Below are 56658 nucleotides of genomic sequence, written 5' to 3' on the forward strand. Positions count from 1 at the left end.
GACTGTGGATCGCCGGGGGACTCTATTTCTGGCTGCACTGGGAGCGGCACTGGCCGTGGAAAGAAGACACCTTGCCGCCACCGTTGGCTGGCGAGCCGTTGATTACGATCCTCATCCCTTGCTTCAACGAAGGTGACAACGTCAAAGAAACCATCCATGCGGCGCTGGCCCAGCAGTATCCGAACATCGAGGTCATCGCAATCAACGATGGCTCGAAGGACGACACGGGCAGCATACTTGACGCATTGGCCGTGCAGGATCCGCGTTTGCGGGTGCTGCACCTGGCGGAGAACCAGGGCAAGGCAGTGGCTCTGCGCATGGGCGCCATTGCAGCGCGTAGCGAGTACCTGGTGTGCATCGACGGTGATGCGCTGCTGGCACCCAATACCGCGGCTTACCTGGTCGCGCCGCTGCTCGAAAATCCGCGCCTCGGCGCGGTGACCGGCAACCCGCGGATCCGTACCCGTTCGACCCTGGTCGGCCGGGTGCAGGTGGGCGAGTTCTCCTCGATCATCGGTCTGATCAAACGTACCCAGCGAGTCTTCGGGCGGATCTTTACCGTCTCCGGCGTGGTCGTTGCTTTCCGTCGCACGGCCCTGCACCGGGTCGGCTACTGGAGCCCGGACATGATCACCGAAGACATCGATATCAGCTGGAAGCTGCAACTGGATCACTGGAGCATTTTCTACGAGCCCCGTGCGTTGTGCTGGATCCTGATGCCGGAAACCCTGGGTGGCCTATGGAAACAGCGTCTGCGCTGGGCCCAGGGCGGTGCGGAAGTGCTGTTCAAGAACATTCGCGGCATCTGGCAGTACCGTCATCGTTACCTCTGGCCGTTGCTGTTCGAATATTGCCTGTCCACCGGTTGGGCGTTCACCTTCCTGCTGTCGTTGATTTTCTGGCTGGTGGGTCTGTACGTCGCGTTGCCGGAAGTCATATCGGTGCCCCGTATGTGGCCACCGGCGTTTACCGGCTTGCTGCTGGCAGTGGTCTGCCTGATGCAGTTCGGGGTCAGCCTTCTGATCGATCGCCGCTACGAAAAAGGTTTGGGCAAGACGATGTTCTGGGTGATCTGGTACCCGCTGGTGTTCTGGTTGGTCAGTCTGCTCACCACGCTGGTCAGCTTCCCCAAAGTGCTGTTCCGTCTACGTCAGAAACGTGCGCGCTGGGTCAGTCCAGATCGCGGTATTCGGCCGCCAGGTGCCGATCAAGAGGAGATCGTCAAATGAAAATTATCACAACCCGGCAGCGGCCAGTGCTTATCGTGGTCGATGCAGCTTTCACCGTCCTCGCCTGGGCCGGATTCCTGTACTTGTTGTTCCTGGGTCTCATGCCATTGATCGGCAGCCACGACGGTTCCCGGATAGGCGCTTCAGCGTACGACGCCCTCGGCACCCTGCAGATTTATTTATGGGTGGCGGTGTTCAACGCGGTGGTTCTGATCGGTTGGGCGCGTTATCAACAACGTAAAAGCAAAAGCTACGCCCAGCGTCGTATGCCGGCCCCGGTCGTCGACGATCAGGGCTTGAGCAAAAGCTTCAAACTGTCCCGCGAACGGCTGCACAAATTGCGCAGCCCGGGTTCGATGACCATTCACAACGATCATGATGGCGATATCTCGCATGTGGTCAGCCACTTCTTCACCATCGATTCCCGGCAACCGCTTTCCCTGCAGCCCCTGGAGAATCCAAAAGTGGTCCGTCGTCCATCCGACGATAACGAAGGCAAAGAGCCGATGAACCGCGCCTGAGCCTGACACGCTCCCCCGGGATGAATGACATCGATCCCGGGTAGGAGCCGGCTTGCTGGCGAAGGCGACGGTACATTGGGTGGATGTGTTGACTGACAGACGGCTTTCGTTGCGGTGCGGCGATCCGACAAGCCAGCTCCTACAGGGGGTTTACATCCCGAATCAAGCGCCACGCCTCGTCCACCGGCAGTGGTTGTTTCATCCGTTCAGCGAGCATTGCCATCGCCCGCTCTTCATCGCAGGCTACAGCCGCCGCCACCACCCCGTTCTTGCAGAACAGGCCGATAAAGGGTGGATGGTAGGGGTCGCCCTTGAATTCAACTTCGTCCCAGGCCTCGGCATGGCCCAGGTAGTCGTAGTTTTTTCCAAAGTGCCAGGTCCAGAAAAACGGCACGTCGAGGTAATGTTCGTCGCCCCCGAGCATGTTCGCTGCCGCGATCCGCGCCTGTTGCTGTGCCAGGCGCCAATGCTCGATGCGTTGCGGCTGGCCATTGAGCGGGAAGGTTGCGATATCACCGGCCGCCCAGAGCCCATCGGTCACGCGCATGCCGCCGTCGACTGTCAGCGACTGATCTTTTTCCTTGGGCAAATCGGCAAAGGGTCCGGTTGCCGGGCTGACGCCAATGCCGACCAGCACCAGGTCCGCTGGCAAACGTTGACCGTTGTCCAGTTTCACCGCTTCGACCTTGGCGGTGCCTACAATCTGCACGGCTTCGCCATCGGTGTGGAATACCACGCCGTGGGCCATATGCCGGGCACGAATGGCCTTGCCGACCGTGTCGCCGAATTGCCTGGCGAAGGGTATGGCGTGGCGAGCCAGAACAGTGACGTCCAGACCGTATTCGCGCAGGGACGATGCAGATTCCAGGGCAATGAAACTGTCACCGATGATCACCGCTCGCTGACCAGGTTTTGCAGCGACCAGAATCCGCTGCGCCTGATCCTTGGAGCGCAGCACGAAGACCTGCGGCAAGTCGGCACCGGGCAGCGTGAGCAAGTTGGGCGTACCGCCGGTGGCGAGCAGGGCGGCGTCATACGTCAGCGACTGACCGTCAGCCAGTCGCAGGGTTCTATTCGCCGCATCCAGGCTGGCCACTTCGCCCTTGATGCGCTCGATTCGCTGCTCGTGGTAGAAGTTTTCATCCCGCAGCGGGGGGACCTCCTCCGGCGGCATCTCACCGGCGATCACGAATTTGCTCAGCACCGTGCGGTCGTAGCCGGCGTCGGCTTCGCGGTCGATCAGCAGCACGCGGCCGCCGAAGCCTTTTTCGCGCAGCGCCGCCGCAGCCGCCGTACCCGCGGCACCGGCACCGACGATCACGAACCTGCGCTCATCGTCAGCCGGCGGTGTGCTGCCAGCAGGCAGTGACCGGTCGTCGACCCAAACCTCGCCGTCGCGCAGTTCAAGCGGGTAACGCTTGAGGCTGTCGAGGGACGGCGGTTCACAGAGCGCACCGTCTTCGATCCGGTACGCGGCCTTGTGCCAGGGGCAGATCAGCCGTCCGTGACACAGTGCGCCCTCGGCCAGCGGTGCCCCGGCGTGGGGGCATTCACCCTGATAGGCGCGCAATTGATCGCCGACTCGCAGCAGGACGATTTTAGTGTCTTCGATCCGGACTTCCAGGCCACGGTTCTCGGGCACATCGGCGAAACGGGCGACGCGGTGCAGGGCCATGATCGCTCTCCTGACGGACGTTTCAGGTAAGAGTCCGGGGTTTCTCCCGAGGTTCAGCCAATTGCCGCTGCCAAGGCACGAACGGTCCGGCTATAGTTTGCACGCCGACCACGGCCCCATCCGCACAAGGTGCTCCGGTATGACCCGATTGACCTCCCTGAACCCTTGGCTGGCGGCCGTTGCAGTCGCCCTTTGCGTGCAGTTTCCGGCGCAGGCCCAGGAGCGCTTCACCCTCAGCATTCCCGGTGTTTCGGACAATCGCCTGTTCACCTCGGCAGCCGCCAGCGATGCGGCCGGGTGTGGCGGCAAGAACCAGTCCCCGGCCTTGAGCTGGAACGCCGGCCCGCCGGGCACCATGAGCTACGCCATCGTCATGCACGACCCGGACGGCCAGAAGGGCCTGGGCGTCGACCACTGGATTCACTATGGCATCAAGGCCACGACCCACCAGATCCCGGCCGGTGTCGGCGCCAAATCCGCCCTCGAAGGCCTGGGCGGCAGCAACAGCAAAGGCACTACCGGCTACGTAGGCCCCTGCCCACCGGTCGGCGACAGCTCCCATCACTACATCATCCAGCTCTATGCCCTGGACCTTGCACCAGACGCCTTGCCCGCCGGCCTGAGCCGCGCGCAGCTGATGGAAAAAATCAAAGGCCATGTGTTGAAAAACAGCAGCGTGGTGCGGCGTTATCACCGCTGAAGTTTTTTCATTTCGGTTTAACCCGAACCGGTCGGGCTGCCCGTCTCAGAGGATGAATGGATCAATTTCCTCCTGAGGTCAGCCCCCATGTCCCGCCCTCTGCATTTCCTCCGCCCGGCCGCCCAGGGTTTCACCGTCGGGTTGCTGCTGGCCATGGCCGGTTGCGGTGTTTCTTCCAAGCCTGAATCCGCCTCGGTCTCGCCACCGGCTCAAGGTGCACTGAAGACTGAAGCGTTGGTACGTAGCGAGGCGGTCCTGGCTGATGCCACGATGGCCAAGCGCAGTGTGAGCCCGGCACCGATGGCGGGTTATGCGCCGATGTCTGAATCGGCTCCGGCAGGTTATCGAGACGAGCAGCGTGAACAGTATCAAGCGCTGGCCGACAACCCGATTCATAGCGTGACCGAATCGCCGGTATCGACGTTCAGCGCCGATGTCGATACCGGCGCCTATGCCAACGTCCGCCGCTTGCTGAATCAAGGACGCTTGCCGCCCGAAGGCGCGGTGCGCCTGGAGGAAATGGTCAATTACTTTCCCTACGATTACGCATTGCCTACCGACGGCTCGCCCTTCGGTGTGACCACTGAACTGGCGCCGTCACCGTGGAACCCGCATACCCGATTGCTGCGCATCGGCATCAAGGCTTCGGACCGCGCGGTGGCCGAACTGGCGCCGGCAAACCTGGTGTTTCTGGTGGACGTATCCGGCTCGATGAACCGTCGCGAAGGTTTGCCGCTGGTCAAAAGCACCCTGAAACTGCTGGTCGATCAGTTGCGTGAGCAGGACCGGGTGTCATTGGTGGTCTACGCCGGTGATTCGCGCGTAGCCCTGGAGCCGACTTCCGGACGTGAAAAAGCGAAAATTCGTTCAACCATCGAGCAATTGACCGCAGGCGGTTCCACCGCCGGGGCCTCGGGGATCGAGCTGGCTTATCAAATGGCACAACAGGCGTTTATCCCCAAGGGCATCAACCGCATCCTGTTGGCCACCGACGGCGACTTCAACGTCGGCATCAGCGACTTTGACAGCCTCAAGCAAATGGCTGTGGATAAACGTAAGACCGGCGTTTCCCTGACCACCCTGGGGTTTGGTGTGGATAACTACAATGAACACCTGATGGAACAACTGGCCGACGCCGGCGACGGTAACTACGCCTACATCGACAACCTGCGGGAGGCGCGCAAGGTACTGGTGGACCAGCTGGGTTCGACCCTCGCCGTCGTCGCGAAAAACGTGAAGCTGCAAGTGGAGTTCAACCCGGCGCAGGTCAGCGAGTACCGGCTGTTGGGCTATGAGAACCGCGCCTTGAAACGTGAGGATTTCAGCAACGACAAAGTCGATGCGGGTGAAATCGGTGCAGGACATACCGTGACGGCGTTGTATGAAATAGTACCCAAGGGGGAGAAGGGCTGGCTGGAGCCATTGCGGTATGGAAAATCTGCGGCCGATGTTTCCGTGAATACCGGGGAATTGGCGATGTTGCGAGTGCGATATCAGTTGCCTGAGGGTGGGAATAGTCGCTTGATCGAGCGACCCATTGTCGGTGGCTCGGAAACCAAAGCCAGTGCTGACCTCCGTTTTGCGGCGGCCGTGGCCGCGTTTTCCCAGCAACTCAAGGATGGACGCTATACCGGTGATTTCAGCCTGAAGGACACCGAGGCGTTGGCTCGCGGTGCCCGGGGTGATGATCGATTCGGCCTGCGTGCAGAGTTCGTGCAACTGGTGGAGTTGGCGCAAAGCCTGCGAATCTCGACTGCCGCTAATCAGCAACCCAATGACCAGCGAATAGAGTGAAAGAGGCCAGCGCTGACATGTCCAACCCTGAAATCAGCTCAGCCGCCAGCAGCGACGAATCGCTGCTGGCCCGCTATCGCTCCGGCGACGGACCGGCGTTCGAGATCTTGTACGCCCGCCATCGCCAGGGGCTTTATCGCTTCCTGCTCGGCTTGAGCGGCAAATCCGAACTGGCCGAAGAGGTCTACCAGGACACCTGGCTGAGCCTGATCCGCAGCAGCAGTCAGCCACAAGGCCGGGCGAATTTTCGTACCTGGCTCTACCAGATCGCCCGCAACCGCCTGATCGATCACTGGCGCAAACACGGCATCCACAACCCCTTGCACGACAGCTACGACGAACAACTCCACGCCCTGAGCGACGAGGCGGCCGACCCCGAGCAACTGCTGAGCCTGAGTCGCGATAACCAGCGTCTCGAAGCCGCCCTGCAAAACCTGCCCGCCGACCAGCGCGAAGTATTCCTGCTACGAGCCCACGGCGACCTCGACCTGCCGCAGATCGCCACCCTCACCGAAACACCGCTGGAAACCGTCAAGAGCCGTTTGCGCTACGCCCAGCAAAAACTGCGTCGGCTGCTGGCCGAGGAGGTACTGACATGACTGACGCCCGCAAGACATCGGAAGACGAAGTGCTCCAGCACTATCGTGAACACGGGGCTGGTGAACCGCCGGCGCATCTCGACGCCTTTATCCTGGCCACTGCACACCGGGAAGTGCCCGCGCCAAAGCCGAGCCTGTGGCGACGCTGGGTTCAGACCTGTCAGAAACCTCGTTGGCAGGTCGCGTTCGCCAGCCTCGTCGGCGTTGCGCTGATGCTGGCGTTGGTGCAGCGCACACCGGAGAAAGTGCCGAGCTACGACTTCGCCCCAGCGCCAAAAATGTCCGCACCGGTCGCAAAAAAAGAAGCCGCACAAGCACCACCGTCGGCTGCACGCTCTCTGGCTGCACCGGCCGGCGCTATGTCCGCACCTGCGCCTGCTGCGCCCATGGCCGATTTCGCTGCACCCGCGCAAAACGAATCGATCAACGCTGAAATGGCCGACGAGGCGAAGGTCAGCAAGCGTGCGGTGGTTCCGGTGAAAACGCTGGATGAGCAGCTGCATGAGGTCCTGCGACTGCAAAACGCTGGTCAGAGCAAAGCCGCCGATGACTTGATGGCAGCACTGGTAAAACGCTTTCCCAAGGAAAATCTCCCGGCCCGACTCAAGACGTTGAAGACAAACTGAGGAGAAGAACCGTCACCCATTTGGCATCGACACCCGAAAGCGCGCACTATCGACCCATAGCCGATGCGTTGGAGGATGCCGTGCACAAAAAAATCGACCGCATCGCCCAAATGCTCAATTGCCCGGTAAAGGGTGAGGAACTACGGCGAGCAGTGACTGAGAGTCGTAAGGAATTTCTTCTGGCGAAGCAGGCAGAAGAAGCTCTTGAGGAAGACGTCCTGGACGAAGAGTTGATCGAGGACGAAGACGACGATGATGAATACGACGAATTCGACTGGACGACCGAATGAAAAGAACGCCTCAGCGTTAAACGCCAACCTTTCAGGTGAGCGCTGCGCCTTGTAGGAGCAAGCTTGCTCGCGATGGACGTGAACGATAACGCGTTCTTTCTGAATAAACGCGTCACCCTCGAGACCATCGTCGGAACGCCGCCCGGAACAAGCTGCCGAAACGGTGTTCGCAGAGCTATACGCACTCGTTAATGGCATTGAAACGGAGCAACACAGCACTTAGCTACTCTTTCAAATTGCAGATCCCGACAAAATCAGGACCCGCAATTTGAATAGTGAACTGCCGCTATTCTGTGGCTTGTTCCTTCCGCGACGCTGGTCCTTGCGTCAGCACTTTCACCACATCATCAACCAGCGCCTTACTCAGCGCCGTCAAATAATGCGCAGCCCAGGCGTGACGATCGCTTTCCCGGTCGTAGGCAGCGTCTTTGGACAGTGCCTTGGCGAGGAACAGAAAATCGGAAGCCATGCCTAACGCATCGCCGAGAGGCACACCGCGAGTTACGTGAAACACTGCTTGATCCGAGCAGTATATGGCAGGCGTTAAGCCGATGGTTTTCAGCTCTGATTGGTCGATCATATGCCACCTCCATTGACGGAGGTGCGGTGGGATTGCGATTCAAGATCGCGTTGAAGGGCAAAACGAATTTCGGACGGATTTTTGTTGCGCATGGTCTAGCTCCTTGACGAGGAACTGCCACTTTTTCGTTACCAAGCGAATGGGTGGCAGCTGTGCGCGGGTTGGTAAACCGGGAGTCAAGGAATCCGGCACGCCCGAAGACGTCCCACGCACAGCCGCCATAACTCAAAACTGCGGGCATAAAAAAAACGCCTGCAAATCTGATGGGGGCGCTGTTGCGCTCAACTCTCGGGTTACCAAGCCCGGTCGCTGAATTGGCAGCGACGGCGGAAGGGTATCGTGCAGGTGGATCGCCTGCAACCTCGGATATTGGTTGAAGGGTAGCGCGGTGCTTACGAGAGACCGGCTGCGGCTGATTTTCCAACAAACCACCAAGAAACCCAGAACAACCAAGGAAAATTTACGACTTCTGATCAGCCGCTTGTCATTAGCTAATACAATCTGTTAATACTTATGTTTAGAAGTGTCGGGCCAACATACCGTACTGATCCAAATCTTTGGTGAAGATGTCAATCTATCCAAATAGGAAGCTTTTAGTCTCAGTAGCGGATAACTAAATACGCTCGTGCGACGTTTTTACACTTTAATTTCCATGAGGCGCTTGCGCTATGTGGGGTATGCGCGCTTTTAAATGCCACTTCGTATTCCCCACAAATATCATCATTGCCAATGTGATTTTGATTGAAAAGCAGCTTCAACTAAGTCGTTTTTTAAAGAAATTTATAATTTTAGGGGTGACTCAGATTCTACGTCGTCGGGTAAAAATATTTGAGCCTCGAAATTGGCGTATGGAATGCCACTTACTTCAAAGTTGGATCTTGGGTTGGCGGTGAATGATAACTTTGCATAAATTAATTTGCAGATTTTATCTGCGATATACAACCCTTTCCCTTGGCCTTGGCTAGTTGATTTTTTTGCTTTTTCACCGCGATAACCGTCGTTGCATAGGAAAGGTATTTCAAATTTTTCAACCATTGGTCCTATTGATGAAATTACCACGGATATGCCATTGCTGTTGGCGCTTCTAGAATAATTTATATCAATGCTGCCTCCCTCAGTTGAGTATTTAGCAGCATTACCAATTAGCAAGTCCAGAACCTGCTCAAAATATGGTATATACGTATTTATGAATGCTTGGTCATCTAGCTCTATATTTATATCTAAGCGCTTAAGCCTAAGTTCTTTCTCTATTTTTTTCTTAGATCTAACTAGTTTCGATCTGATATCGATTACGCCAGGGGCGCAATTTGTTCGTGCCTCATCTAAGTTGTCGAGAGTTATTGCAAGCATCCAAGAGGAAAAGTTGCCCCACGCTTCTTTCATGTTATCGAGGATATCTATCGTGGTTCGTAGGTCAGCAGATGTTTTGCTTGCGAGCTCGTCCCTTATTATAACCGTATTTACAACTCTCGAGCAGTTCTGAATATCGTTCTGGATTGTTCTGGATATTGACCTATAACGTTCCATCAAATCTGAAATTTCAATTTTCGACATGTCAAGGTGTTCCTGTAAAAACTGGTTTTAGAAGAGATCCGATTTTTACCGCTGTAATGCCATAGTTCGTCAAATCTGAAATATTAATTCGATTTTCAGAATCCGAAACAGTTATGTAAGATTCTTCTGGGGAGAACTTAAATTTCTCGTTGAGCATCTTCCCATAAAGAATGTTCTCAGAAAAAACGATCCTTACTTTATCTATCTTTTCTTCGTCTACACCGAGATAGTTGAGTCTTTTCTTTATAAAATTCCAGCGATCTTTAGGCTTGATAAATATGTCAGTCAGGCGCTGAAGGTTTAAAAGAAAGTCATCAACCTCCCAGTCCCTGCTGAATATCTTATCTAGCATATCAGTCTTAAAGCTTTCTCTTTTGTATATTGACCCTGGGCTTCCCGTGTATGCGGCTATTACATGAAGAGGGTGTTTTTCACGGATGTCGCTCATCACACTGAGGCCGTCTGATCCGGAGTATACACCTGCATCAACACCATTAATGTCACACAGAATTATGTCGAACTTTGATAGATCTATTGGGATTAAGTTGTCTTTTCGAGGTTTCTTTGTGAAATAGCTATCATATTGAGTGATCTTGTGCCCTTTACTTAAGATCGCATCCTTGTATACAAACTCCTCGTCATCGATGATTGCGATGTTTAATGCGATGGGTTTTGACAGAAGATCAGATATATTGAGGCTTATTTTGTCTGGATAAGTTTTCGGAGCTTTATATCTTGCATAAAATCTGCAGATATTTTTCTTTGCATAGGTCAGCATCAAAACACCGCGGCCGTCAATGATGGCCCTATGATACTGTCTTTTTTGTATTTTTGATAATTAAATTTGAAGTGGCTGGCGAATTGTTGCGTCGTGGGAGATTTAGAGGTTTAAATATTAATCGCGCTTATTTAGGTCGTAGTGCGTAGTAGTTGTCTGGTTGTGAAGTTATTGATATTTGTGTATGCCATTTTTTTGGATTTATTGTAAGTGACCAGCCATCACACCTTGCTGGTAGGTTCCCAGTGTGTCGGTAGTCGCTCCAGCACATCCGTCAGATACTTATACGGGTCATGTCGTTGAGCTTGGCCGACTGGATTAGGCTCATCAGCGCAGTCGCTACGTCGCAATCCAGCAAGCAGCCAGTTATTGGGGAGGAAGCGGGGCGGAAGGAAGGGGGAGGCAGCTAGATGATCCTCAGGTTTATTTTCTCTGAGTTTCCCGTCCTCAATAGGGTTTACACCTTCTAACCTATTTTCAGGATTAGGCAAAATTTGATAGGACGACTGAATGAAAAAACTGCTTCGGCGGTTTTGGACGACCTCGGTCAGATGCCCATTGACCATAGCTTCGACAATCGAGCACTATAAGGTACTATTTTTCGTACCTTTGGAGCCGTCATGGAGCAATTACTCGCTAACCGGTCGGTCAGTATCACCGAACTCAAGCGAAGTCCCAGCACCGTGATCGAGCAGGCAGGCTCGGAGCCTATTGCTGTTCTCAACCACAATCGTCCCGCCGCTTATCTCCTGCCGCAGGCTGTTTATCAGGAATTGCTGGATCGATTACAGGCAGCAGAAATCCGAGAGGCCATTGCGGCCAGTCGCAATGATCCTCGTCCGGCCATTGCGGCCGACACGGTTTTTGCTGAGCTCGATGCGCTCATAGATGAGGTCGCAGCTGAGCAGGGGCGTCCATGAGGCAACTGCTTTTCTCCGCACATGCACGAGATGATTTGCAGCAAATCGCCAAATACATCGCCCGGGACAATCCTGGCCGCGCCAGGTCGTTCGTTGGTGAATTGCGAACGCAATGTTCACGGCTGATTACACAACCGCTGCTTGGGATGTCTCGGGATGACTACGCCAAAGGCGTGCGAATGATTACTCATGGCCGGTATCTGATCTTTTACAGCGTGGTCGCAAACGATGTTCACATTGAGCGCGTACTGCATAGCGCGAGAGACATCGGTCGACTGTTTGAATCAAGCAGCGTTGATCATTAGGCAAAACCATCCGGTTGAGCAGCTAGATCGCCAGCGCTACCGGTGGTTGACGAGAGGCACTGAGTTTACAATCGGTCTCAACACGGCCCCTGTCGGTTGATGCGCTAAGGCGCTGAGATTGCTCAGGGGTTTTTTATTGTCTGGTTTTTTGCTTTACCAGTCGTGTGTTGTCGATCGTGAGGGCTTTCCTGTTTATCAGCCTCCCTGAAGAGAACACCCACAAAAAAGCCCCAGACCCTACGGCCTGAGGCTTTCTCGTTTCTACATATGGTGCACCAGGCGGGATTCGAACCCACGACCCCTGCCTTCGGAGGGCAGTACTCTATCCAGCTGAGCTACTGGTGCGATGCGGGCGCCATGATACTCATAAGCGGTGCGGGCGTCCATGCTGCTGAATCGCCTGTGTTTTTCGAGCCTTTAATGACTGTTTACTACGCTGATCAGAAAAAACACGCAAATGCGCCGTTTTCGTTCTTTTTTTCGAACAGCCTATTGTCCTTTACCCCCTTTGATCCTAGGATTCGTTTGAGATTTCAAACGCTCTTGTCTGGGTGCTGAACCGCACGAGTCCAATCCGTGCGCTATTTATGTGCTTCAGCCCGGTGAATGATTTCCCTGACGGCAGCCTTCGAGGCGCCTTTCTACAATCATAATTCGCTCCGCGCCGGTCGCGGTGCTGTTAAGGAAAGCCGACATGCAGCTTAAAGACACCCAGTTGTTCCGCCAGCAAGCCTTTATCGATGGCGCTTGGGTCGATGCGGACAATGGTCAGACGATCAAGGTCAATAACCCGGCAACGGGCGAAATTCTGGGCACTGTGCCGAAAATGGGCGCTGCCGAAACCCGTCGTGCGATCGAAGCCGCTGACAAGGCACTGCCGGCCTGGCGTGCACTGACCGCCAAGGACCGCGCCAACAAGCTGCGTCGCTGGTTCGAACTGATCATCGAGAACCAGGACGACCTCGCTCGCCTGATGACCATGGAGCAGGGCAAGCCATTGGCCGAAGCCAAGGGCGAGATCGTTTATGCCGCTTCCTTTATCGAGTGGTTTGCCGAAGAGGCCAAGCGCATCTACGGTGACGTTATTCCTGGTCACCAGCCCGACAAGCGCCTGATCGTGATCAAGCAGCCGATCGGCGTGACCGCGGCCATTACCCCGTGGAACTTCCCGGCTGCGATGATCACCCGTAAGGCCGGCCCTGCGCTGGCCGCCGGTTGCACCATGGTGCTCAAGCCTGCTTCGCAAACTCCATTCTCCGCGTTCGCTCTGGCCGAACTGGCCCAGCGTGCCGGCATTCCAGCCGGTGTGTTCAGCGTGGTGTCCGGCAGCGCCGGCGACATCGGCAGCGAGCTGACCAGCAACCCGATCGTGCGCAAATTGTCCTTCACCGGCTCGACCGAAATCGGTCGTCAGCTGATGGCCGAATGCGCCAAGGACATCAAGAAAGTCTCGCTGGAACTGGGCGGCAACGCGCCGTTCATCGTGTTCGACGACGCGGACCTGGATAAGGCCGTCGAAGGCGCGATCATTTCCAAGTACCGCAACAACGGCCAGACCTGCGTCTGCGCCAACCGTCTGTACATTCAGGATTCGGTCTACGACGCGTTCGCCGAGAAGCTGAAAGTGGCCGTGGCCAAGCTCAAGATCGGTAACGGTCTGGAAGACGGCACCACCACTGGCCCGCTGATCGATGAAAAAGCCGTGGCCAAGGTTCAAGAGCACATCGCTGACGCCGTCAGCAAAGGCGCTACCGTGCTGGCCGGTGGCAAGGTCATGGAAGGCAACTTCTTCGAGCCGACCATCCTGACCAACGTGCCGAAGAACGCTGCCGTGGCCAAGGAAGAAACCTTCGGTCCATTGGCGCCGCTGTTCCGTTTCAAAGACGAAGCCGAAGTGATCGCGATGTCCAACGACACCGAGTTCGGCCTGGCCTCGTACTTCTATGCCCGTGACCTGGGTCGTGTGTTCCGTGTGGCTGAAGCCCTGGAATACGGCATGGTCGGCGTCAACACCGGGTTGATCTCCAACGAAGTCGCGCCGTTCGGCGGCATCAAGGCGTCGGGCCTGGGCCGTGAAGGCTCCAAGTACGGCATCGAAGATTACCTGGAAATCAAATACCTCTGCCTGGGCATCTAAGCTCGGTAATAGGCATTGCTTCAAGCGGAAAGGGCACGAGAGCGCTGTCCCTTTCTGCGCTTCACATGGAATTTTCTCTGTGGCCGGGAACGCTGTGGCAGTCGATCATCGCATGCTGCCGTAGTTGCCTCCCCGCTGCATCTTCCTTGAGCCACGCCGCCCGATGAGCGGTGAATGAGGACTTTATGAGCAAGACTAACGCATCCCTGATGAAACGCCGCGAAGCCGCTGTACCACGCGGTGTTGGCCAGATTCACCCGATCTTCGCCGAGTCCGCGAAGAACGCCACCGTGACCGACGTCGAAGGTCGCGAGTTCATCGACTTCGCCGGCGGTATCGCCGTGCTGAACACCGGTCACGTGCACCCGAAAATCATCGCCGCCGTGACCGAGCAACTGAACAAGCTGACTCACACCTGCTTCCAGGTCCTGGCTTACGAGCCGTATGTGGAAGTGTGCGAGAAAATCAACGCCAAGGTGCCAGGTGATTTCGCCAAGAAAACCCTGCTGGTGACCACCGGCTCCGAAGCCGTGGAAAACTCGATCAAGATCGCCCGTGCCGCTACTGGCCGTGCCGGCGTGATCGCGTTCACCGGCGCTTACCACGGCCGCACCATGATGACCCTGGGCCTGACCGGTAAAGTCGTGCCGTACTCGGCCGGCATGGGCCTGATGCCAGGCGGCATCTTCCGCGCGCTGTACCCGAACGAGCTGCACGGTGTGAGCATCGACGATTCGATCGCCAGCATCGAACGCATCTTCAAGAACGACGCCGAGCCGCGTGACATCGCTGCAATCATCATCGAGCCAGTTCAGGGCGAAGGTGGTTTCTACGTCGCACCTAAAGAATTCATGAAGCGCCTGCGCGCCCTGTGCGATCAGCACGGCATCCTGCTGATCGCTGACGAAGTACAAACTGGCGCTGGCCGTACCGGCACTTTCTTCGCCATGGAACAGATGGGCGTTGCCGCCGACCTGACTACCTTCGCCAAATCCATCGCCGGCGGCTTCCCGTTGGCCGGTGTTTGCGGCAAGGCCGAATACATGGACGCCATTGCTCCAGGCGGCCTGGGCGGCACCTATGCCGGTAGCCCGATCGCGTGCGCCGCGGCCCTGGCCGTGATGGAAGTGTTCGAAGAAGAACACCTGCTGGACCGCTGCAAGGCTGTTGGCGAGCGTCTGGTGACGGGGCTGAAAGCCATCCAGGCCAAGTACCCGGTGATCGGCGAAGTGCGTGCCCTGGGCGCGATGATCGCAGTCGAGCTGTTCGTCGACGGCGACAGCCACAAGCCGAACGCTCCTGCGGTCGCCGCTGTTGTGGCCAAGGCTCGCGACAAGGGTCTGATCCTGCTGTCCTGCGGCACTTACGGCAACGTTCTGCGCGTGCTGGTGCCACTGACTTCGCCGGACGAGCAACTGGACAAAGGCTTGGCGATCATCGAAGAGTGCTTCTCGGAGCTCTGATCGATTTGTGAGCTGATCGACAAAAAACCCGCTTCGGCGGGTTTTTTTACGTCCCCGAAACACCTCGTACTGTTCCGAGCGACCCGCTTTGATTAAGGTGCACGCCTTGTCGATGGGGTTTGCAGATGACTGCTATGGTTTCACCCGCTGTACCGCGTGTGCTGATTGCCGAGGCCGACCCCTGGTCTCGGGACCTGCTCAAGCAGGTGCTGTTGAGTGTGCGCTGCGACGCACGGCTGGATCTGTGTGCCGATGGTCAGGAAGCGCTGCGTTTGCTGGCGCAATATTCGTACGACCTGACGATCGTCGACTGGGAGTTGCCCGGCATCGATGGCTTGAATGTGTTGCGCCGTGTTCGCCAGGGCAAACGCAATCCGCCACTGCCGTTCATACTGATGAGCAGCCGTAACGACAGTGCCAGCGTGCGTGAAGCCTTGCCCCTGGCTCCCGCGGCCTATTTGGCCAAGCCCCTGAACGTGGAAAGCCTGACCCGGCGTCTCCAGGGCTTTCTGCTGAATGCTGGCGAAGAAGTGTTCTGCGCGGTGCCGACGCTGGCGCCGGGCATGACCCTGTCGGTTTACCTGGAGCAACGACGCGAACTGGCCGACGGCGCCTCCCTGATGACCGACGTACAGTTGGCGGTCAAACGCAGTCTCCATTCCGGCAGCTTCGATCTGACACTGCTGCATGACGAGATCCATACCGATCCGCAGATCACCGCCGTGCTGATCGCCGCCGCCAACAGCGCGGCCCAGCGCCGTGGTGCTGCCGTACAAACCCTGTCCCAGGCGCTGCACCGCCTCGGTATCGGACACAGCATGAACCTGATTCTGGGTTTGGCCCTCAAGCGCAGTGCCCGGCTCAGCGATCCATGCCTGGCGGATTACGCCCAGCGTTATTGGGAGCTGTCGCTGCACACCGCCGAATATGCGCGAACCCTGGCGCGCTTGCTGGATCTGGATCAGGAGCGCTGTTATTGCGCTGGCCTGCTGCATCGACTGGGCGACCTGGCGTTGTTGCGGTGTTTGCAGGAATGGAAGCAGGCCGGGGGTGAGCTGGATGAGTGGGAGGAGGTGGGTGATGCGCTGGCGGCATTCGGCGCTGCCTATGGTTCGGCATTGCGCACGCGCTGGCGTTTACCGCTGGAGTTGCGAGGCTTGATTGCGGCGGTCTACGAGCTCGGTGGCGGTGTTTACTCCCGTGAGGCGCTGGTGATGAACATGGCTGCTCAGCTGGCGCGTCTGCCCGGGCATGAGGGTATTGAGGTGCTGGCGAAGAGCCGGACGGCGCGGTTGCTGAAGATCGGGGTGCCGGAATTGACGCGTCTGCGCCAAAGGCAAGCCTGACACAAATCTCCCCATGTAGGAGCTGGCTTGCCAGCGAAGGCGGTGTAACAGCCAACATGGATGTTGAATGTCATGGCCCTTTCGCTGGCAAGCCAGCTCCTACAGGGGGTGTGTTGGGGGCTGCTAGCCGCAGATGATGCGGTTCTTGCCCTGGCGCTTCGCCTGGTACATCGCTGCATCCGCGCGGGCGAACAGGGCGTCGATGTTTTCATCCTCGGCAGTGAGGCAGGTCAGGCCCTGGCTGATAGTGATGCCGAACGTCTGGTCGTCATGGCAAAAGCCCAACCGCTGAATCTCCCGCTGCAGGCGCTCGGCCACTTGCATGGCCATGTCCGGCGCACAACCGGGGAATACTGCCGCGAACTCCTCTCCGCCGATCCGTCCGAATACATCACCACGCCGCAAGGAACCACGACCGCTCTCGGCGATCCGTTGCAGCACGCTATCGCCCACCTGGTGGCCATAGGTGTCATTGATCACTTTGAAATCATCGATGTCCAACAGCAGGAACGACAGTGGCGCGCCTTGATTTCGCGCCTGTTCGAATTCGTGGTTGGCACATTCGAAGAAGTGCCGGCGATTGCTGCTCTGGGTCAGTCCGTCTGTGGTTGCCAGGCGCTGCAGCTCGGTTTCCATGTGCTTCTTGTCGGTGATGTCTTCAGCAAATCCGACGATGATCATCGGCTGTCCCGGCTCGGCCAGACGGTTGATGAAGCACTTGTCACTCAGCCAGCGCACCTGGCCGTCGGCGGCAATGATGCGGTACTCACGGTCTTCAACGGCGCCTTTGACCAATACGTCGGCCATGCTGCGCTCGGCATAGTCCAGGTCGTCGGGGTGAATGCTGTCGCGCCACTGGTTGTAGTTGGACAGCAAAAGGCCGGCGGAACGACCGAAAATCCGCTCATAGGCAGGGCTCACGTAGAGCATCTGGCGGGCTTCCCAGTCGAATGCCCACAGCACCGCGTTAACGCTCACCAGCAGGGAGCTGAACAGCTGTTCCCGTTCGCTCAGGCGCGCCACTTCGCCTTGGGCATGTATCAGTGCCAGTAGCGTTTGCGCGGCATCGGGCCACTGTGGACGGGATGAGTCTTGTAGGTTTCTATTGACCATCGGTACAAAGTCTCAAAGGGCGTGTGCCGCTCGAGGTTCGAAATCGGCCACCACAAAGCCCGCCTGGATGGCGAAGTGTCTTTGAGATAGGGGATTTGACGTGAAGTTCCCGCCTTTGGTGGCGAGGGCGCTTGCTCCCGCCGGGCGGTACTGTCGACGCATTGCAGGAGCTGCCGCTGGCTGCGGCAGCTCCTGCCGGTCAGGCGGCAGGGCGCAGGGAGTAGGTTTTCAACTGGTCGGCGAAGTCACGCAGAGACTGGATTCCGCTGGCTTCGGCTTCATGTACCCAATCCTTGATGGCGGCCAGCATGTCGTGACCATTCGAGCTGGTCTTGAGCCAGATCTGCTGCAGGGCCAGGCGTTTCTCGTAGATGACCTTCAGCGCCTGACTGTGCTCGAGCATGGTCTGGATGCGAAGGTGGTGTTTTTCATCCAGCAGGCTGGTCTCTCGCGAGAGCAGGCGTTTGGCCCGGTGGAACTGGTGACGAACCGAGTGATCGACCTTTTCCAGCTCTTGCTTGACCAGCGGGGCGATCACCAGCTTGCGGTACTGGGCCATGATCTGGAAGCGGTTGTTGAGGATGGCCATGGCGGTGTCCATGTCCAGGTTGCCTTTACCTTCGACCCGGTGGGCAATCGGCGCGACGCGCTGGACCTTGGCCAGGCGGAAGAAGCTGAAGACTTGTATCCAGGCCCAGCCGAGATCGAATTCCCACTTCTTCACCGACAATTTCGCCGAGTTCGGGTAAGTGTGATGATTGTTATGCAGTTCTTCCCCGCCGATCAGGATGCCCCATGGCACCAGATTGGTCGCGGCATCGCGGCATTCGAAGTTGCGGTAGCCGATGGCATGGCCCAGGCCATTGACCACGCCGGCAGCCCAGACCGGGATCCACATCATCTGGATGGCCCAGATGGTGATGCCGATGGTGCCGAACAGCAGCAGGTCGATAACGCCCATGATCGCTACGCCCAGCAGCGGGAAACGGCTGTACAGGTTGCGTTCGATCCAGTCGTCCGGGCAGTTCTTGCCGTAGATGCGCAAGGTCTCGGGGTTTTCCGCTTCGGCGCGGTACAGCTCGGCACCTTTGCGCAGGACAGTGGACAACCCCTTGATGACCGGGCTGTGCGGGTCATCTTCGGTTTCGCATTTGGCGTGATGCTTGCGGTGGATAGCAGTCCACTCGCGGGTGTTCTGGGCTGTGGTCAACCACAACCAGAAGCGGAAGAAATGTTTCAGGCCGGCATTGAGCTCAAGCGAGCGATGGGCTGAATAACGATGCAGATAGACCGTGACGCCAATAATCGTCACGTGGGTCATCAGCAGGGTGACTGCCACCAGTGACCAGGGCGACAAGCCGAGAAAACCTTCGTACCACATAGGCTATTGGGCCCTCGATAAAGAAATAAACAGCCGTAGCATTATCACTGAGCCTACAGATAAAACCAGTCACCCTTTCAGATAAGAGTGGCCGGATGTTTCTTTGACCTCTAATCCCGTTCTTTTTCATGGGACATGGGCGGCCGAATGTCTGCTACCTATCGCGATGCTTTGCGAACCGCGCTGCTCTATTTTCCAGTTTCAATAGGCTGGCTGCAATTGAGTGGTCATGTATTGAGCAGTTTCTTCGATAGCTCCGAGGCGTTGCAGCGATGGCAGCTGATCAACGGTGATGCCTGGGTCGTGTTCAGCCCATAAAGACGCCTTCGCCAGCAATCCGGCTCCTGCGAGGGCGCGCAGGTGTAAACCCTCGTCCAGGCAGTTAATTTATTTTAGTTATATAAACATTCTTAAATAGTCTTTTTAAGAATATCAGCGCTTATCTACTATTGCTCTCACGCCGCAAGCAGTGCCGCCCACTGCCAGGCAATCTCTCAGTTGAAGGAGCAGCACCATGAGCGCATCCCTGCGTAGCGTTGACGGTCAAGACGAAGCCACCATTTTGCGTGAGATCCAGAGTGCCTTGCGCGACCTGCGGTTCGGCGCCGTGGAAATCACCGTGCACAACGCTCAGGTGGTCCAGATCGAACGCAAAGAAAAATTCCGCTTGCAGAACCCGGGCAACAAGCCGAGCTGAATCAAAAGATTCAAAGATCAAAAGATCGCAGCCTGCGGCAGCTTCTACCGGGGGACCGAGGTAGGTGCTGCCGAAGGCGGTGATCTTTTAACCGGCAACTGCGATCCATGAACCCATAAGAAAAGCCAATACCAACAGAATTCCAGGAGCTTTCACCATGTCGTCGATTCGTCAATTCGCTTTGGCCGCCCTGGCCAGTGCTCTATTTGCTGGTTCCGCGGTTGCCAAGGATTACGAACTGCTCAACGTGTCGTACGACCCGACCCGCGAGCTGTATCAGGATTACAACACCGAATTCACCAGCTTCTGGAAGAAAGCACATCCGGGCGACAACGTGAAAATCCAGCAATCCCATGGTGGCTCGGGCAAACAGGGCCGGGCGGTCATCGACGGTCTGCGCGCCGACGTGGTGACGCTGGCCCTGGCGGGTGACATCGATGAAATCGCCAAGCTTGGCAAGACCCTGCCAGCCGACTGGCAGAAGCGTTTGCCGGAAGCGAGCACGCCGTACACGTCGACCATCGTGTTCCTGGTGCGCAAGGGCAATCCCAAGGGCATCAAGGATTGGGGCGACTTGACCAACAATGGTGTGGAAGTCATCACCCCGAACCCGAAAACCTCCGGCGGTGCACGCTGGAACTTCCTGGCAGCCTGGGCCTATGGCCTGAAAGCCAACGGCGGTGACGAAACCAAGGCCAAGGAATACGTGCAGACCCTGTTCAAGCACGTTCCCGTTCTGGATACCGGTGCTCGCGGTTCGACTATCACCTTCGTCAACAACGGTCAGGGCGACGTGTTGCTGGCCTGGGAAAACGAAGCCTTCCTGGCGCTGAAAGAAGATGGCGGCGCCGACAAGTTCGACATCGTGGTGCCTTCGCTGTCGATCCTCGCCGAGCCCCCAGTGGCCGTGGTCGACAAAAACGCAGAGAAAAAGGGCAACACCGAAATTGCTGAAGCCTATCTGAAACACCTGTACAGCCCCGCGGGCCAGGAAATCGCGGCGAAAAACTTCTATCGTCCACGTGACAAGGACGTGGCAGCCAAGTATGCCAAACAGTTCCCGACCCTGGACCTGGTGACCATCGACAAGGACTTCGGCGGCTGGAAAACCGCGCAGCCGAAATTCTTCAATGACGGTGGCGTGTTCGACCAGATTTACCAGGCGCAGTAATCTGCACCAGGTCATAAACGAGCCCCGATTTAACCGTCGGGGCTTTGCGCGTTCTCAACCAAGGACTTTTATGTCGCGTCGTATCTCCCCCGTCATACCCGGCTTCGGGCTGACGCTGGGCTACACCTTGGTGTACCTCAGCCTGATTGTGCTCATTCCACTGGCGGCGATGTTCGTGCATGCCGCTCAACTCACCTGGGAACAGTTCTGGGCAATCATTTCGGCACCGCGGGTGCTGGCGGCGTTGAAGCTGAGCTTCGGCACCGCTCTCTATGCCGCGATCATCAACGGCATCATCGGCACGCTGCTGGCCTGGGTGCTGGTGCGCTACACCTTCCCGGGACGAAAAATCATCGATGCGATGATCGATCTTCCGTTCGCATTGCCCACTGCCGTTGCCGGTATCGCGTTGACCGCGCTCTACGCGCCGAATGGCTGGGTGGGGCAATTCGCGGCCGACCTGGGGTTCAAGATCGCGTATACCCCCCTTGGCATCACCCTGGCACTGACTTTTGTAACGCTTCCATTCGTGGTACGTACAGTACAGCCAGTATTGGCCGATATCCCCCGTGAAGTGGAGGAAGCGGCAGCGTGCCTCGGTGCGAAACCCTTGCAGGTTTTCCGCCATATCCTGGTACCCGCATTGCTGCCAGCCTGGTTGACAGGCTTCGCCTTGGCCTTTGCCCGCGGGGTCGGCGAGTATGGGTCGGTGATTTTCATCGCCGGCAACATGCCGATGAAAACAGAGATTCTCCCGCTGCTGATCATGGTCAAGCTCGACCAGTACGATTACACCGGCGCTACCTCCATTGGTGTACTGATGCTGGTGGTTTCCTTCATCCTGTTGCTGCTGATCAACTTGCTGCAGCGGCGCATCGAAACCCCATAAGGAGGCGCACAAATGTCCCAATCGTCTATTGCTGCTGCTTCCTCGAGCGCCTCCCGCCGTGGCAGCGCCTCATCGCGGCGGCTGCTGATCGGCCTTGGCTGGCTGATTTTTGCGCTATTCCTGTTGTTGCCGCTGGTGATCGTGGTGTCCCAGGGCCTCAAGCTCGGAATCGGTGCGTTCTTCACTGCGATCTTTGAACCGGATGCACTGTCGGCCCTGAAACTCACGGTGATCGCCGTGTTGATTTCGGTGCCGTTGAACCTGGTGTTCGGCGTCAGTGCGGCGTGGTGCGTGAGCAAGTATTCGTTCCGCGGCAAAAGTATCCTGGTCACGCTGATCGACCTGCCGTTCTCGGTGTCGCCGGTGATCGCCGGCCTGGTGTACGTGCTGATGTTCGGCGCCCAGGGCTTGTTCGGGCCATGGTTGCAGGACCACGACATCCAGATCGTCTTCGCTTTGCCGGGCATCGTGCTGGCGACAATTTTCGTCACCGTGCCGTTCGTGGCCCGCGAGCTGATTCCACTGATGCAGGAACAAGGCACCCAGGAAGAAGAGGCCGCGCGCCTGCTCGGGGCCAATGGCTGGCAGATGTTCTGGCACGTCACCGTACCCAACATCAAATGGGGCCTGATCTACGGCGTGGTGTTGTGTACCGCGCGGGCCATGGGTGAGTTCGGTGCGGTGTCTGTGGTTTCCGGGCACATTCGCGGGGTGACCAACACCTTGCCGCTGCACGTCGAGATCCTCTACAACGAATACAACCACGTGGCCGCGTTCGCCGTGGCGAGCCTGTTGCTGATCCTGGCGCTCTTCATCCTGCTGCTCAAGCAGTGGAGCGAAAACCGTATCAACCGCCTGCGCGCCAGCGCCGCGGAGGAATAAGTCATGTCGATCGAAGTGCGTAACGTCAGCAAGAATTTCAATGCGTTCAAGGCGCTGGACAACATCAGCCTGGACATCCAGAGCGGCGAGCTGGTTGCGCTGCTCGGCCCCTCCGGTTGTGGCAAAACCACGCTGTTGCGGATCATCGCCGGCCTGGAAACACCGGATAAGGGCAGCATCGTGTTTCACGGTGAAGACGTTTCCGGCCACGACGTGCGTGATCGCAACGTCGGCTTCGTGTTCCAGCACTACGCCCTGTTCCGCCACATGACCGTGTTCGACAACGTCGCGTTCGGCCTGCGCATGAAACCGAAAAACCAGCGCCCCAGCGAGAGTCAGATCGCGGTGAAAGTCCACGAACTGCTGAACATGGTGCAACTGGACTGGTTGGCGGATCGCTATCCGGAACAGCTGTCCGGCGGTCAGCGTCAACGGATTGCCTTGGCCCGCGCCCTGGCGGTAGAGCCGAAGGTCCTGCTGCTTGACGAGCCGTTTGGCGCCCTCGACGCCAAGGTCCGTAAAGAACTGCGCCGCTGGCTCGCACGGCTGCACGAAGACATCAACCTGACGTCGGTCTTCGTGACCCACGACCAGGAAGAAGCCATGGAAGTCGCCGACCGCATCGTGGTGATGAACAAGGGTGTGATCGAGCAGATCGGTTCACCGGGCGACGTCTACGAAAACCCCGCCAGCGATTTCGTCTACCACTTCCTTGGCGACTCGAACCGTCTGCATCTGGGTGAAGACAACCATGTGCTGTTCCGTCCTCACGAAGTGTCGCTGTCGCGCCATGAACTGGAAGATCATCACGCGGCCGAGGTCCGGGATATCCGCCCATTGGGCGCGACGACTCGGGTAACGTTGAAGGTTGAAGGCCAGAGCGATTTGATCGAAGCGGAAGTGGTGAAGGATCACGACAGCCTGATCGGGTTGGCGAAGGGCGAGACGCTGTTCTTCAAGCCGAAGGTCTGGCAGAAAGTCGCCAACCTCTAACCTTTGCAGGAGCCGGCTTGCCGGCGATGGCGGAGTGTCTGACACTGCGCGTTATCGTTGATCGCTGGCAAGCCAGCTCCTACAGGTCACCATCGTGTTCATGAATGACGAAAGCCCTGTGGGAGCGAGCGTGCTCGCGATGGCGTCCTACGCCGCAGCGTTATCCTGGCGCAAACGCACACCACCCGCCCGCGCCTCGATCTGTTCTTTCAACTCCCGCCGCAGCCCCAGCAAAAACGCCAACTCCACCACCACAAACAACGGCCCGACAATCAACCCCGTCACATCATCGACAAACGCCGGTTTGCGTCCTTCATAGTGATGACCGACAAACTGAATCGCCCAGCCAATCACAAACATCCCGATGCCACTCGCCAGCCAGACCAGCGTGCTCTGCTGCGCCAACACCTGACCTGACCAAATACACAGCCCGAGCAACACGCTCATCAACACCCCGAGGCGCAGTTCCAGGCGCAGGTAAAACCACGCCGACGCCAGCGCTACCAACACCGCCGGTGACAGCCAGCCTCCGGCCCATTGCGGACGGGACAGCAACACTGCCACCGCCACGACAATCAGCGGAATGCCGATGAAGTGGGTGGCAATATTGCGTGGATCACGATGGTAGGTCGCATATTGACTGAGATGGTCGACGAGGCTTTTCATTGTTGTTCCTCCTGTAGGGTGATGGATCATGCCCCGGGTACACCATTCACTCTGTCAGCCAGGCGACAATCTCAAAGGAGTTTTCATGGATATGCAGGTCTGGCGTCCACGCCTGATGAGCGGCCAGTGGTTCAGCCAGTTACCTGTTTCCTTTCAGGATAGTCTGCTGATAGCCGCGCGTGTCCGGCGTCTGCTACCGGGGCAACGGCTGTTCCAGCGCGGCGATCCACCGTGCGGGTTGTATGCGGTGCTCGAAGGCTCGGTGCGCATCGGGGCGGTGAGCGAGCAGGGCAAGGAGGCGTTGCTGAGTCTGGTGGAGCAACCCCATTGGTTCGGCGAAATCTGCCTGTTCGACGGTCAGTTGCGCACCCACGATGCGTTCGGCATGGGACATTGCGTGCTATTGCATATACCGCAGGCCGTATTGCTGGCGTTACTCGACGATGAGCCGGTGTACTGGCGGCAACTGGCATTGCTGATGAGCCACAAACTGCGCCTGACCTTCATCAGCCTCGAACAGCTGAGCCTGATGCCGACCCCGGCGCGCCTGGCCCACCGCTTACTGATGATTGCGCAGGGTTACGGCGAAATCGACTCGCCACGACGTTTGTTGCAATTGCCACAGGAGCAGCTTGCTTCAATGTTGTCCCTGTCGCGCCAGACCACCAACCAGATCCTCAAGGATTTGCAGGGGCGGGGGATTGTGAATTTGCGGTACGGCGAAATCGAGATAGTGGATGCCGCGCGACTGCGGGCGTTGGCAATTATCTGAAACCTGCCGGTAGTAGTGGGCTTTGTCCGCGAACACGCCTAGCCTGTGATGACGACAATCGAGGTGTGCCATGCGTGTGCTGTTAGTGGAAGACGAGCCTGAGCTCGCCAGGCTTTTGGCCAAAGGCCTGAGCGAGGCGAGTTATGCGGTGGATGTGGCCGTCAACGGGATGGCTGGCCGTCGTTTTATCGAGTCCGGCGAGTACGAGCTGATCATCCTCGACGTGATGCTGCCGGGGCTCAACGGCTGGCAGTTACTGCAACAGATCCGCAAGCTCGGCGATACGCCGGTGCTGTTTCTCACAACCAGGGATGGCATCGAGGATCGCCTGCGGGGGCTGGAGTTGCATGAAGATGATTATCTGCTCAAGCCATTCGCCGTGAGCGAGCTGGTGGCGCGGGTGCGCAAGTTGTTGCGGCGGGATCGGGGGCGCTGAAGTTTTTGCGGCGAATGGGCCACCGCTTTCGCGAGCAAGCCCGCTCCCACGTTTGACCGTGTTCTTACTGAAGAAATGTGATCGAATGTGGGAGCTGGCTTGCTCGCGATGAGGCCGGACGAGGCAACATACCTTCCAGATCTGTCACTGCAACCCCTCCCGAAACTGCCCCGGCGTCATTCCTGTCCAGCGCTTGAACGCGCGACTGAAGCTACTGGTATCGGCAAACCCCAACAAATAGCTGATCTCACTCAACGAACACTGCGGGTCACGCAGGTGCAGCAGCGCCAGGTTTTCGCGACTTTCATTGAGCAGCGTATCGAACCGACAGCCTTCGTCCGCCAGATGCCGTTGCAGGCTGCGCAAGCTCAGGTGCAGGGCCTGGGCGATGCGTTCGGCGCTGGGTTCGCCTTCGGGCAATTGCTCTTCAATGGCGTCGCGCACCTTGCGCTCCCAGGTCAGGGGCTTGAGTTGCGCGAGCGTGCGCTTGAGCACCGCTTCGTTATGCTCGGCCAGTTCCGGGTTGGCATCGTCAAGGTGGCTGTCGAAATCCACCAAGGCAAACTCCAGGCGATCTTCATCGGCGGCGAAGTACACCGGCGAGCGAAAGACCTTGTGCCATTGATGTGAGTCGCTGGGTTCCGGGCGCCGCAGATACACCGCCAGTGGCGCATAGTCGCGCCCGAGACGGTTGCGACAGGTGCGCACGTAAATCGCCGCGAAGGCATCGATGGCTTCGAAAGCCGGGGCCGGATTGCCGGGCGGGATTTTCAGGCGGAAGCGGTAGCGGTCTTCGGCGCGGATCAGCTCCAGTTCCAGGGCATCGCTGACCACCTGGTGATAACGCACGATGCGCTCGAATACTTCCCGAAGACTGCCGCTGGCCACCAGCGCATAACCGAGCGCGTGAAACGTGGTCGGGCTGACAAAGCGCGACACCCGCAAACCGATCGCCGGGTCACCGCTGACCTGCACCGCGATTTCCCACAGGCGCGTCGTTCCGGACAACGGGTAACGGGCGTTCGGGTCGTCCATCAGTTGCGGGTCAAGCCCCGCCTGCTGGCACAGTGCAGTGCTGTCGAGGCCAAGCGCATCGAGTTGCTTGCGCAGGGCGCGGGTCCAGCTGGCGAGGGAGGTCGGTTCAGTCATGCTGATTGGCGCTTCCGGTCAACAGGTTGGCGTTCACGGTTACCGCCTCGCGAGGGATCACAAGGCAGGATGCGAGCATCAATAACCAGAGGATGGAAGCATGGACGGTACTTCTGCAAGCCCCCAGCGACTGAATGCAGCACAGCGTTCGGCGCATATCCGTGAGGTGGTGCTGGCCAAGGGCGTCGAACTGCGACGGCGCTACCCGATTCTCAACCATCAGGATGCCCTGGGCGTAGGCATCCTGGCCTTCGCCCTGGCCGGGATGATCGGCTCGGCGACGCTCTACATCACCGGCCACATGGCCTGGTGGGTGTGCCTGTGGCTCAACGCGTTCTTTGCATCGCTGACCCATGAGCTGGAACACGATCTGATACATAGCATGTACTTCCGTAAACAACGGGGGCCGCACGCCTTGATGATGGGCCTGGTCTGGCTCGCGCGGCCGAGCACGATCAATCCGTGGATTCGCCGCCACTTGCACCTCACCCATCACAAGGTCTCCGGCACGGAAACCGATATGGAGGTGATGCGCGAGATGGGGGTGCGGTTCAACGATTTCGGGACATTCGGGCGGGCGAACCGGTTTGTGCGCAAGGAGCGGCAGACCATTGAAAGCGTGCGATCGGCACAGGCCTGATCAGTCAACATGGCTGAGGAGGTCGGTGCTCGGCTTGGTCCGTATATTTCTTATTGATCTATAAATAATTCTAAATATTCTTTTAAAGAATAATAAGTTTGAGCAATGATGAGTTCAACAAAGCCAAGCGCCGAACAGCGAGTTCATCAAACCGAAACCTTTGCACGCTAAACATTTACTGGAAGCTCACCTCGCAACGCTGCAGGTGTCCTTCGCTGGATTATCAGTTTCCGGGACCGTCTCCTTGGCAGGGTGCGGTCCCTTTTTTATTCCGGGCATAAAGAGCCTGGAGGAGCTGGCTTGTCAGATCGCCGCGGCGCAGCGAATGCTTTCTGTCAGGCGATAATGCTTTGCCAGAAATACCGCTTTCGCTGGCAAGCCTGCTCCTACAGGTTTTTCACTTAATATTCCATTTGGACCTTAATAAATAGCTTCTTATTCCTTAACGGATATAACTCTCCTCCTTATACTGACCGGGAACAGACACGCAGCAGGAGAGCTCCCCATGCGCAACGAATCAATTCGCTACCTGATTGTGCCGGGCTGGCAAGGATCGTCAGAAGATCATTGGCAAAGCCACTGGCAGAGCAGCCTGCCGAATAGCGCACGGGTGGAGCAGGCCGACTGGCTGACACCCCGTCGCGAAGACTGGGTCGCTGCGCTGGCCGAGGCAATTGCCGCGGACAGCACGCCAGTGATCCTGATCGCCCATAGCCTGGGCTGCATTACCGTTGCCCATTGGGCCGCCACTGCGCCTGTGCAGTTTTTACGTCAGGTCCGCGGCGCCTTGCTGGTGGCGCCTGCGGACGTCGAGCGCCCGGCATGTGCGCCAGCCTTGCGCAATTTCGCGCCGATCCCGACCCACCTTCTGCCGTTTCCTAGCCAGGTCGTCAGCTCGGACAATGACAGCGCCGTGAGTGCGCCCCGTGCATTGGAGCTGGCCCGTAACTGGGGGGCCGAGGCGGGGATTTTGTCAGGGGCCGGACACATCAACGTTAAGTCCGGTCATCAGCGCTGGGAGCAGGGGTTTGCCTACCTCTATCGACTGCAAAATCGCATGGAACACCACGCCCTGCGCCGAGCTTGAACCTAATTTTTTTTAAATCGCCCCCGTCTCCCGGCGGTTTTGGGCGGGAGCCTGCCATGAGTTTCGAAGCCTTCGGTCAGCCGCTGCTGACTTTCCCCGATGCAGAAAAAAGTCCCCTGAGCATCCGCGCCAAGGCGTTGGTGTTCGTCGATCCGCGCTCGCGCCAGTTGCGTCAGGAGCTGGAACAACTGGCGCCGCGTTCGATCTGCGTGTTGATCCGTGGCGAAACCGGCAGCGGTAAAGAGTTGCTGGCGCGGCACATTCATCGGGCCAGTGATCGCGGCGGCTTGTTCGTTTCGGTGAATTGCGGTGCGATCAGCCCCACTTACGCCGATGCCGAATTGTTCGGCTATGCGGCTGGCAGCTACAGCGGTTCGGCCAGCAGCCGCGCGGGCTGGTTCGGTTCGGCCAATGGCGGGACGCTCTATCTGGACGAGATCGGCGACCTGCCGCTGCCGATCCAGATCAAACTGCTCGCCGCCCTGGAAAACCACGAAGTCACCCGCGTCGGAGCTCAGCAGCCGAGTCCGGTGGACGTGCGCCTGGTGGCCGCCACCAGCATCGATCTGGCCCAGGCGGTTGCTGCCGGGAAATTCCATGAGCGGCTTTATCACTACCTCAGTGAGGGTCAGCTCGAACTGCCGGCATTGCGTGAGCGAGTGGGGGATATCCTGTCACTGTCCGAGTACTTTCTCGGCATCTACAGCCAGCGACTCGATTTGCCGGTGCCGCTGATCAGCGAAGCTGCGCAGCATGTGCTGGAGCAGCACAGTTGGCCGGGCAACACTCGAGAGCTGGAAAACGTCATTCATTTTGCGTTGCTGGTGAGCACGGGTGACGAGATTTTGCCGGAGCATTTGAATCTGCCTGAAGTACCAGCCTCGCTGGTGGCGATCGAGCGGCAACTGAAGCATATCCTCAGCAAAGGCACTGCCAGCGAACAAGCAGCACTGAAACAACTCTTGAAAGATGCGGCGCTCGTGTAGGAGCAAGCTTGCTCGCGAACCAGGCGACGCGGTGTGTCAGGAAGGACGCTTTCGCGGGCAAGCCTCGCTCCTACAGGTCATGCGGCGCTCGTGTAGGAGCAAGCTTGCTCGCGAACCAGGCGACGCGGTGTGTCAGGAAGGACGCTTTCGCGGGCAAGCCTCGCTCCTACAGGTCATGCGGCGCTCATGTAGGAGCAAGCTTGCTCGCGAACCAGACGACGCGGTGTATCAGGAAGGACGCCTTCGCGGGCAAGCCTCGCTCCTACAGGTCATGCGGCGCTCGTGTAGGAGCAAGCTTGCTCGCGAACCAGGCGACGCGGTGTGTCAGGAAGGACGCTTTCGCGGGCAAGCCTCGCTCCTACAGGTCATGCGGCGCTCTTGTAGGAGCAAGCTTGCTCGCGAACCAGACGACGCGGTGTGTCAGGAAGGACGCTTTCGCGGGCAAGCCTCGCTCCTACAGGTCATGCGGCGCTCGTGTAGGAGCAAGCTTGCTCGCGAACCAGTCGACGCGGTGTGTCAGGAAGGACGCTTTCGCGGGCAAGCCTCGCTCCTACAGGGAATGAGCCAGCCAGAGCTGTATGAATAAAATGGAATATGAAAGTGAATAAAAGATATTGTTCGGGAATAAAAAATCCCGGTATTGTCCGCGTCACGCCAGCGATAGCACTTCACTGGCACCTGTATTAATAGCCGTCGTCGATGACGACCGCGATTTTCGATAAGGACACTGTATGAAAAAGGTTCTGTTGTTCACCGCACTGGCGGCTGCCCTGACGGCGGGCCTGGCCCAGGCTGGCGAGAAATTGGTGGTTGCGGCGACGCCGGTCCCGCACGCCGAGATTCTGGAACTGATCAAGCCAACCCTCGCCAAAGAAGGCGTGGACCTGGAAATCAAAGTCTTCACCGACTACGTTCAGCCGAACGTGCAGGTCGACCAGAAGCGTCTGGACGCCAACTACTTCCAGACCCTGCCGTACCTGAAAAGCTTCAACGAAGGCAAAGGTACTAACCTGGTGACCGTGATCGGCGTGCACGTCGAACCGTTCGGCGGCTACTCGAAGAAAGTCAAAACCCTGGCTGAGCTGAAAGACGGCGCAACCATTGCGATCCCGAACGAAGGCAGCAACAGTGGCCGCGCCCTGATCCTGCTGCAGAAGGCTGGCCTGATCGAGTTGAAAGACCCGAAAAACGCCCTGGCTACCCCGAAAGACATCGCCAAGAACCCGCACAACTTCAAGTTCAAGGAGCTTGAGTCCGCGATGTTGCCGCGTGTTCTGGACCAGGTCGACCTGGACATGATCAACACCAACTACGCACTGGAAGCGGGTCTTAACCCGGCTAAAGACGCGCTGGTGATCGAAGGCGCCGATTCGCCTTACGTGAACTTCCTGGTGGCTCGTCCGGACAACAAGGACAGCGTCGCCATCCAGAAACTGGCCAAAGCCTTGACCAGTCCTGAAGTGAAGGCTTTCATCGAGAAGAAATACAGTGGCGCGGTACTGCCGGCGTTCTGATTTTTGAGGTAAACCCCTTCAAGGTTTCAACGCCGACGGCTAATACAGCGTCGGCGTTTTTTATGCAGAAGCGAATTGCGCGATGAACCAAGCCGCAAGGCGTGATTGTCGAGAGTGGGAGCGGGTGATTGATCTGACTACGCGATAATTCCTCATCTGGCTACCTAGCAGTTCTACTAGGTGGCGGGGTGCCGTCGTTGGTGCACACTGAGTGCCTGGCGGTGAGGGGGTCTGTAATGGAAACGTTCAATTGCGGCTCGTGTCGTTATCACTACAACGCACTGGATCAGCTGACCGGGCTTGAGCCTGTCGGGCAAGCGACGGTGCAAAGGTTTTATCGTCTCGAGCATCTGGCAACCGAGATTCAAGGCCTCTGCAGCCAGAGCGTATTGCAGCACGGCACTCAACTGCTGGCGCTGCAAACGAGTGAAGGCGACAACTCCCACAGTCAGTTGCTGGCCACCGATCAACAACGGTCCGTGTTGCGTGTTACCGACCTTGCCGGACCTGTGCAGCAGGTATATACGGCTTACGGTCATCGCCGGGTTGATCGCGGTCTCGGTAGTCTTCTGGGTTTCAACGGCGAAGCGGTCGATCCGGTCACCGGCCATTACTTGCTAGGCAATGGTCATCGGGCCTTCAATCCGGTGCTGATGCGTTTCAACAGCCCTGACAAACTGAGCCCATTCGGTCGCGGTGGGCTCAACTCGTATGCGTATTGCCTTGGCAATCCGGTGAGCTTCAGAGATCCGACAGGGCAAGCAACCGAGCAAACCTGGCAACCCTGGTTGATAGTGGGGCTGGCTGCTCTGGGCCTGGTTTCAGCGGGGGTCGGATTGTTCTCGACGGGACTCGCGTTCAAGGATTTGAAGGTTACGAGCGTCCCCGCTTCTGCTGCGGCCTCGAAAAAAGCCGTCCAAGCAGGTGCCGTAGGAACCGTTGCAGGTTTTGCTGGAGCCGGCGTGGGAATGGCAAGAGCAAGTATCAACGCGGCTGATCCGGGTAGTAGCGCTCAAGATGCGCTAATCATTGCTGCCGTGGCACTGAGCGTTATCTCACTAGCAGGCACAATCAGCTCGGTGGGTTTCAGCTTACAGGGGTACAGATTGAACAAGGCTGCAGCACAGCGCGCCTCGATCAACCAAACAACAGTTGCAATGGTGAGAATACCTCGTATACCCCTCCGTCAGGCGCGTCGCTCAGCTCCTCCTCTAACGCCTCACGCTGACCCCTCCACACTGCACCCCATCGATTTTTAACGACTCATGCGTATTCAACATGGCTATAATGCGCAAGTGCAGCACGCCCTAAACATTCGGCGTAATCATCATTCGTGAGCGATTCAGTTGCGATTCAATCCGGCCAATACCAAGCCGGCTCATCCAGCATGCGCTGCCCGACAATCCCGGTCTGGCCTAATGTCTTCTCCAGTACGATGCAATTGCATTCCTCATCCTCCTGTAACGCCGAAATCAGTCGCCGAGCATGGGACACCACCCACACCTGAGACTGTTCCGACGCCCGAATAATCAACCGCGCCAACGCCGGCAACAGGTCCGGGTGCAGGCTGGTTTCCGGCTCGTTCAGCACCATCAGCGAAGGGGGGCGAGGCGTCAGCAGCGCTGCAACCAGCAGCAAGTAGCGCAACGTCCCGTCGGACAACTCGGCCGCCGATAACGGTCGCAACAACCCTTCCTGATAAAACTCGATGGCAAACCGTCCGCCCTGCAACGGCGCGATGCTCAATCGCGCGCCAGGGAACGCGTCACTGATTGCCGTCTGCAAAGCCTCTGGATCTCCGATTTCACGGATGGTCTGCAACGCGGCAGCCAGATCACGACCATCGTGGTGCAGCACCGGCGTGCGAGTGCCCAATTGCGGTTGACGTACCGGCGCATCGGCGTCGCTGCGAAAATGATCGTAGAAGCGCCAGCGGCGGATGAACTCCCGCAGCTGCAAGACTTCCGGCGAAGTGCGAAAGCTGCCGACCTGATCGAACAGGCTGTCGAAATTCGGCGTGTGCCGGGTCAGTACTTCCCAGCCGCGACCTTCACGTGCACGAATCATCGGGCCGTCGCGATCCACCAGCAGGCTGGCTGGGCGATAGAAAGGCCCGGACCAGATGCATTCCTTTTTGATTTCCGGGTCCAGGGAAAAACAGGAAAGAGTTTTTTCCGGCAGACCCAGCGCGATGGAATAACTGAAGTCTTCCCCGGCAAACCCCAGGCGCAGGCGTTTGACGCCCTGTCGAACAGTCGCCTCGATCGGCACTTCGCCGTTGCGCATGCGTCGGCTGATGTTTTCCGGGCCGGCCCAGAAGGTCGAATCCAGCCCACCTTCGCGAGCGAGGGCATTGACCACGCCACCCTGGGCGGTTTCGGCCAGCAGGCGCAACGCGCGGTAGAGGTTGGATTTGCCACTGCCGTTGGGGCCGGTGATCAGGTTCAACCGGCCCAGCGGAATCACCAGTTTATTGATCGAGCGGTAATTGGCGACCGCGAGGGTTTTGAGCATGAAAGGACGTTCTCCGTGGTCCCGAAACGGCATAAGGATAACCGCATTGGCGAATTTGACGTGTAGGACCTATATGCAACCCTTGTAGGAGGAAATGCATGTCAGCGTAGGCGAAGGTGGAACCCTGTTATAAGCTCACAGTGGTATCGAACTGGCACGCCCGTACAACGCAAAGGAGTCTGCATGGCTGGTCCCGGATTGAAAACAGTGGTTGGCCTGAGTTTCCTGGCTCTGCTGAGCGCCTGCGGCGAGAAACCCCAGGTCGAAAAGGAGCGTCCGCGGGTTTTCGTGCAGGAGGTCAAGTCGGCGGACTACGCGGCCTCGGTGACCCTCACCGGTGATGTCCAGGCGCGGGTGCAGACGGAGTTGTCGTTTCGCGTCGCTGGCAAGATCATCCAGCGCACAGTCGATGTCGGTGATCGGGTGACGGCCAAACAGGTGCTGGCCAGGCTCGACCCCAAGGACCTGCAAACCAGCGTCGATTCGGCCCAGGCGCAAGTGGTTGCCGAACAGGCGCGGGTCAAACAGACCGCCGCCGCTTTCGTGCGCCAGCAAAAACTCCTGCCCAAGGGCTACACCAGCCAAAGCGAATACGATTCCGCCCAAGCCGCCTTGCGCAGTAGTCAAAGCGCCCTGGCGGCCGCCCAGGCACAATTGGCCAATGCCCGCGAACAACTGAGCTATACCGCGTTGATTGCCGACGCGCCGGGGATCATTACCGCCCGCCAGGCCGAAGTCGGCCAGGTGGTGCAGGCCACGGTGCCGATTTTCAGTCTGGCCCGGGACGGTGAGCGCGACGCGGTGTTCAACGTCTATGAATCGCTGTTGGCCGAACCGCCGACGGATAAGTCGGTGGTGGTCAGCCTGCTCGAAAACCCGACGATCAAGACCACTGGCACCGTGCGTGAAGTCACCCCGGCAGTGTCTGCGCAGACCGGTACCGTGCAGGTCAAGGTCAGCCTCAACGGCCTGCCGGAAGGCATGCAGCTTGGCTCGGTAGTGAGTGCCACGGCCAAGACGCCGGGCAAATCCGCCGTAGAATTGCCCTGGTCGGCATTGACCAAGAACCTCAGCGACCCGGCCGTGTGGCTGGTGGACGACGAAGGCAAGGCGCAGCTGCACACCGTCACCGTCGGCCGTTACCTCACCGGCAATGTCGTCATCAGCGCTGGCCTCAAGGGTGGCGAAAAAGTCGTCATCGCTGGCGGCCAGCTGCTGCATCCCGGCGTGAAGGTGGAGATTGCCGAAAACACTTACAAGGACTTAGGCGCGGGAGCCCAGCCATGAAGCGTCTGATGTGGGTGCTCTGCGTTGGAATGCTGGTGGCCTGTTCGAAAAAAGAACCGCCACCGGAGCCGGTACGCCCGGTGTTGTCGATCAAGGTCCAGGCACTGGACGAGGAAAATCTCGGCCGCTTCGCCGGCAGCATCCAGGCCCGCTATGAAAGTAATATCGGTTTCCGCGTGCCGGGTCGCATCGCCAGCCGCAACGTCGATGTCGGCGCCGAAGTCGAGAAGGGCGCCTTGCTCGCAACGCTTGACCCCACCGACCAGCAAAACCAGTTGCGCTCGGCCCAGGGCGATCTGGCTCGCGTCCAGGCGCAGTTGATCAACGCCCAGGCCAACGCCCGCCGCCAGCAGGAACTGTTCGATCGCGGGGTCGGTGCGCAGGCCCAACTGGACATCGCGCAGACCGACCTCAAAACCACCCAGGCCTCCCTCGACCAGGCCAGGGCGGCGGTCGATCAAGCCAAGGATCAACTCGACTACGTCGAACTGCGCACCGACCACAAAGCCATCGTCACTGCATGGAACGCCGAAGCCGGGCAAGTGGTGACGGCCGGCCAGCAAGTGGTGACCCTGGCGCAGCCGGACATCAAGGAAGCCGTGATCGACCTGCCCGACACCCTGGTCGACCAATTACCGGCGGACGTGGTGTTCCAGGTCGCCGCACAACTGGACCCGAGGATCACCACCACCGCCATCGTTCGCGAAATAGAACCCCAGGCGCAAAGTGCGACCCGTACCCGTCGTGCCCGCCTGAGCCTGACTGACACTCCACCTGGTTTTCGCCTGGGCACGGCGATCAGCGTGACCCTCAGCTCCGCGATCAAACCGCGCATCGAACTGCCGCTGAGCGTGCTGCAAGAGGTGGATGGCAAATCGCGGATCTGGGTCGTCGATCCACAGACGCACACCGTTTCGCCGCGGGACGTCAGCCTCGTCAGCCGGACTGACAGTACCGTGGTCCTGACCAACAGCGTGAAGTCTGGCGAGCGGGTCGTCAGTGCGGGCGTGAACAGCCTCAAGCCGGGGCAGAAAGTGAAAATCGACGAGGACAGCCCACAATGAAAGGGAGTTTCAACTTATCCGAATGGGCCCTCAAGCATCAGTCGTTCGTCTGGTATTTGATGTTCGTCGCGCTGCTGATGGGCGTGTTCTCGTACATGAACCTCGGCCGCGAAGAAGACCCTTCGTTCACCATCAAGACCATGGTGATCCAGACGCGCTGGCCGGGTGCGACCCAGGAAGAAACCCTCAAGCAGGTCACGGACCGCATCGAGAAAAAACTCGAAGAACTCGACTCGCTCGACTATGTGAAAAGCTACACCCGGCCCGGCGAATCGACGGTCTTCGTGTACCTGCGCGACACCACCAGTGCCAAGGATATTCCGCAAATCTGGTACCAGGTGCGCAAGAAGATCGACGACATTCGCGGGCAGTTCCCCAAGGGCTTGCAAGGGCCGGGGTTCAACGACGAATTCGGTGATGTGTTCGGCTCGGTCTACGCCTTTACTGCCGACGGTTTGTCGATGCGCCAGTTGCGCGATTACGTCGAACAGGTCCGTGCCCAGATCCGCGAAGTGCCGGGGCTGGGCAAGGTCGAGATGATCGGTGAGCAGGATGAAGTGCTCTACCTGAATTTCTCCACCCGCAAACTGGCGGCGCTGGGCATTGATCAGCGCCAGGTCGTGCAGAGCCTGCAATCGCAGAACGCGGTGACCCCGGCCGGGGTGATCGAGGCCGGTCCGGAGCGGATCTCCGTGCGCACGTCCGGTCAGTTCGAGTCCGAGAAAGACCTGGCCAACGTCAATTTAAGGCTCAACGATCGCTTCTATCGTCTGGCCGACATCGCTGAAATAAGCCGGGGTTACGTCGACCCGGCGACACCGCAATTTCGCTTCAATGGTCAACCCGCCATCGGCCTGGCCATCGCCATGAAAAAAGGCGGCAACATTCAGGCGTTCGGCAAGGCCCTGCACCAGCGCATGAATGACCTGACCGCCGACCTGCCGGTGGGCGTCGGCGTGCACACCGTTTCCGACCAGGCGGAGGTGGTGGAAAAAGCGGTCGGCGGCTTTACCAGCGCCTTGTTCGAGGCAGTGGTCATCGTGCTGGTCGTCAGCTTCGTCAGCCTCGGGGTACGTGCCGGGCTGGTGGTGGCGTGCTCGATTCCGCTGGTGTTGGCGATGGTCTTCATCTTCATGGAGTACAGTGGCATCACCATGCAGCGGATTTCCCTCGGCGCGCTGATCATCGCCCTCGGCCTGCTGGTGGACGACGCAATGATCACGGTGGAGATGATGGTCACCCGGCTGGAAATGGGCGAAACCAAGGAGCAGGCGGCCACGTTCGCCTACACCTCGACCGCATTCCCGATGCTCACCGGCACCTTGGTGACAGTGGCCGGATTTGTGCCTATCGGTTTGAATGCCAGTTCGGCGGGCGAGTACACCTTTACCCTGTTTGCGGTGATCGCCGTGGCGATGCTGGTGTCATGGGTGGTCGCGGTGTTGTTTGCGCCGGTGATCGGCGTGCACATCCTCAGCGCCAACGTGAAACCCCATGACGCAGAACCCGGTCGCATCGGCCGCACGTTCAATTACGGCATGCTCTGGGCCATGCGCAACCGCTGGTGGGCCATCGGCATCACCATTGCGCTGTTCGCGGCGTCGGTGTTCTCCATGCAGTTCGTGCAGAACCAGTTTTTCCCGTCCTCCGACAGGCCGGAAATCCTGGTGGACCTCAACCTGCCGCAAAATGCCTCGATCGCCGAAACCCGCAAAGCCGTGGACAAGCTCGAAGCGACCCTCAAGGACGATCCGGACATCGTGCGCTGGAGCACCTACATCGGCGAAGGTGCGATCCGTTTCTACCTGCCTCTGGACCAGCAACTGCAAAATCCGTACTACGCGCAGTTGATCATCGTCAGCAAAGGCCTGGAGTCGCGCACCGCCTTGAGCCAGCGCTTGCGTGAACGGCTGCGCAAAGACTTCGTCGGCATCGGCAGCTATGTCCAGGCACTGGAAATGGGCCCGCCGGTGGGACGGCCGATGCAGTACCGGGTCAGCGGCAAGGACATCGATCAGGTGCGCAAGCACGCGATCGCCCTGGCCACCGAACTGGATAAGAACTCGCACATCGGCGAGATCATTTTCGACTGGAACGAGCCGGGCAAAGTCCTGCGCATCGACATCGCCCAGGACAAGGCGCGGCAACTGGGGCTGTCGTCGGAAGATGTGGCCAACCTGATGAACAGCATCGTGGTCGGCGCGCCCGTGACCCAGGTCGATGACGATATCTACCTGATCAATGTCGTGGGTCGCGCGATCGACGCGGAGCGCGGTACGCCGGAAACCCTGCAGAATCTGCAAATCGTCACACCGGGCGGCACCTCCATTCCGCTGCTGGCGTTCGCCACCGTGCGTTATGAGCTTGAACAACCGCTGGTTTGGCGCCGTGACCGCAAGCCGACCATCACTATCAAGGCTGCGGTGCGTGACGAGATCCAGCCGACTGACCTGGTGAAGCAGCTGAAACCGGACATCGAGAAATTCGCCGCCAGTTTGCCGGTGGGCTACAAGGTCGCTACCGGTGGTACGGTCGAGGAAAGCGGCAAGGCCCAGGGGCCGATCGCCAAGGTGGTGCCGTTGATGCTGTTCCTGATGGCGACTTTCCTGATGATCCAGTTGCACAGCGTGCAGAAGCTGTTCCTGGTGGCCAGCGTCGCGCCCCTGGGCCTGATCGGCGTGGTGCTGGCGCTGATCCCGACCGGTACGCCCATGGGCTTCGTGGCGATCCTCGGCATTCTGGCGCTGATCGGCATCATCATCCGCAACTCGGTGATTCTGGTGACCCAGATCGAGTCGTTCGAGAAGGACGGCTACGCACCGTGGGACGCGGTGCTGCAAGCGACCGAGCATCGGCGTCGACCGATTCTGCTGACGGCGGCAGCGGCGAGCCTGGGGATGATCCCGATCGCCCGGGAAGTGTTCTGGGGGCCGATGGCTTACGCGATGATTGGCGGGATCATCATCGCCACCTTGCTGACGCTGCTGTTTTTGCCGGCGCTGTATGTGGCCTGGTACAAGATTCGCGAGCCGAAGAAAGAGGCGGCATAAAGGCGAGCGCTGCGCGCTCATCGCTGCGGTGCGGCGATCCGACAAGCCAGCTCCTTGTATCGGTCCTCGTCGTTCAAACTCACGCGGTCAAATGTAGGAGCTGGCTTGCCAGCGAAGGCGTCAGAACTGACTATACAGCTCTACGCCAGACACTCGCCAACCAAGGCTGCTGCTCCCGTGGCAGCCCTGTCGGCCGGTAGTAATGCTCCAGCTCGACAAACCCCGCCTCGGTCAGCAATTGCTGCCACGCCTGAAGATCGTGATACGCTCCATAACGCGGCCCGTTCCACCCCTCCTGATTTTCCCCACGCGGATTGGAACTGAACAACACGCCACGTGGTTTCAACGCCCCACGCAGTTCCTTCAACACCCGCGGCAATTCCTGACGCGGAATGTGAAACAACACCGCATTGGCAAAAATCCCGTCGAATCGCTCGGCGGGCAGATCCAGTTTCAAAAAGTCCTGCTGCCAGACCTCGCACCCGCTGTCCTCGCGCGCCATCTGCGCGAACTTCTCCGAACCATCCAGCCCGACAGCGTTATGGCCCATGCGCGTGAACGTCTGTAAATCACGCCCCGGCCCACAGCCAAAATCAAGAATGTCGAACGGCGCCTCACCCTGAATATGCCGCAACAGGGCATCGATGTTCTGGCTGACATCGTGGTCGCGGGTGCCTTCGCGAAAACTTTCGGCCACAGAGTCGTAATGGCCTAGGGTGGTGGCGGTGATCTGCTCGAGGTCGGCGGAAGTCTGTTTCATGGTCGGCTGCGCAGGCAATGTGGTTCGCCGAATATACGCCATCAGGCCTGGGCCTGCTGCGCAGCCATTCCCTGTAGGAGCAGCCGGTCGACGCTCGATTGCTCGTGAAGGCGATATCACTGGCGCCTGATGACCTGGATCAGCCCCGGCTTTGTTCATCCCCAGACAATCGATCGACCGATCAACCATGGCTTTTGATCTTGGCTTAACGCTTGTTCAAACCCCGAGCCAACCGATCACCACCCAACTGAATCACCGCCACCAACACCACCAGCAACACAATCACCGTCAACATGATCTGGCTATCAAACCGCTGGTAGCCATACCGATAGGCAATATCCCCCAGCCCACCGGCACCTATCGCCCCGGCCATGGCCGAGGAGTTGATCATGGTCACCAAGGTGATGGTGAAACCCCCGACAATCCCCGGCAACGCTTCAGGCAACAGCACATGCCAAACGATATGCCAACGCCGGCAACCCATCGCCTGCGCCGCTTCTATCAACCCATGATCAACCTCGCGCAAACTGACTTCCGCGATACGCGCAAAGAACGGCGTGGCAGCAATGGTCAGCGGCACTACAGCGGCCCAGACACCGTAAGTGGTGCCGACGATCAACCGGGTAAACGGAATCAATGCCACCATCAAAATCAAAAATGGAATCGAACGAAACAGGTTCACGAACGCACCCAGCGCTCGGTTCAGTGCCGGTGCTTCGTAGATGCCGCCTTTGGAACTGGTCACCAGGATCACCGCCAGCGGAATGCCCGCCAGCAGCGCGATCAGCGATGACACGCCGACCATTAAAAACGTGTCGATGAAACCTTGAAGCAGCCGATCAAACCACATAGCCCAATACCTCCACTTGTTGCGCCCACTGGCCCGCGCGCTGACGCAATTCTTCGGCGCCGAGGGACGAACCGGTCACCGCCAGCAGCAGTTGCCCGAGGGCATGGCCCTGAATCCGTTCGACGCCGCCTTGCAGCAAGCGCACGCGGCCACCGAGGGCGCTGAACAGTGCGGCCACGTCTGGTTCCTCGTGAGCGGCTCCAGTGAATTGCAGTCGCAGTACTACGGCGTCCTCGGCGGACTTCGGCTGCGTGCGCAACCGGCTTTGCAATTCTTCCGGCAACGCGTGTTGCAACGGCGCGAGCAAGGTCTTGCTGACCTCATGCTGCGGGTTGCCGAACACTTGCCACACCGGGCCCTGCTCGACGATCCGTCCGTGCTCCAGCACCACTACCCGGTCGCAGATATCGCGAATCACCGCCATCTCATGCGTGATCAGCACAATGGTCAAACCCAGGCGCTGATTGATCTCGCGCAGCAGGCCGAGGATCGATTGCGTGGTCTCCGGATCCAGCGCCGAAGTCGCTTCGTCGCACAGCAAAATCGCCGGGTCGTGTACCAGTGCCCGGGCGATGCCGACACGCTGTTTCTGCCCGCCGGACAGCTGCGCCGGATAGGCTTTGTGCTTCTCTTGCAGGCCTACCAGCTCCAGCAGTTCGCGGACTTTCTTTTCGCGTTTTTCCTTCGGCACCCCGGCGACTTTCAGCGGCAACTCGACGTTCTGCCACACCGTCTTGGCCGACATCAGGTTGAAGTGCTGGAAGATCATGCCGATGCGTCGACGCAGCGTTACCAGGCGGTCTTCATCGAATTCGCCGATATCGACCTGGTCGATCAGCACCCGCCCGGTGCTCGGTTGTTCGAGACGGTTGATGGTGCGGATCAGCGACGACTTGCCGGCGCCGCTGCGGCCGATGATGCCGAACACTTCGCCGCGCTGGATCGCCAGGTCGATGCCGTGCAATGCCGCCACTGGACCCTGCTGACCGTTATAGGTTTTGCCCAAACCGATGAAGCGCACGTGGGCGCGATTAAGGTCCGGGTGCAGTTCTGTCCGTTCGACAGGCTCCGGGATAGGGCGGGGCTCTGGAATTTCCAGTCGCCGTTGGATAGCGGCTGTCATGCTCAGCTTTCCCAGCCGGCTTGGTAGAGCTTGCCATGGGCTTTGTCCAGGGCTGCGCGAACGGCGGGTGAGTGCTGATAGATGTCGACGAACTTGATCAGGCGTGGATCGGTTTTGCTATTCGGCTGGATCACGAACTGGATCACGTATTCCTTGTGATCGAGGCCGTCGAACAGCAGGGCAGAACCGGCATCGAAGGTCTTCGCCAGGCGGATGTAGGCGGGGTAGCCCTGTACCAGGTCGGCATCGTCATAGGCTCGCACCAGTTGCACGGCTTCGACCTGAAGGATTTTGATGTTCTTTGGGTTGGCGATGATGTCTTCTTCGGTGGCCTTGTAGCCGACGCCCGGTTTGAGCGTGATCAGGCCAGCCTTGGCGAGAAGTTGCAGGCCGCGCCCGCTGTTGATCGGGTCGTTGGCGATGGCCACGCTGGCGCCTTCGGGCAGCTCGTCGAAGCTTTTGTATTGTTTCGAGTAGAGGCCGACGTTGTTGATGATCCCCGGGGCGAACGGCACCAGGTCAAATCCGGCGGCGGCCTTGGCGTTTTCCAGGAACGGGATGTGCTGGAAGTAGTTCACGTCGATGTCGCCGGCGGCGAGGCTGACGTTGGGGGCGATCCAGTCGCTGAATTCCACCAGGTCGACTTGCAGGCCTTGTTTCTTGGCTTCTTCGACGGCGGCTTCCAGCGGGATGGCGAAGGCGGCGGTAGTGCCGACTTTCAGCGGCGCGTCGGCGGCGAAGAGGGTGGAGCTGAAGAGGCCGAGGGCCAGGGCCAGTGCTTTGACTGGGTGCGAGAAGAGTTTCTTGGTCATGATGGGGTTTCCAGTCAGTGCATTAAATTTTGGTGCCTATTAGGGCCTCTTCGCTGGCAAGCCAGCTCCTACACAGGGTCTGCGAACGCTATAGATCCCCTGTAGGAGCTGGCTTGCCAGCGAAGCTTTTAGCGGCGGTACGTCGAACCGATGTGTTGCTCAGGCAAATGCGCCCCTTCGCGAAACAGCTTTTCCCGCAAGCTGCCCTTGTCGTAAGCCGTCTTGTACGACCCCCGACGCTGCAACTCCGGAATCACCAGCTCAATGAAATCCACATAGCTTTCCGGGGTGACGATCCGTGTCAGGTTGAAACCATCGAGCCCGGCTTCGGCAATCCACGATTCCAGCTCATCAGCCACTTGCTCAGGCGAACCCACCACGGTGATGTAGCGTCCGCCGAGGGCGTGTTGCTCGAGCAATTTGCGCCGGGTCCAGTCGTTGTTTTGCAGGTTTTTGGTGGCGGACTGAATGGCGTTGCTCTTCACGTACTGGATCGGCTCATCGATCTCGTACTCGGAAAAATCGATCCCGGTGGACGCCGAGAAATGCGCCACCCCGGCTTCGGCACTGGCATAGCTCAGGTACTCGGCATGCTTGGCCCAGGCTTGTTTTTCAGTGGCGCCGACAATCACATTCAGCCCCATGAACACCTTGATGTCCTCAGGGTTGCGCCCGGCCTCGACCGCACTGGCGCGAACCTTGTCCACCTGAGTCTTGGTCGACGGTTTGTTCTGGCCGCTGATGAACACGCACTCGGCATGGCGCCCTGCGAACTGCAAACCGCGATCGGAACTGCCCGCCTGGAACAGCACCGGCGTGCGTTGCGGCGACGGCTCGCAGAGGTGATAACCCTCGACCTGATAAAACTCGCCCTTGTGCTCGACCTTGTGCACTTTTTCCGGTTGGGCGTAGATCCGTTGCTTTGGATCGTTGAGCACCGCGCCGTCTTCCCAGCTGCCTTCCCAGAGTTTGTAGAGCACTTGCAGGTATTCGTCGGCCTGGTCGTAACGACGATCGTGCTCGACCTGTTTACTCAGCCCCATGGCCTTGGCGGCGCTGTCGAGGTAGCCGGTGACGATGTTCCAGCCGACCCTGCCGCGGCTTAGATGATCGAGTGTCGACAGGCGTCGGGCGAACAGGTACGGCGGTTCGTAGGTCAGGTTGGCGGTCAGGCCGAAGCCGAGGTTTCTGGTGACGGCGGCCATGGCCGAGACCAGGAGCAGCGGATCGTTGACCGGCAGCTGAATCGACTCTTTCAGTGGTACGTCCACCGAGTTCTGGTAGACGTCGTACACCCCGACGATGTCGGCGATGAACAGTCCATCGAACAGCCCGCGCTCCAACAGTTGTGCCAGCTCGGTCCAGTATTCAATGGTTTTGTACTGGGTGGAGTTGTCCCGTGGATGCGTCCACAGGCCATGGTTGATGTGGCCGATGCAATTCATGTTGAAGGCGTTGAGCAGGATCTTTTTTTTGCTCGTTTGAGGCGTCGCCATTAGATGGTCCCCCGCAACGGCGGGTTTTCATCGTTGAGGTAGTAGTTGCCGACGGCGTGATACTTCCAGCGCACCGGGTCGTGCAGGGTATGCACCCGAGCGTTGCGCCAGTGGCGATCCAGACCGTGTTCGGCCAGCGTGGCCTGACTGCCGGCCAGTTCGAACAGCGTGCTGCCGGCGGCAAGAGAAATTTCGGTGCTGATGGCCCGGGCTTCGGCGACGGCAATCGACGCGGCGGCGACAGTCTCTGCGTCAGTCTGGGCCTGGGCCTTGTCGAGCAATTCACCGGCGCGTTCCAGCAGCGCTTCGGTGGCGTGCAGGCGAATGCTCAAGTGACCGAAGCTCTTGATGGTCAGGGGGTCTTCGGTGGCTTTGTCGTTGCCGGAATCGATCCACGGCCGGGTCCTGGTGCGCACGAAGTGCAACGCATCTTCATAGGCGGCGCGAGCGATGCCGGTGTCGATGGCGGCATGAAGAATCTGCGCCAGCGGGCCGACGGTGGTCGGACGTTCGAAAGCGCTCTGGAACGGGATCACGTCTTCGGCGGCGACGAAGACGTCTTCGAATACCACCGAACCGCTGCCGGTGGTGCGCTGGCCGAAACCGCTCCAATCGTCGATGACCGTCAGGCCCTTGCTGTTGCGGGGCACGAAAGCCAATTGCTGCACGCCGTGTTCATCCACCACCGAGGTCGGGATGCGTTGGGCGTAGATGGCGCCGGTGGCGTAGAACTTGCGGCCGTCGATGCGGTAACCCTCACCATCGCGAGTGAGGCGGGTGACGCGGTCGTGGGCGGTTTTTGTGCCGAGTTCGGCCAGTGCATTGCCAAAGCGCTGACCGGCCAATACCTCTGCGTACAGACGTTTTTTCTGCTCGGCGCTGCCATTCACGCGCAGCACTTCGAGGGCATAGAAATGGTTCTGCGGAATTTGTCCAAGTGAGCCGTCAGCCTGAGCAATCAGCGCGATCACCTTGGCCAGCGTGACGTTGGAAACGCCGGCACCGCCGTACTCCCTGGGCACGCTGATGCCCCACAGGCCCGAGCGGGAAAACACTTCAAGTTCCGGGTGTGGCAAACGGCGTTCGCGGTCGCGCAGGGCGCTGTCGCGTTTGAAATCCTCGGCCAGGTCACTGGCGACAATCAGGGCGTGCTCATCGCTGGTTATGACCGCGACGTGGTGAGAAAAAGTCATGTGTTTCTCCAGAGATCTGGTCAAAAGGGTTCTGGTCGTCAAATCCAGGAGTGGCGAGCGGGCAGCGTGCCGTTCAGGTGATAGGTGCCAACGGCGTGGTATTTCCAGCGCACCGGGTCGTGCAGGGTGTGCACGCGGGCGTTGCGCCAGTGGCGGTCGAGGTTGAATTCGGCGAGGGTGGCGCGGCTGCCGGCCAGCTCGAAGAGTTTTTCGCTGGCCAGCAGCGAGATCTCGGTGGTCAGCACTTTGGCTTCGGCCACGGCAATCGAGGCACGCGCGGCGGACTCGGCAGTGAGCGGCGCGGCGCTGACCTGGTCGAGCACCTGCCCGGCCTTGCGCAACAAGGCTTCGGCGGCGTGCAGTTCGATTTTCAATTTGCCGATGTCGGCGATCACGTAGAGGTCATCGCTGGCCCTGTCGACCTTGGCATCGATCCATGGCCGGGCTCGGGTTTTCACGAACTCGATGGCGTCGTCGATGGCGCCCCGGGCGATACCGGCATCGATGGCCGCTTGGATCAACTGCGAGACTGCGCCCTGGATGTTCGGCTTGTCGTTGAGCTTCCAGGTATCCACCACCAGCTCGGCGTCGACCCGCACGTTGTTGAGCAAAATCGTGCCGCTGGCGGTGGTGCGCTGACCGAAACCGGACCAGTCATCCACGATGCGCAGGCCCGGCGTGCCGCGACGGACAAAGGCCAGCACTTGCCTGCCATCGTCGTTCAGCGCCTTGACCGCGACCCAGTGGGCGAACAGGGCGCCGGTCGAATAAAATTTTTGGCCGTTGATGACGAAGCCATCGCCGTCGGCGGTGATCCGCGCTTTGAGTTCAAGGGTATTTCTGGTGCCGCGTTCCGGCCCTGCATTCCCGATCCGCCAGCCTTCGAGCACGCTTTTGAACAGCTGCTTTTTCTGTGATTCGGTGGCGCTGCCGAGCACCAGATTGAGAATGCCGAACTGGTTCTGCGGAATTTGCCCGAGGGCCGGGTCGGCCGCGGAAATGATCGCGAACACCTCGGCCAGGGTGACGAATGAAACCTGTGGGCCGCCGTACTCACGGGCGATGGCGATGCTGCCCAGCCCGCTGCGGGTGAACTGTTCGATTTCCGACCATGGCAGCTTGCGGTGTCGGTCACGTTTGGCTGCCTGCAGGCGGGCGACTTGCGCCAGCTCATGGGCGGCTTTGATGGCTTGGGTGTCGTTGCGCAGGACTTGCGCGGGCAACAACAAGGGGGCGATGTCCAGATCACTCTGAACGATTGCATCGGCCAGACTGGACATCAGTGCCACTCCTTGGCTGCACGCAATGCCCGGGCGATCTGCACTGGGGTGATTGTGTTCCGGACCATACCTACCTCACATCTCATGGACCGCCGCGATGGTTGCGGCGAAGTAAAAACAAGAATGTCCGGTGGTCCGGTGCATATACCCTAAGCGAGTATAAAAATAAAATAAACCAACTTTTAGGAATATGGATAGAAGAGGTGTCACACACCCTTGTAGGAGCCGGCTTGCCGGCGAAGGCGTCAGCATGGGCGCTGCACGGCTCGAGGCCGCCTTCGCGAGCAAGCTTCGCTCCTACAGGGGATCTCAGTGTTTGCGGGCTTCGGCGGCCATGAGCAATTCCTTTGGCCAGGCCTTCAAGTACGGGTTCGCACAACCAATCTTCAACCGGCGCGGCGGTGCCCAGCGCGAGTTGTTACCGACCCGATCGAGGATGCAGTAAGTCACTTCCAGCCGAAGGTCTTCCCCGGCTTCGAGAATGATTGCCGGTGGCACCCAGACCTGGATCGGCTGGCCGACGTCGCACGCTTTGAGCCTTGGCAGGTCCATGCGCACATCGCCCCAGCGCAGGGTGATTTCGTCGTCGGCGGCCATGTTCAGGTACGGCTGGATGGTCACCGGGACGCCGCGCTTGATCTGATTCGGATTGACCCCCTGGCGACGAATTGTCTCGGGAAGGCTTACTGGCGCCAGGCTCTGGTTTTCGTCGGTGAACATTGCAGGCGGTTGGCCACCCGGGCAGTCGAGTTTGATCTGGACGCGCACTGCGGGTGACAGGGCTGCCCCATGCCCGACTTGCATGACCCGGTAGTGGATGCGTGAAGCCCCGTTGGCAATAAAGCTTTCCGGCACTCGCAGGCTGACGGTATTGCCGACATCATGGGTACTCAGCACCCTGGAGGCCACGTAGCAGTTATCCCAGAACAGTTCGATCAGGTCGCCTTCATCCATGCCGGGATAGGGCGCCACATCGACCAGCAGGTGAGCCGCCGAGGTGATGTTGATACCGTTCTTGTGTGATTGCGCCAGGGACGGCACAGCCAGTTCGGATTTGTTCGAGAGGCTTTTCATGGGTTCTCCTTGAAGTCTTGCAACGAAGTCCATTTCTGAAAATCAAAAATGCGGATTCCGAACAGCAAAACCGTTCATTACTTGAATTGAAATAATGATTGGGTGTGATGAGAATCAAGTGCTGGAGACTAGATAAGAGTGAGCTTGAATAGGTGTCAATAGAGTGGATTAGTCAAATACCAAATCCCGCATAATTCAGAAAGTTCCTACGCCTTGAGGTTAATAAGCCATGTCAATCTGTCGAACATAACCGTCAACCCTCAAGGATTACTGGAGATGATGCAGTGGCTGTACATCGATCAACCAACGTCAGGTTCCAGAGTATTAGAGGTGGTCAAACTGTGACAGTGCCTATATTTGTATCGCGCAGGCTGACAAGAAGTTATGCAGTGCGGACACATTCAATTATGTGCGGGGGATTTGGTTGAAGGGGGGACTTCCATCCATGGAAGTAAACCTGTATTGCGCGGGTATTTCAGGAGTGGGTGTTATTCAGAAACTTACTGAGAAACTGTTTCGTCCGTTCTTCCTTCGGGTTGGCAAACAATGCCTTGGCTTCGCCTTGCTCGACGATCACCCCTTTATCGAAAAAAACCACACGGTTGGCCACGTCCCGGGCGAAGCCCATTTCGTGGGTGACAATGACCATGGTGCGTCTCTCTTCGGCCAGGCTGCGGATGGTCGCCAGTACTTCGCCCACCAGCTCGGGGTCGAGGGCCGAGGTGGGTTCGTCGAACAGAATCACTTCCGGTTCCATCGCCAGTGCGCGGGCAATGGCCACACGCTGTTGCTGGCCACCGGACAGACGACGCGGGTAAGCGTCTTCCTTGCCCGCCAGACCGACCCTGGCCATCAGCTTTTTACCCAAGGCAATGGCTTCGGCCTGGGGGATTTTTTTCACGATGATCGGGCCTTCGATGACGTTTTCCAGCGCGGTCCGATGGGGGAACAGATTGAAGTTCTGGAATACGAAGCCCACGTGCTGACGCAGGCGACGCACCAGGCTCTGCTGTTGGTTCAAAGGGCGGCTGCCATCGATCTCGATGTCACCGACCTTGATCCGGCCGCTGGTGGGTTCCTCCAGGAAATTCAGGCAACGCAGGAAGGTGGTTTTGCCCGAGCCACTGGGCCCGATAATCGCCACCACCTCACCTTCCTTCACTTGCAGATCGATGCCGTTGAGCACCACTTGACCCTTGAACTGCTTTGTCAGTTTTTCCACGACAATCATTGGGTCAGGACTCCTGGTCGTGCCGATTGACCCGTGCTTCCAACTGGTTCTGCAGGTGCGACAGCACCGTGGCCAGAACCCAGTAGATCAGCGCGGCGGCAAGGTACATGGTGAAAATTTCAAAGGTACGGGCAGTAATCAGCTGCGCCTGACGGAACAGCTCCGGCACCTGGATGGTGGCTGCCAGTGCGGTGTCCTTGACCAGCGAAATGAAGCTGTTGCCCAGCGGTGGCAGTGCCGTACGCATGGCTTGCGGCAGGATCGCCCGGCGCAATGTTTGCGCCCGGGTCATGCCGATACTGGCAGCGGCTTCCCACTGGCCGCGTTCGATGGAACTGATGGCGGAACGCAGGATTTCACAGGCATAGGCGGCCATGTTCAGCGAGAAGCCGATCAGGGCTGCCGGCAGCGGATCGAGTTCGATACCCAATTGCGGCAAGCCGTAATAGATCACGAACAGTTGCACCAGCAACGGCGTGCCGCGAAAGAACGACACGTAGATGCGGGCGATCCAGCTCACCAGTTTGAAGCGCGACAGGCGCATCAGCGCCAGGCCAAACCCCATGACCAGGCCAAAGAACATTCCGCCCAGGCTGAGAATCACCGTGTAGTACGCGCCCTTGAGCAGAAAGGGCGCGGAATCCAGTGCGAGTTGGAAAGCTTCTTCCATTATTTAGTGACGTCGGCGTTGAAGTATTTCTGCGAGAGCTTGGCGAGTGTGCCGTCGGCGCGCAGCTTGTCGATGGCCTTGTTTACCGCTGCCAGCAGCTCAGGCTCGCCTTTGCGCAGGGCAATACCGGCTTCCTGACGGGAGAACGCTTCGCCGGCGGCGGTGGTGTCCTTGGCCTTCTTGGCATATTCCAGCGCGGCGAGGCGGTCGATCAGAATGGCGTCGATGCGGCCGACGCGCAGATCCTGGAACTTGGTCGGATCATCTTCGTAGGTGCGGATGTCGGCCTTCGGCACATTCTCTTTTACCCACTGCTCGTAGTTGGTGCCCAGGCCGACGCCGACTTTCTTGCCGGCCAGGTCGGCGGCGGTCTTGATGGTGTCTTTGTTCTTGGTCAGGGTCAGCGCCTGAATCCCGGAGACGGTGTACGGCTCGGAGAAGTCATACTTCTTCTTGCGCTCTTCGGAAATGGTCACCTGGTTGACCACGGCGTCGAGACGCTTGGATTCCAGGGCTGCGAGAATACCGTCCCATTTGGTCGGTTGCAGTTTAACCTTTACGCCCAGCTCTTTGGCCAGGGCTTCGGAGAACTCGACTTCGAAGCCGGCCAGTTTGCCGTCGGCGTCGACGAAACTGAACGGTGGGTAAGTGCCTTCCAGACCCACGTTGATCACGCCGGCGTCCTTGATTTTTTGCAGCTGCTCACCGGCAACCGCTTGCCCCAACAGGCCGGCGCTGAGTGCCAGGCCGAGCGAACCGACCAGCAGGTTTCGACGTAGTGCGGAAAAATTCATGACAAGCCCCTGTGTTTTCTTATGAAGACGCTTTTAGGAAAGTTGGCAGATTCGGGATTTTAACGACTGCGATATCCTGCCCTAAAGCAGTCTATGCGTCTTGTTTCAAATTCGCCTGCGGCGCGACTATATGACGGGGTATTTAGATTGGAAAATAATAAATATAAATTTTGTTATTCTTTTTTAGAATATGCATTTGTCTCTTTTCAAGATCGTTCCAACGCTCCGCGTCCAGTAACGCGGAGCGTCACGGGCTGCATTACCACGCGGGAGCGTGGGAACGATCGACTTACAGAAAGTCTTTATAGGCAAACAATGCCGGCGCCCCACCCGTATGCAGGAAGATAATCGGTCCCTCATCGAAACGCTGGCGCCCAATCCCGTCCAATAACCCGGCCATGGCCTTGCCGGTATAAACCGGGTCGAGCAGCAAACCTTCCTGGCTCGCCAGTAGCTTTACCGCCGCCAGCGTCCCGGCATTCGGCTCGCCGTAGCGCGGGCCGAAATATTCGTCCCACAGCTCGACTTTGAAACTCGAAGGCAGGCTCACATCCAGCAACTTCGCCGTCCGCTCGGCGAGGCCCTGGACCTTCGGTCGCTGATCTTCATCGCTGCGCGAAACCGTGACGCCAATCACCGGCAATTGCGGCAGTGCTTCGCTCAATGCCAGCGCCAGGCCACTGTGCGTGCCGGCGCTGCCCGAAGCCAGCACCACCGCGGCGAAGGTGATGCCGGTGTCCTTGATCTGCTCGGCCAACTCCAACCCGGCGCGCACATAACCCAAGGCGCCCAGCGCATTCGAGCCGCCAATCGGCACCAGATACGGCTTTTTGCCGTTGCTGCGCAGCCGTGCGGCCAACGCCTCCAGCTGTTCGTCGGCGTTATCCAGGTTTTCCACCAACTCAACCTTGGCATCGAACAGATCCAGCAACAGCCGATTGCCATTGCCGACATAATTGGCATCGTCGGTGCCAAGGGGATTTTCCAGCAGTGCCACGCAGCCGAGACCAAGCCGGGCTGCAAGGGCAGCGGTTTGGCGCACATGGTTGGACTGAAGCGCACCCGCGGTAATCAAGGTGTCTGCGCCTTTTGCCAGGGCATCGGCCGCCAGGTATTCGAGCTTGCGCAGCTTGTTGCCACCCATGGCCAGCGGCGTCAGGTCATCGCGTTTGACGTAGAGATCGCGACCCAGCCAGGTCGACAGGCGTTCGAGTTTTTCCAGTGGTGTAGGGTGGCCGAGCAGATCGAGGCGGTCAAAACGGGCGAGCTGTTGTTTGATCATGGTTTCCGTACTGGCGCAAAAACGTAGGAGCGAGCTTGCTCGCGATGGTCGCTAACGATAACGCGATAAACCTGACATCCAGCATCGGGTTCGAGTTTTTCGCGAGCAAGCTCGCTCCTACAGGGAAGAGATCTCAGGACTATAGGCACGCCTATTTACCGGGGCAACCGCCAATCTCTTATAGCCAAAAGTTTGTGAGTCAGCACTATTGGTTCTTAATTCGCCGTCCAGACCTTGCCGTAAAGTAATCGCCGTCAGCGCGGCCAGACAGTCCGGCCGCCCATGAGGAGTTATTTACCGTGAGCGAGCGTTCCAGCCATTGGCAATTGCAGACCATCGTCAGTCAGCTGCGTTCGGCGCGTGACGAATGGCGTGCCCAAAACGGCCGCGCCAGCGGTGAGCAGGGCGGTCGCGAGTTGCCTTCCCGAGCGGCCATGGCCGAGATTCTTGAAGCCTTGTGCGGTGCGTTGTTCCCAATGCGCCTGGGGCCGGTGGACCTGCGCGAAGAGAGTGAAGACTTCTATGTCGGCCACACGCTGGACGTGGCATTGAATGCGTTGTTGGCTCAGGCGCGACTGGAACTGCGCTACGCCGCCCGCCACGGTGCCCGGGGCGAGACCGAAGTCGAAGCCAGGACCATTCAAATCATTCAGGACTTCGCCCTCGCCCTGCCAGGCTTGCGCAGTCTGTTGGATACCGACGTGCTGGCGGCCTATCACGGCGACCCGGCAGCGCGCAGCGTCGATGAAGTGTTGCTCTGCTACCCGGGCATCCTGGCGGTGATTCACCATCGTCTCGCCCATCACTTGTATCGCGCCGGGCTGCCGCTGCTGGCGCGGATCAGCGCGGAAATCGCCCATTCGGCCACCGGTATCGACATCCATCCGGGGGCGCAGATCGGGCGCAGCTTCTTTATCGATCATGGGACGGGCGTGGTGATCGGCGAGACTGCGATCATCGGCGAGCGTGTGCGGATTTATCAGGCCGTGACCCTGGGTGCCAAGCGGTTCCCGGCGGACGAGGACGGCCAGTTGCAGAAGGGACAGCCGCGACATCCGATCGTCGAGGATGATGTGGTGATCTATGCCGGGGCGACGATTCTGGGGCGGATCACCATCGGCCAGGGCTCGACCATTGGCGGCAACGTCTGGCTGACCCGCAGCGTGCCGGCGGGGAGCAACCTGACTCAGGCGAATCTGCAGCATGATGATGGAACGCAGAAGTAGTACCCGACATCTTTATCGGTCATAACGCCGCCTTCGCTGGCAAGCCAGCTCCTACAGGGGTATTTGTGTTCACGGAATATGCGTACGACACAAAACCTGTAGGAGCTGGCTTGCCAGCGAATGGTCTCAAGCCGATCCGAGATAAAGACATTTAGCTGATTTCCCGCTGAACGAATCCCCCAACCCCCGCGTCATACCCCTCCTTGAGCTAGTGTTCAAACACCACCGTCGAGCCCCGCGATTAGTCCTTAGCAGCCTATTTATGTTTAACTTGAACGCTCATTCAAGTTAAACCGCCGGTTTGCTGCCCGCTCACAACAGGAGGCTTGCCTTTGCCGAGTCCGTTACTGATTGCCCTGCTTCACCCCCCAGAGGTGCACCTTTCATGAGTGCATCGTCCCTTCCTCCAAGCGGCCAGGTCCGCATGAATCCGCCGGTGTTCTACTTTTCGGCGAGTTTCATTCTGTTGTTCGGCATCGTCGTGATCGCCATGCCCGAGCAAGCCGGTGCCTGGTTGCTGGCAGCGCAAAACTGGGCGGCCAATACGGTCGGCTGGTACTACATGCTCGCGATGACCCTGTATCTGGTCTTCGTGGTGGTCACCGCCTTGTCCGGCTACGGCAAGATCAAGCTCGGTGCCGACCACGACGAACCCGAATTCAGTTACCTGTCCTGGGCCGGCATGTTGTTCGCCGCCGGCATCAGCATCACGCTGTTTTTCTTTTGTGTGTCCGAACCGCTGACCCACCTGGCGCAACCGCCTCAGGGTGAGGCCGGTACGGCGGACGCGGCGCGTCAGGCGATGCAGATTCTGTTTCTGCACTGGGGCCTGCACGGCTGGGGCGTGTTCGCCTTCGTCGGCATGGCGCTGGCTTACTTCGCCTATCGCCACAACCTGCCGCTGGCCCTGCGCTCGGCGCTCTATCCGCTGATCGGCAAGCGCATCAACGGCCCGATCGGTTACGCGGTGGACGGCTTCGGCATCATCGCCACGGTATTCGGCCTCGGCGCCGACATGGGCTTTGGCGTATTGCACCTCAATTCGGGGCTGGACTACCTGTTCGGCATCGCTCATACCCAGTGGATTCAGGTCGGCCTGATCACGCTGATGATGGGCGCGGCGATCCTGGTGGCCGTGTCCGGCGTCGATAAAGGCGTGCGGGTGATGTCCGACATCAACATGCTGCTGGCCTGTGCCCTGCTGTTGTTCGTGTTGTTTGCCGGGCCCACCCAGCACTTGCTCAACACCCTGATCCAGAACACCGGCGACTACCTCGGCGCCTTGCCGATGAAGAGTTTCGACCTCTACGCCTACGACAAACCGAGTGATTGGCTGGGCGGCTGGACAGTGTTCTATTGGGCCTGGTGGATTGCATGGTCACCGTTCGTGGGCCTGTTTATCGCGCGGATTTCCCGCGGCCGGACCATCCGTGAATTCGTCTTCGGCGTGCTGCTGATTCCGCTGGGTTTCACCCTGGCCTGGATGTCGATCTTCGGCAACAGCGCCATCGATCAAGTGCTCAATCACGGGATGAGCGCGCTGGGCATGTCGGCCATCGACAATCCATCGATGACCCTTTACCTGCTGCTGGAAACCTATCCGTGGAGCAAAACCGTGATCGCGGTCACGGTGTTCATCAGCTTCGTGTTCTTTGTCACCTCGGCCGACTCCGGCACCGTTGTACTGTCGACGCTGTCGGCCAAGGGCGGCAATCCGGATGAAGACGGGCCGAAATGGTTGCGGGTGTTCTGGGGTGCGATGACCGCGCTGGTGACCAGTGCGCTGCTGTTCTCCGGCAGCATCGATGCGCTGAAGTCAGCGGTGGTTCTGACCTCCTTGCCGTTCTCGTTGATTCTGCTGTTGATGATGTGGGGGCTGCACAAGGCGTTCTATCTGGAATCGCAGAAGCAGATCGCGCAGCTGCATTCCTTGGCACCGGTCTCCGGCTCGCGCCGTGGCGGTTGGCGTCAGCGTTTGAGTCAGGCGGTGCATTTCCCATCGCGGGATGAGGTTTACCGTTTCCTCGAAACCACGGTGCGTCCGGCGATTGAAGAAGTGACCGCGGTATTCGCCGAGAAGGGGTTGCACGTGGTCGCGCAACCCGACCCGGCCAATGACAGCGTCAGCCTGGAAATTGGCCATGGCGAACAGCATCCGTTCATCTATCAGGTGCAGATGCGTGGCTACTTCACGCCGTCCTTCGCCCGTGGCGGCATGGGCTCCAAGGAGCTCAACAACCGTCGTTACTACCGGGCCGAAGTGCATTTGAGCGAGGGCAGTCAGGACTACGATCTGGTGGGCTACACCAAGGAGCAGGTCATCAACGACATCCTCGACCAGTACGAGCGGCACATGCAGTTTTTGCATTTGGTGCGTTGAACCCCCAAGCGGCGGGGCTGGAGTGTTCAGGTTTCAGGGCTCAACACCATGAACAACACCAGCGCCGCCACCGGCACGCCAAACACAATACTGCCTACCACCATTTCTGTCGTGACGGACTGGCCGGCGGTGACCACGCCGATGGCGCCGTTGATCATCGTCAGCGCCAGCCATAGCACGATGAAGCTGTAGGTCAGCGTCTGGCGGCTGAAGCCGATTTTTTCGCCGATGAACAGCATCAGCGCCAGCAGGACCAGGCCGAAGAAAATGATGATGGTGGTGTGCATGGTGTGTTTCTCCCTTCAGATGTGTGCCGCCTCCCCAGCCAGCGTCGTTCCTAGAGCATAGGCGCCGTGAGGCGCGGCGTTTGCGCTCTTACCGGATGTGAAACGTTTCAGCTTTTTCCAGAACCGGGGGTTTATCGGCGTTTGTCCGGGCGTATGCTGGGCCACTTGCGAAGCAATCGATACCAACTTCAAGTCACACAAGAGAGGATTCGATGACCTACACCGCTGCCGAAAACCGCTACGATTCCATCCCTTACCGCCGCGTGGGTCGCAGCGGGCTGGTGCTGCCGGCACTGTCCCTGGGCCTGTGGCACAACTTCGGCGACAGCACGCCGATCGACACCCAGCGCGCCCTGTTACGTACAGCGTTCGACCTGGGCATCAACCACTTCGACCTGGCCAACAACTACGGACCGCCGTACGGCAGCGCCGAGATCAACTTCGGTCGCTTGCTACGCGAAGACTTCAAGCAGTACCGTGACGAGTTGATCATCTCGAGCAAGGCCGGTTGGGACATGTGGGCCGGCCCTTATGGCCAGGGCGGCGGTTCGCGCAAGTACGTGCTGGCCAGCCTGGATCAGAGCCTGCAGCGCCTGGGCCTGGACTACGTGGACATCTTCTATTCCCACCGCTTCGACCCGGATACCCCGCTGGAAGAAACCGCCAGCGCACTGGCTAGCGCGGTGCAGCAGGGCAAGGCGCTGTACATTGGCATCTCGTCGTATTCCGGGGTGAAAACCCGTGAAATGGCGGCGCTGCTCAAAGAGTGGAAAGTACCGTTGCTGATTCACCAGCCGGCCTACAACCTGCTCAACCGCTGGGTGGAAAAGGACCTGCTGGACACCACCGACGAACTCGGCACTGGCGTCATTGCCTTCACGCCGCTGGCGCAGGGATTGCTGACCGACAAGTACCTCAATGGCGTGCCGGCGGATGCGCGGGTCAATCGTCCGGGCGGTGGTTCGTTGCAGGCGTCTCATTTGTCTGAAGCCAACATCGCGCATGTGCGTGCATTGAATGAGATTGCCCTGCGTCGCGGTCAGAGCCTGGCGCAGTTGGCATTAGCCTGGACGCTGCGAGACCCACGGGTGACCTCGGCGCTGATCGGCGCGAGCCGGCCGGAGCAGATTATCGAGAACGTCGGGGCCTTGCAGAATCTGAGCTTCAGCTCGGAGGAATTGGCGCAGATTGACCGGTTTGCCCAGGAGGGCGGGATCAATCTTTGGGAGAAGCCTTCGACAGCTGAGTAGTGTTCGGCGCCGGGTTTTGCGGCGCTTGTTCCAGCCCTTTCGCCGGCTTGCCGGCGAAGGGGCCATCACAGGCAACAAAAAAGTCAGGAGCTCAGCGGAAGAAAGGCACATCCCCCAACACCGTCGCCCGCTGCATCACCCG

At 58.8% G+C, this 56658-nt stretch carries 53 protein-coding genes, 1 tRNA gene and 1 pseudogene (2 of these 55 running past the window's edge); 31 read left to right on the forward strand and 24 right to left on the reverse strand.

Features of this window, described 5'->3' with window-relative positions:
- Together pgaC and pgaD are read left to right on the forward strand one after the other, a co-directional pair.
- Window positions 1-1229, forward strand: the 3' portion of a protein-coding gene (gene pgaC, locus F8N96_RS24985) for a poly-beta-1,6-N-acetyl-D-glucosamine synthase (protein WP_150800074.1). It extends 127 nt beyond the left edge of the window; 1229 of the gene's 1356 nt are visible here — the last part of the coding sequence; its start codon lies beyond the left edge, outside the window; the stop codon is at window positions 1227-1229.
- Complete coding sequence (gene pgaD / locus F8N96_RS24990) at window positions 1226-1750, forward strand: poly-beta-1,6-N-acetyl-D-glucosamine biosynthesis protein PgaD (RefSeq protein ID WP_150800075.1); 525 nt, start codon at window positions 1226-1228, stop codon at window positions 1748-1750. Before pgaC ends, pgaD begins: the two co-directional genes overlap by 4 nt.
- A 139-nt stretch (window positions 1751-1889) precedes the next feature.
- Here pgaD and F8N96_RS24995 read toward each other — a convergent pair whose 3' ends face one another.
- Entirely contained in the window at window positions 1890-3425 is a 1536-nt protein-coding gene (locus F8N96_RS24995) for an apoptosis inducing factor family protein (RefSeq protein ID WP_150800076.1), read from the reverse strand.
- Window positions 3426-3564: 139 nt separating this feature from the next.
- On the opposite strand from F8N96_RS24995, the gene F8N96_RS25000 reads away from it, so the two are divergent.
- The 5 genes from F8N96_RS25000 (at window position 3565) to F8N96_RS25020 (ending at window position 7434) form a co-directional block, all read left to right on the forward strand.
- Window positions 3565-4125 carry a YbhB/YbcL family Raf kinase inhibitor-like protein gene (locus F8N96_RS25000; protein WP_150800077.1) on the forward strand — a complete coding sequence of 187 codons (561 nt, stop codon included), beginning with the start codon at window positions 3565-3567 and terminating at the stop codon, window positions 4123-4125.
- An 87-nt stretch (window positions 4126-4212) separates the two neighbouring features.
- Window positions 4213-5919: a vWA domain-containing protein gene (locus tag F8N96_RS25005; RefSeq protein ID WP_150800078.1), complete on the forward strand. Its 1707-nt coding sequence runs from the start codon at window positions 4213-4215 to the stop codon at window positions 5917-5919.
- Window positions 5920-5936: 17 nt separating this feature from the next.
- Window positions 5937-6518, forward strand: coding sequence for an RNA polymerase sigma factor (locus F8N96_RS25010; protein WP_150800079.1), 582 nt, complete (start codon window positions 5937-5939; stop codon window positions 6516-6518).
- A complete protein-coding gene (locus F8N96_RS25015; RefSeq protein ID WP_150800080.1) occupies window positions 6515-7144 on the forward strand; it encodes a hypothetical protein in 630 nt (209 codons plus the stop codon). The genes F8N96_RS25010 and F8N96_RS25015 overlap by 4 nt, the downstream gene beginning before the upstream one ends.
- Window positions 7145-7164: 20 nt before the next feature.
- A complete protein-coding gene (locus F8N96_RS25020; RefSeq protein WP_224789577.1) occupies window positions 7165-7434 on the forward strand; it encodes a hypothetical protein in 270 nt (89 codons plus the stop codon).
- Between the two features lie 286 nt (window positions 7435-7720).
- Here F8N96_RS25020 and F8N96_RS25025 read toward each other — a convergent pair whose 3' ends face one another.
- From F8N96_RS25025 to F8N96_RS25040, 3 genes are all read right to left on the reverse strand, one after another.
- Entirely contained in the window at window positions 7721-8014 is a 294-nt protein-coding gene (locus F8N96_RS25025) for a DUF3077 domain-containing protein (RefSeq protein ID WP_150800082.1), read from the reverse strand.
- A 780-nt stretch (window positions 8015-8794) separates the two neighbouring features.
- On the reverse strand, window positions 8795-9568 hold the full coding sequence (locus F8N96_RS25035) for an ATP-binding protein (protein WP_150800083.1): 774 nt from the start codon (window positions 9566-9568) through the stop codon (window positions 8795-8797).
- 1 nt (window position 9569) lies between these two features.
- On the reverse strand, window positions 9570-10346 hold the full coding sequence (locus tag F8N96_RS25040) for a hypothetical protein (protein ID WP_150800084.1): 777 nt from the start codon (window positions 10344-10346) through the stop codon (window positions 9570-9572).
- Between the two features lie 620 nt (window positions 10347-10966).
- On the opposite strand from F8N96_RS25040, the gene F8N96_RS25050 reads away from it, so the two are divergent.
- Window positions 10967-11266 carry a type II toxin-antitoxin system prevent-host-death family antitoxin gene (locus F8N96_RS25050; RefSeq protein WP_150800085.1) on the forward strand — a complete coding sequence of 100 codons (300 nt, stop codon included), beginning with the start codon at window positions 10967-10969 and terminating at the stop codon, window positions 11264-11266.
- Window positions 11263-11571, forward strand: coding sequence for a type II toxin-antitoxin system RelE/ParE family toxin (locus tag F8N96_RS25055; RefSeq protein ID WP_150800086.1), 309 nt, complete (start codon window positions 11263-11265; stop codon window positions 11569-11571). The genes F8N96_RS25050 and F8N96_RS25055 overlap by 4 nt, the downstream gene beginning before the upstream one ends.
- Window positions 11572-11839: 268 nt before the next feature.
- Here F8N96_RS25055 and F8N96_RS25060 read toward each other — a convergent pair.
- A tRNA-Arg gene (locus tag F8N96_RS25060) sits at window positions 11840-11916 on the reverse strand.
- Between the two features lie 349 nt (window positions 11917-12265).
- On the opposite strand from F8N96_RS25060, the gene gabD reads away from it, so the two are divergent.
- The 3 genes from gabD to F8N96_RS25075 all read left to right on the forward strand — a co-directional run bounded on the left by gabD (window position 12266) and on the right by F8N96_RS25075 (window position 16517).
- The gene (gene gabD / locus F8N96_RS25065; RefSeq protein WP_150800087.1) at window positions 12266-13708 is read left to right on the forward strand and encodes an NADP-dependent succinate-semialdehyde dehydrogenase; all 1443 of its coding nucleotides are present in this window, start codon (window positions 12266-12268) and stop codon (window positions 13706-13708) included.
- 185 nt (window positions 13709-13893) lie between these two features.
- Window positions 13894-15171 (forward strand): 4-aminobutyrate--2-oxoglutarate transaminase, encoded by a 1278-nt coding sequence (gene gabT, locus F8N96_RS25070; RefSeq protein WP_033058568.1) that lies wholly within the window; start codon window positions 13894-13896, stop codon window positions 15169-15171.
- Window positions 15172-15296: 125 nt separating this feature from the next.
- Entirely contained in the window at window positions 15297-16517 is a 1221-nt protein-coding gene (locus F8N96_RS25075) for an HDOD domain-containing protein (RefSeq protein WP_150800088.1), read from the forward strand.
- 123 nt (window positions 16518-16640) lie between these two features.
- Here F8N96_RS25075 and F8N96_RS25080 read toward each other — a convergent pair whose 3' ends face one another.
- Both F8N96_RS25080 and desA read right to left on the reverse strand, forming a co-directional pair.
- Window positions 16641-17630 (reverse strand): GGDEF domain-containing protein, encoded by a 990-nt coding sequence (locus F8N96_RS25080; RefSeq protein ID WP_150800089.1) that lies wholly within the window; start codon window positions 17628-17630, stop codon window positions 16641-16643.
- A gap of 199 nt (window positions 17631-17829) precedes the next feature.
- Window positions 17830-19011 carry a delta-9 fatty acid desaturase DesA gene (gene desA / locus F8N96_RS25085; protein WP_150800090.1) on the reverse strand — a complete coding sequence of 394 codons (1182 nt, stop codon included), beginning with the start codon at window positions 19009-19011 and terminating at the stop codon, window positions 17830-17832.
- Between the two features lie 147 nt (window positions 19012-19158).
- Between desA and F8N96_RS35115 the strand changes: the two genes are divergently transcribed.
- The 6 genes from F8N96_RS35115 to F8N96_RS25110 all read left to right on the forward strand — a co-directional run bounded on the left by F8N96_RS35115 (window position 19159) and on the right by F8N96_RS25110 (window position 23643).
- Window positions 19159-19329, forward strand: coding sequence for a hypothetical protein (locus F8N96_RS35115; protein ID WP_191630789.1), 171 nt, complete (start codon window positions 19159-19161; stop codon window positions 19327-19329).
- Between the two features lie 196 nt (window positions 19330-19525).
- Window positions 19526-19708 carry a sulfur starvation response protein OscA gene (gene oscA, locus F8N96_RS25090; protein ID WP_007941032.1) on the forward strand — a complete coding sequence of 61 codons (183 nt, stop codon included), beginning with the start codon at window positions 19526-19528 and terminating at the stop codon, window positions 19706-19708.
- Window positions 19709-19865: 157 nt separating this feature from the next.
- Window positions 19866-20879, forward strand: coding sequence for a sulfate ABC transporter substrate-binding protein (locus tag F8N96_RS25095; protein ID WP_150800091.1), 1014 nt, complete (start codon window positions 19866-19868; stop codon window positions 20877-20879).
- Between the two features lie 70 nt (window positions 20880-20949).
- Window positions 20950-21768 carry a sulfate ABC transporter permease subunit CysT gene (gene cysT / locus F8N96_RS25100; RefSeq protein ID WP_064675347.1) on the forward strand — a complete coding sequence of 273 codons (819 nt, stop codon included), beginning with the start codon at window positions 20950-20952 and terminating at the stop codon, window positions 21766-21768.
- 12 nt (window positions 21769-21780) lie between these two features.
- Window positions 21781-22650, forward strand: a complete 870-nt coding sequence (gene cysW / locus F8N96_RS25105) for a sulfate ABC transporter permease subunit CysW (protein ID WP_150800092.1) — start codon at window positions 21781-21783, stop codon at window positions 22648-22650.
- 3 nt (window positions 22651-22653) lie between these two features.
- Window positions 22654-23643 (forward strand): sulfate/molybdate ABC transporter ATP-binding protein, encoded by a 990-nt coding sequence (locus F8N96_RS25110; protein ID WP_150800093.1) that lies wholly within the window; start codon window positions 22654-22656, stop codon window positions 23641-23643.
- 147 nt (window positions 23644-23790) lie between these two features.
- Here F8N96_RS25110 and F8N96_RS25115 read toward each other — a convergent pair whose 3' ends face one another.
- Window positions 23791-24309: a DUF962 domain-containing protein gene (locus F8N96_RS25115; RefSeq protein ID WP_150800094.1), complete on the reverse strand. Its 519-nt coding sequence runs from the start codon at window positions 24307-24309 to the stop codon at window positions 23791-23793.
- Between the two features lie 85 nt (window positions 24310-24394).
- Between F8N96_RS25115 and F8N96_RS25120 the strand changes: the two genes are divergently transcribed.
- Together F8N96_RS25120 and F8N96_RS25125 are read left to right on the forward strand one after the other, a co-directional pair.
- A complete protein-coding gene (locus F8N96_RS25120) occupies window positions 24395-25081 on the forward strand; it encodes a Crp/Fnr family transcriptional regulator (RefSeq protein ID WP_150800095.1) in 687 nt (228 codons plus the stop codon).
- A 70-nt stretch (window positions 25082-25151) separates the two neighbouring features.
- Entirely contained in the window at window positions 25152-25517 is a 366-nt protein-coding gene (locus F8N96_RS25125; protein WP_150800096.1) for a response regulator, read from the forward strand.
- A 144-nt stretch (window positions 25518-25661) separates the two neighbouring features.
- Here the strand turns inward: F8N96_RS25125 and F8N96_RS25130 are convergent, their stop codons facing one another.
- The gene (locus tag F8N96_RS25130; RefSeq protein WP_150800097.1) at window positions 25662-26666 is read right to left on the reverse strand and encodes an AraC family transcriptional regulator; all 1005 of its coding nucleotides are present in this window, start codon (window positions 26664-26666) and stop codon (window positions 25662-25664) included.
- A 100-nt stretch (window positions 26667-26766) separates the two neighbouring features.
- Here F8N96_RS25130 and F8N96_RS25135 point away from each other — a divergent pair.
- The 5 genes and pseudogenes from F8N96_RS25135 to F8N96_RS25155 all read left to right on the forward strand — a co-directional run.
- Window positions 26767-27192: pseudogene (locus tag F8N96_RS25135) on the forward strand (fatty acid desaturase); the annotation flags it as partial.
- Window positions 27193-27811: 619 nt separating this feature from the next.
- Window positions 27812-28393 carry an alpha/beta hydrolase gene (locus tag F8N96_RS25140; protein WP_150800099.1) on the forward strand — a complete coding sequence of 194 codons (582 nt, stop codon included), beginning with the start codon at window positions 27812-27814 and terminating at the stop codon, window positions 28391-28393.
- Window positions 28394-28449: 56 nt separating this feature from the next.
- Window positions 28450-29379, forward strand: coding sequence for a sigma 54-interacting transcriptional regulator (locus F8N96_RS25145; protein WP_150800100.1), 930 nt, complete (start codon window positions 28450-28452; stop codon window positions 29377-29379).
- Window positions 29380-30110: 731 nt separating this feature from the next.
- On the forward strand, window positions 30111-30893 hold the full coding sequence (locus F8N96_RS25150; protein ID WP_010464830.1) for a MetQ/NlpA family ABC transporter substrate-binding protein: 783 nt from the start codon (window positions 30111-30113) through the stop codon (window positions 30891-30893).
- Window positions 30894-31129: 236 nt separating this feature from the next.
- Window positions 31130-32152, forward strand: coding sequence for an RHS repeat-associated core domain-containing protein (locus F8N96_RS25155; protein WP_150800101.1), 1023 nt, complete (start codon window positions 31130-31132; stop codon window positions 32150-32152).
- Window positions 32153-32246: 94 nt separating this feature from the next.
- On the opposite strand, the gene F8N96_RS25160 is transcribed toward F8N96_RS25155, so the two are convergent.
- The gene (locus F8N96_RS25160) at window positions 32247-33407 is read right to left on the reverse strand and encodes an AAA family ATPase (protein ID WP_150800102.1); all 1161 of its coding nucleotides are present in this window, start codon (window positions 33405-33407) and stop codon (window positions 32247-32249) included.
- Window positions 33408-33590: 183 nt separating this feature from the next.
- Here F8N96_RS25160 and F8N96_RS25165 point away from each other — a divergent pair, with 183 nt between their 5' ends.
- The 3 genes from F8N96_RS25165 to F8N96_RS25175 are packed head-to-tail and all read left to right on the forward strand — an operon-like array spanning window position 33591 to window position 38808.
- A complete protein-coding gene (locus F8N96_RS25165) occupies window positions 33591-34694 on the forward strand; it encodes an efflux RND transporter periplasmic adaptor subunit (RefSeq protein WP_150800103.1) in 1104 nt (367 codons plus the stop codon).
- Window positions 34691-35758, forward strand: coding sequence for an efflux RND transporter periplasmic adaptor subunit (locus F8N96_RS25170; protein ID WP_150800104.1), 1068 nt, complete (start codon window positions 34691-34693; stop codon window positions 35756-35758). The genes F8N96_RS25165 and F8N96_RS25170 overlap by 4 nt, the downstream gene beginning before the upstream one ends.
- The gene (locus F8N96_RS25175) at window positions 35755-38808 is read left to right on the forward strand and encodes an efflux RND transporter permease subunit (protein ID WP_150800105.1); all 3054 of its coding nucleotides are present in this window, start codon (window positions 35755-35757) and stop codon (window positions 38806-38808) included. The genes F8N96_RS25170 and F8N96_RS25175 overlap by 4 nt, the downstream gene beginning before the upstream one ends.
- A gap of 130 nt (window positions 38809-38938) precedes the next feature.
- On the opposite strand, the gene F8N96_RS25180 is transcribed toward F8N96_RS25175, so the two are convergent.
- From F8N96_RS25180 to F8N96_RS25240, 12 genes are all read right to left on the reverse strand, one after another.
- Complete coding sequence (locus F8N96_RS25180) at window positions 38939-39568, reverse strand: class I SAM-dependent methyltransferase (protein WP_150800106.1); 630 nt, start codon at window positions 39566-39568, stop codon at window positions 38939-38941.
- Between the two features lie 205 nt (window positions 39569-39773).
- Window positions 39774-40418: a methionine ABC transporter permease gene (locus F8N96_RS25185; RefSeq protein ID WP_030128490.1), complete on the reverse strand. Its 645-nt coding sequence runs from the start codon at window positions 40416-40418 to the stop codon at window positions 39774-39776.
- Window positions 40408-41541 carry a methionine ABC transporter ATP-binding protein gene (locus F8N96_RS25190; RefSeq protein ID WP_150800107.1) on the reverse strand — a complete coding sequence of 378 codons (1134 nt, stop codon included), beginning with the start codon at window positions 41539-41541 and terminating at the stop codon, window positions 40408-40410. The genes F8N96_RS25185 and F8N96_RS25190 overlap by 11 nt, the downstream gene beginning before the upstream one ends.
- A 2-nt stretch (window positions 41542-41543) precedes the next feature.
- Entirely contained in the window at window positions 41544-42353 is an 810-nt protein-coding gene (locus tag F8N96_RS25195) for a MetQ/NlpA family ABC transporter substrate-binding protein (protein ID WP_150800108.1), read from the reverse strand.
- Window positions 42354-42481: 128 nt separating this feature from the next.
- Complete coding sequence (locus tag F8N96_RS25200; RefSeq protein WP_150800109.1) at window positions 42482-43849, reverse strand: LLM class flavin-dependent oxidoreductase; 1368 nt, start codon at window positions 43847-43849, stop codon at window positions 42482-42484.
- Window positions 43849-45042, reverse strand: coding sequence for an SfnB family sulfur acquisition oxidoreductase (locus F8N96_RS25205; RefSeq protein ID WP_150800110.1), 1194 nt, complete (start codon window positions 45040-45042; stop codon window positions 43849-43851). The genes F8N96_RS25200 and F8N96_RS25205 overlap by 1 nt, the downstream gene beginning before the upstream one ends.
- 38 nt (window positions 45043-45080) lie before the next feature.
- Window positions 45081-46322: an SfnB family sulfur acquisition oxidoreductase gene (locus F8N96_RS25210; RefSeq protein WP_150800111.1), complete on the reverse strand. Its 1242-nt coding sequence runs from the start codon at window positions 46320-46322 to the stop codon at window positions 45081-45083.
- 309 nt (window positions 46323-46631) lie between these two features.
- Window positions 46632-47396: a hypothetical protein gene (locus F8N96_RS25220; protein ID WP_150800113.1), complete on the reverse strand. Its 765-nt coding sequence runs from the start codon at window positions 47394-47396 to the stop codon at window positions 46632-46634.
- A 475-nt stretch (window positions 47397-47871) separates the two neighbouring features.
- Complete coding sequence (gene tcyN / locus F8N96_RS25225) at window positions 47872-48627, reverse strand: L-cystine ABC transporter ATP-binding protein TcyN (RefSeq protein ID WP_150800114.1); 756 nt, start codon at window positions 48625-48627, stop codon at window positions 47872-47874.
- Between the two features lie 4 nt (window positions 48628-48631).
- A complete protein-coding gene (tcyL, locus tag F8N96_RS25230; RefSeq protein WP_150800115.1) occupies window positions 48632-49297 on the reverse strand; it encodes a cystine ABC transporter permease in 666 nt (221 codons plus the stop codon).
- The gene (gene tcyJ, locus F8N96_RS25235) at window positions 49297-50091 is read right to left on the reverse strand and encodes a cystine ABC transporter substrate-binding protein (protein WP_150800116.1); all 795 of its coding nucleotides are present in this window, start codon (window positions 50089-50091) and stop codon (window positions 49297-49299) included. The genes tcyL and tcyJ overlap by 1 nt, the downstream gene beginning before the upstream one ends.
- 289 nt (window positions 50092-50380) lie before the next feature.
- On the reverse strand, window positions 50381-51373 hold the full coding sequence (locus F8N96_RS25240) for a D-cysteine desulfhydrase (protein ID WP_150800117.1): 993 nt from the start codon (window positions 51371-51373) through the stop codon (window positions 50381-50383).
- 299 nt (window positions 51374-51672) lie between these two features.
- Between F8N96_RS25240 and epsC the strand changes: the two genes are divergently transcribed.
- On the forward strand, window positions 51673-52599 hold the full coding sequence (epsC, locus tag F8N96_RS25250) for a serine O-acetyltransferase EpsC (RefSeq protein WP_150784732.1): 927 nt from the start codon (window positions 51673-51675) through the stop codon (window positions 52597-52599).
- Between the two features lie 424 nt (window positions 52600-53023).
- Window positions 53024-54979, forward strand: coding sequence for a choline transporter BetT (betT, locus tag F8N96_RS25255; RefSeq protein WP_191635386.1), 1956 nt, complete (start codon window positions 53024-53026; stop codon window positions 54977-54979).
- Between the two features lie 26 nt (window positions 54980-55005).
- On the opposite strand, the gene F8N96_RS25260 is transcribed toward betT, so the two are convergent.
- The gene (locus F8N96_RS25260) at window positions 55006-55266 is read right to left on the reverse strand and encodes a hypothetical protein (RefSeq protein WP_150800120.1); all 261 of its coding nucleotides are present in this window, start codon (window positions 55264-55266) and stop codon (window positions 55006-55008) included.
- 212 nt (window positions 55267-55478) lie between these two features.
- Here F8N96_RS25260 and mgrA point away from each other — a divergent pair, with 212 nt between their 5' ends.
- Entirely contained in the window at window positions 55479-56516 is a 1038-nt protein-coding gene (gene mgrA, locus F8N96_RS25265) for an L-glyceraldehyde 3-phosphate reductase (RefSeq protein ID WP_150800121.1), read from the forward strand.
- Between the two features lie 91 nt (window positions 56517-56607).
- On the opposite strand, the gene tauD is transcribed toward mgrA, so the two are convergent.
- Window positions 56608-56658, reverse strand: the end of a protein-coding gene (tauD, locus tag F8N96_RS25270; protein WP_150800122.1) for a taurine dioxygenase. 792 nt of this gene lie beyond the right edge of the window; 51 of the gene's 843 nt are visible here — the last part of the coding sequence; its start codon lies beyond the right edge, outside the window; it ends in the stop codon at window positions 56608-56610.

It is taken from the genome of Pseudomonas fluorescens, assembly GCF_902497855.1.
GTDB lineage: Bacteria > Pseudomonadota > Gammaproteobacteria > Pseudomonadales > Pseudomonadaceae > Aquipseudomonas > Aquipseudomonas fluorescens_BI.

Coding starts and splice junctions, on each gene's coding strand:
- F8N96_RS25080 (WP_150800089.1), bottom strand. CDS start 17,630: ATGGTCAATAGAAACCTACAAGACTCATCCCGTCCACAGTGGCCCGAT.
- desA (WP_150800090.1), bottom strand. CDS start 19,011: ATGTGGTACGAAGGTTTTCTCGGCTTGTCGCCCTGGTCACTGGTGGCA.
- tcyN (WP_150800114.1), bottom strand. CDS start 48,627: ATGATTGTCGTGGAAAAACTGACAAAGCAGTTCAAGGGTCAAGTGGTG.
- F8N96_RS25210 (WP_150800111.1), bottom strand. CDS start 46,322: ATGTCCAGTCTGGCCGATGCAATCGTTCAGAGTGATCTGGACATCGCC.
- betT (WP_191635386.1), top strand. CDS start 53,024: ATGAATCCGCCGGTGTTCTACTTTTCGGCGAGTTTCATTCTGTTGTTC.
- gabT (WP_033058568.1), top strand. CDS start 13,894: ATGAGCAAGACTAACGCATCCCTGATGAAACGCCGCGAAGCCGCTGTA.
- F8N96_RS25260 (WP_150800120.1), bottom strand. CDS start 55,266: ATGCACACCACCATCATCATTTTCTTCGGCCTGGTCCTGCTGGCGCTG.
- F8N96_RS25190 (WP_150800107.1), bottom strand. CDS start 41,541: ATGACAGCCGCTATCCAACGGCGACTGGAAATTCCAGAGCCCCGCCCT.
- F8N96_RS24995 (WP_150800076.1), bottom strand. CDS start 3,425: ATGGCCCTGCACCGCGTCGCCCGTTTCGCCGATGTGCCCGAGAACCGT.
- F8N96_RS25025 (WP_150800082.1), bottom strand. CDS start 8,014: ATGATCGACCAATCAGAGCTGAAAACCATCGGCTTAACGCCTGCCATA.
- F8N96_RS25170 (WP_150800104.1), top strand. CDS start 34,691: ATGAAGCGTCTGATGTGGGTGCTCTGCGTTGGAATGCTGGTGGCCTGT.
- F8N96_RS25200 (WP_150800109.1), bottom strand. CDS start 43,849: ATGGCGACGCCTCAAACGAGCAAAAAAAAGATCCTGCTCAACGCCTTC.
- F8N96_RS25175 (WP_150800105.1), top strand. CDS start 35,755: ATGAAAGGGAGTTTCAACTTATCCGAATGGGCCCTCAAGCATCAGTCG.
- oscA (WP_007941032.1), top strand. CDS start 19,526: ATGAGCGCATCCCTGCGTAGCGTTGACGGTCAAGACGAAGCCACCATT.
- F8N96_RS25015 (WP_150800080.1), top strand. CDS start 6,515: ATGACTGACGCCCGCAAGACATCGGAAGACGAAGTGCTCCAGCACTAT.
- F8N96_RS25185 (WP_030128490.1), bottom strand. CDS start 40,418: ATGTGGTTTGATCGGCTGCTTCAAGGTTTCATCGACACGTTTTTAATG.
- F8N96_RS25010 (WP_150800079.1), top strand. CDS start 5,937: ATGTCCAACCCTGAAATCAGCTCAGCCGCCAGCAGCGACGAATCGCTG.
- F8N96_RS25040 (WP_150800084.1), bottom strand. CDS start 10,346: ATGCTGACCTATGCAAAGAAAAATATCTGCAGATTTTATGCAAGATAT.
- mgrA (WP_150800121.1), top strand. CDS start 55,479: ATGACCTACACCGCTGCCGAAAACCGCTACGATTCCATCCCTTACCGC.
- F8N96_RS25195 (WP_150800108.1), bottom strand. CDS start 42,353: ATGACCAAGAAACTCTTCTCGCACCCAGTCAAAGCACTGGCCCTGGCC.
- F8N96_RS25125 (WP_150800096.1), top strand. CDS start 25,152: ATGCGTGTGCTGTTAGTGGAAGACGAGCCTGAGCTCGCCAGGCTTTTG.
- F8N96_RS25000 (WP_150800077.1), top strand. CDS start 3,565: ATGACCCGATTGACCTCCCTGAACCCTTGGCTGGCGGCCGTTGCAGTC.
- F8N96_RS25140 (WP_150800099.1), top strand. CDS start 27,812: ATGCGCAACGAATCAATTCGCTACCTGATTGTGCCGGGCTGGCAAGGA.
- pgaD (WP_150800075.1), top strand. CDS start 1,226: ATGAAAATTATCACAACCCGGCAGCGGCCAGTGCTTATCGTGGTCGAT.
- F8N96_RS25145 (WP_150800100.1), top strand. CDS start 28,450: ATGAGTTTCGAAGCCTTCGGTCAGCCGCTGCTGACTTTCCCCGATGCA.
- cysW (WP_150800092.1), top strand. CDS start 21,781: ATGTCCCAATCGTCTATTGCTGCTGCTTCCTCGAGCGCCTCCCGCCGT.
- gabD (WP_150800087.1), top strand. CDS start 12,266: ATGCAGCTTAAAGACACCCAGTTGTTCCGCCAGCAAGCCTTTATCGAT.
- F8N96_RS25205 (WP_150800110.1), bottom strand. CDS start 45,042: ATGACTTTTTCTCACCACGTCGCGGTCATAACCAGCGATGAGCACGCC.
- F8N96_RS25150 (WP_010464830.1), top strand. CDS start 30,111: ATGAAAAAGGTTCTGTTGTTCACCGCACTGGCGGCTGCCCTGACGGCG.
- F8N96_RS25075 (WP_150800088.1), top strand. CDS start 15,297: ATGACTGCTATGGTTTCACCCGCTGTACCGCGTGTGCTGATTGCCGAG.
- F8N96_RS25220 (WP_150800113.1), bottom strand. CDS start 47,396: ATGAAAAGCCTCTCGAACAAATCCGAACTGGCTGTGCCGTCCCTGGCG.
- F8N96_RS25160 (WP_150800102.1), bottom strand. CDS start 33,407: ATGCTCAAAACCCTCGCGGTCGCCAATTACCGCTCGATCAATAAACTG.
- F8N96_RS25240 (WP_150800117.1), bottom strand. CDS start 51,373: ATGATCAAACAACAGCTCGCCCGTTTTGACCGCCTCGATCTGCTCGGC.
- F8N96_RS35115 (WP_191630789.1), top strand. CDS start 19,159: ATGTCTGCTACCTATCGCGATGCTTTGCGAACCGCGCTGCTCTATTTT.
- cysT (WP_064675347.1), top strand. CDS start 20,950: ATGTCGCGTCGTATCTCCCCCGTCATACCCGGCTTCGGGCTGACGCTG.
- F8N96_RS25110 (WP_150800093.1), top strand. CDS start 22,654: ATGTCGATCGAAGTGCGTAACGTCAGCAAGAATTTCAATGCGTTCAAG.
- tcyJ (WP_150800116.1), bottom strand. CDS start 50,091: ATGAATTTTTCCGCACTACGTCGAAACCTGCTGGTCGGTTCGCTCGGC.
- F8N96_RS25165 (WP_150800103.1), top strand. CDS start 33,591: ATGGCTGGTCCCGGATTGAAAACAGTGGTTGGCCTGAGTTTCCTGGCT.
- F8N96_RS25180 (WP_150800106.1), bottom strand. CDS start 39,568: ATGAAACAGACTTCCGCCGACCTCGAGCAGATCACCGCCACCACCCTA.
- F8N96_RS25155 (WP_150800101.1), top strand. CDS start 31,130: ATGGAAACGTTCAATTGCGGCTCGTGTCGTTATCACTACAACGCACTG.
- tcyL (WP_150800115.1), bottom strand. CDS start 49,297: ATGGAAGAAGCTTTCCAACTCGCACTGGATTCCGCGCCCTTTCTGCTC.
- F8N96_RS25130 (WP_150800097.1), bottom strand. CDS start 26,666: ATGACTGAACCGACCTCCCTCGCCAGCTGGACCCGCGCCCTGCGCAAG.
- F8N96_RS25115 (WP_150800094.1), bottom strand. CDS start 24,309: ATGAAAAGCCTCGTCGACCATCTCAGTCAATATGCGACCTACCATCGT.
- F8N96_RS25120 (WP_150800095.1), top strand. CDS start 24,395: ATGGATATGCAGGTCTGGCGTCCACGCCTGATGAGCGGCCAGTGGTTC.
- F8N96_RS25050 (WP_150800085.1), top strand. CDS start 10,967: ATGGAGCAATTACTCGCTAACCGGTCGGTCAGTATCACCGAACTCAAG.
- F8N96_RS25035 (WP_150800083.1), bottom strand. CDS start 9,568: ATGTCGAAAATTGAAATTTCAGATTTGATGGAACGTTATAGGTCAATA.
- F8N96_RS25005 (WP_150800078.1), top strand. CDS start 4,213: ATGTCCCGCCCTCTGCATTTCCTCCGCCCGGCCGCCCAGGGTTTCACC.
- F8N96_RS25095 (WP_150800091.1), top strand. CDS start 19,866: ATGTCGTCGATTCGTCAATTCGCTTTGGCCGCCCTGGCCAGTGCTCTA.
- F8N96_RS25055 (WP_150800086.1), top strand. CDS start 11,263: ATGAGGCAACTGCTTTTCTCCGCACATGCACGAGATGATTTGCAGCAA.